The following is a 57,064-nucleotide window of genomic DNA, read 5'->3' as shown; positions in this document are numbered from 1 at the left end:
GCTGCTTCATTGGTAATCGGCACACCATTCTTCGTGATCTTCGGTGCATGGTCTGACAAGATCGGCCGTAAAGTAATCATCATGGGCGGCTTATTGCTTGCGATCATTACTTACATTCCAAATACACCAGTTTCAGTATTCAATGGTTTGACACACTTTGCTAACCCAGCGTTAGAAAAAGCGATGGCAACTTCACCAGCTACGATTACTGCTGATATCAATGAATGTACATTCCAGTTCAACCCAACAGGTACAGCGAAGTTCACAAGTTCTTGCGATATTGCAAAACAAGTGATGGCGTCTAACTCTGCAAGCTATACAACTATCCCTGGCCCAGCCGGTGGTACAGCTGTTGTGAAGATTGGTGATACAGAAATCACTGGTTACTCAGCAAAAGGCATGGCTCCAGCAGATTTGAAAGCTAAAGATGCTGAGTTCAAGAAGCAAATCCGTGATGCGTTGAATGCTGCAGGCTACCCAGCTAAAGCTGATCCAGCGCAGATCAACTACGCAGCTGTGTTAGCGATATTGGTGTTCTTGGTGATCTTGGTAACCATGGTTTATGGCCCAATCGCTGCAATGTTGGTTGAGATGTTCCCAACTCGCATTCGTTACACCTCTATGTCATTGCCATACCACATTGGTAACGGTTGGTTCGGCGGCTTATTGCCAACGATCTCCTTCGCCTTGGTTGCGCAAAACGGTAACATTTACTACGGTCTCTGGTACCCAATCATCATCGCTGCGATGACATTGGTAATCGGTACACTGTTTGTTAAAGAAACCAAAGACGTAGATATCTACGCACGTGACTAAGCTTCTTTAGTCTGTAACAAATAAGAAACCCGATCAGAAATGGTCGGGTTTTTTTATTCCCACAAATCTTTTTGATTCCGATTGTTTAAGAGCTTGTAATTTTGCTGGGCGATAGAGGTTTCTCTTGATCCTGGGATGAGTTCAATTTGAGCACCAGCAGCAAGCGCTCCGGTTTTGATCACCCGCAAATACCAGCCACTAAAGCCTGATTGCAGCATTGCCTTTGTGGCGCCTTTGTAGCGCATGGCAGCATTAAATTTAAAGCAGGGTTCACGTAGTTTGACAACTGCAAATTCCAATTCCCCAATCCGCAGTCGATCACCAACAAACACCTCTGTTTCTAGTAGGCCCTCTATTGTGAAATTTTCGCCAATAGCCCCATGCTCTAAATGAACAGACTGTTTGGTTTCACGAGTCAGTAGTTCGTTCCAAAACGCATAGTGTTCTGCTGGATAAACATAGATGGCCTTTTCAATACCACCGTGTACGGATAAGTCTGCCTGCTCATCACCTTCTATACCAAGAGTAGCAATCTTGACGGTAACAGGATTGTCTAAAGTGCTCACCGCTTTCTTACGAATTGCAGAAGCAACGGATTTGTAGTCGGGGTGATGGTTACCGAACAGGGGCATGACTTTGCCTGTGGAGATGGTGAGAAGGCGCATAAGTAAGAATGACTGATAAGATCAAGCTATCTATTGAAGAAGGTAAATGATGCACTTTTATAAGCTTGTTGTCACTCTATTTCTGGGTCTATGTATCAGTCAAGCAGCAAATGCCAAATGGGATGAAGAGCGCGACATGACTACCAATGGCAAGGAAGAGCTGATCTATTACTACAAGACTAATCAGCAGGGTCAAAAGCTTGTGTTGGATAAGTATGTAAAGCGCCTCATTTTTATACGCCCAGATCGACTTTATAAACGCTCCATTAAGCAAATTAAAGTTGACGATCAGTTGATTGATGTAACAAGCGATCCTTTTTCGCGCTTCCCAGAACAAACGGCCATTATTTTTGACAACAAGGACGAGGTACTAAAAAAACTCTTTTTGGCCCAAAAGATTGAATTTAATGTCCGTTATGGGCGGGATGAGGCTTTAAGTACATTTCAGATTAAATAATGACCTAATTGGGTTTTGAGGCTGGCACCCCTGATTCCTTTAGACAGATCAACTCCGATCATTTACAATAACAAGTTCGGCGAATTAGCTCAGCTGGTTAGAGCGACGGAATCATAATCCGCAGGTCCGGGGTTCAAATCCCTGATTCGCCACCAATTTAAGTTTTAAGAAGTTATAACGTTGTTTAAAAAACCCTGACAGGATAAGCCTCTCAGGGTTTTTTGTTGCTTGTTGAATAACCTTGGATAATGTGAGTAACATTGCAAATGTGTGAGTAACTTTGTGAGTAACTTTCCCAAGGTGTGAGTAACTTACTCCAGTTGATGTGAGTAACTTGGTGAGTAACCCTGGAGAAATTGGCTGGAGACCCCCGTAAATGAAGCTAACCGATGCATATTTAAAGACTTTGAATCCAGGTGAGAGGACGACTAGTCACCCCGATGGCGAAGGTCTGGTGTTGTTATGCCACCCAAAAAAGGCAATGGCATGGCGCTACCGTTACAGATTTGCAGGTAAGCCCAAAATGCTGTCACTTGGAACGTATCCGGATGTAAGTCTCAAAGCGGCTAGAGAGAGGCGTTCGGAGTTTAAAAAGCTGCTGGCTTCAGGGGTTGATCCCTCTTTGGATCGTAAAGAAAAGAAGATCAGGCAAGGGGAGACGTCGGAAAACACCTTTAAGGCGGTGGCAATCCGTTGGCATGAGAACTGGAAGGCCAACAAAAGCCCGGACCATGTAAAGCGGGTTTATCAGCGCATGGAGAAGGACTTATTTCCTCATATTGGTTCAAGGCCTATCAATCAAATTAGTATTCAGCTACTGCTAATGGTGGTGAAGAAGATAGATGCCAGGGGTGCACATGATATTGCCAAAAGGGCCTATGAGACCGCAGGACAGGTTTTTAGGTTTGCGGTAGCCTACGGCTTGTGCGAGACGAATCCGGTAGCCCAGGTGAAGCCTGCCGACTTCTTAAAGCCTGTTACTCAAGAAAACTACAAACGGGTGGATGCTAAAGAGCTTCCCCAGTTGCTTAGGGATATAGATCAGTACGGCATTACTCAAAAAGGGGACGAGATTACCCGTCTTGGTTTGCAGCTGATGGCCTATATTTTTGTTAGAACAAGGGAGTTAATCGGCGCTAGGTGGTCAGAGATTGACCTCAAGACCAAAGAATGGCGTATTCCGCCCGAGCGAATGAAGATGAAAGATCCTCATATCGTCTTAATGCCTGATCAAGTGGTAGCGATTTTCACAAGGCTAAAAGAGATTACGGGCGGCAGGGAGTTTGTTTTTCCATCGGTCCGAGATCCAAAAAAGACGATGAGCAATAACACCTTGTTAAGTGCTTTAAAGCGATTGGGGTACGCCGGCAAGATGACGGGGCATGGTTTTAGGGGAATAGCCTCAACCATTTTGCATGAGCAAGGCTATCCGCATGAGCATATAGAGATTCAATTGGCACATTCAGAACGTAACAAGGTATCTGCAAGTTATAACCACGCTAAGTACTTGCCCCAGCGTAAGGCAATGCTTCAAGATTGGGCTAACTACTTAGATGCCATTAAAACTGGGGCAGATGTGATTCCGTTTAAATCTAAAGCAGGGTAATTAAAGTGGAACAGAAAACCTTAAAAAAACCTCAAATTCCTGGGTTGCTACCTGTTAGTTTTTGTTAAGGTTTGAGGCATGGGAAACCTTACAAAACCTGTCATTGGAATGATTGGTTTGTTATCAAAAGTTATGTTTTACTGGGTGCCTGACGGAAAACAATCAAAATTAATCAAAACTAAAATTAAAGCACTCAGATTAAGACGCTCAGGCATGCTCGACGGAGTAAAAGCACTTTCGCAGCGCTATGTCTAAGACTAACGGTGCGGGTGAAGGAATAATCATGGCCTTAGGCACTAAGCTATTTCAATTAAAAGAATGGCTCACCATTAGGGATACAGCAAGGCAGCTCACCTCGATGCTAAATGAGGATGTGAGCGAGGCGGATATATATCAACTTGCGCTTGATGGAAATCTAATAATTTCAGCTTATTTACCTAACGGTGTGGATGCCAAAAAAGGGAGGCTCGTTCAATATGAGGAGGTCAAGTGGAGGGAGCTTCCAGAGCTTGATGATTCTGAATTTATTAAACGGCCTGATGGAAAGATAGATGTAATCCATAAAAAGACTAAGCCCTTAATCCATATGCCAGACGCATTACTCATTGATGATGATGTGCCTGCTCGGGAGGCTCGCTGGTTGAGGTTGGAAGAGCAAGTCTCCAGAATTGATGGACTATGGGATTTGGTGATGATGGGGGCAGAACGTCTAGACATTCAGCACTTACTATTGCAAGAAATCAGTGAATTAAGTTATGACTACATTAACTTGGAAGGAGTATTTCTGATTAATGGGGATATATGGGCTAATCCCCAGGCAAGGTTTAAGGATGATAAGCCGAATAAAGATGAAAAAAATTCCTTCTATCCTGCTGGAAGTCTCGATCGGTTTGATCATGTCTTAGTGGTTAAGCAAAGTTCAATACTCGATTTTTTGGCTTTCTTAAATAACCGTGATAAAAAACCTAAGGGTAGGCCATCAAAACTATCGGGCAAAGAAATTGCTGAAATTAAGAAACTTCATAAAGAACAGCCAAAATTGACGGCTGAAATGATTGCAAATCAATATAGCGTTAGCGCTAGCTTAATAAGACAGGAGTGGAATTAGGCGTTATTTATTGTTTTGTTTTTAATAACCAACACCTGCCAAGGTATATCCGATATTAAATCAAGCGTTATTAATTAGAGGTTAATTTATAACGTTTATAACGCTTAGAAAAAGATATTTATAGACTCAGAATTGCCTTCATGGTTTGCCAATAACGGCAGACGTAACATAAGGAATTCTAAGATGTCTCAAAAATCAAAAGCAGTAGAAACACCTCAGCCGCCAACACTTCCCCATGTTGGCAAATCCCGCTGGAGTGGGTTTAAGATATTTTCGCCGGTCTCTTTGGGAACATTTCTTATGCTCAGCAAACAAGGTAGGGCACCTAAGGCAGAGCGCTTAGGGGTTCGCTGTACCTTTTACGATAATGCCGAACTGCACAAGTGGTTATCTGATCCTGCTGGCTATATTGCAGGCGATCAATAAGATGACCCATCAAACAAAAAAGCCCAGCAGCAAACTGGGCTTAATGCGAAACCAAATACAGACGGATGTGCGCTGTTCCTTTTACTCAAATCACAAACTTCACAAATTTTTAGCTGATCCCATGAATTACAGGGTGGAGCATCATGTCTAAAAAATCATATTCTCCAGACCCCAATGGGGCGCATAGGCGACTCTATGACATTGTCTTAAATAGCGTAGCCTGGAGATGTTTATCTCCGGCGGCAAAAGGTTTATGGTGTGACTTAAGGGCGCAGGTGGGAAGTACCAATAATGGGGCTGCTACCACCGCCCTTGCTGTTTTATCTCACCGGGGGTGGAGTTCGCGACACACCATTATGAGAGCAAGGCAACAGCTAGAAGCCCTTGGGTTTATTAGGCTCACCCTGCAAGGGGGCATTGCTAGTGGAGGCAAAAAGCCTAACCTTTATCGTTTTACTGATTTAGACATGTATGAGTTGCCCAAGTACAAGCTTTCAGCAATAAAAGCAGATCATCTTTATAAATCTTTTCGGGAGGTGAGGGAGGCTAAGGCTACCTTAAGGTTGATTAAGAATCAGCCTAATAAAAAAGAGGAAGTGTAAATATGGCGCCTACTACGTGCTAAAACGGCACCCTTAGAGAAAAAACTAAGTGCTCAATCTGCTCTTGTGAAAATCATTAAGTGTGAAAACGGCACCTACCAAAACACAGGAAAATGATGAAATTTCTAATGAATATAAGGGTTGCATGTCACTTTTAGAATTCATATTCATTTCTTGCTTCAGGTAGCAAATATGCACACCTTTATACAAATACCATACCTATATGAATAAAAAAGTAGATGATATTTATTTAAATATTGCGGTTTAGGAGTGGTCAAAATTTGTCGACCCCCTAAACATTGACGGAAATTAATCAAATTTAATCCGTCATGAACATCAAGGTTGTGCTGAATAGATTCTCTTGCTTCTAGAGTTGTGTGTCTGCTAGTGGAATTGATGCTTTCGTTATTACGCCAAGGGATCCAGCCTTGGTACTCTCCAGTGTTTTCCATTGAGGGTTTGATTGCTCATATCGGCTGACATGATATGGGTGTTATGGTTTGTTATTGTTCTAAATTGAGAAAGGCAATCTTTTCAAGCGCTTTGGAGATTATCAAAATACATCCGAAGACGATGGCCCAAATTACCATCCAAATAAAGTCATCGTAATACCAGGATCCCATTTGATCTTTTGCCCAGGCCGTCAATGATAGATTTGGAGCAACGAATAAGTAAAAGGCATACATTTGCCCAATGACCAGTATCCAAAAGACCCTCCCTCGGTAGTTGGCAGCAACGGTTTGCCAGTTTTGTTCTTGCATGTTATTTCCCTGTCGCTCTCAGTAGCAGTACCGAGTGCCGCCGTAGTAATTGCAGATCTGAGGTGGCGGGGTGATCGATTGACCGAATGAGTTATTAAATGCTCTGCCGACGCCTTGCAATGCTGCAGCTCCAGCCATGGCGTTTCTTTGCTGCCTTATGGCTTCGTCATATGCGGCTGCTTGAGCTTGTCTAATACGATCATTTTCTAGATCCGCTTGACGCTGCGCTCTCTCGTTGGCTTCTTTTAATTCTGCGGTGGCAGCTATATAGCGCTCCCATCTAGCGGCGTTGAGATTATCGTACTCTTGTTTGGAGATTTTTTTCTTATCCAATAACTCCGAGTACTCAATAGTAGAGGTCAAAAGATCCAGAGATAATTTGTCGTTTGGTACATAAGTTTTAACAGCGGAGAGCATTTCCTTAAACCCCATTGTTCTGCTGATTTTCTTATCCCTCATTTGCTCTTTAATGCGATTTACTTCCTTATCCAGTAATTCAGTATTGCTTTGGGCAAGCGCAGGTACGCATAGTAGCGCAGCAAATGCTAAAACAATAGCTCTGATGGTTTGCATGGAAACCCCCACTAGTTCTAAAAATTAATATTTAAATTGTAGCTTTAAAGCCGTGGCTCACAAACCGTGGATTTATAGCCAAGGATCGGTGATAACCCTTGTAATTAAGGGAGAGCCACTATGTGGGAGCGAGAATTAGCTAAAAAAAAGAATCTACTGGCGCTAAATATCAAGAGAATTCGTTTGGAGCATGGGTTGGCTCAAGAGCGTCTTGCGCTAGAGGCGGGGGTTGATAGAACGCTAGTGAGCAAAATTGAGCGTGTAGTTGCCAACCCTTCTTTGGAGGTGCTTGTGAAACTTGCAACTGCATTACAAGTTTCAACTCAAGCATTATTGAGCGAAGAGTCTTAAATTGGGCATATTCATTTGGACCTCAATCAACTTGAAAACAATCAAGATTAATCAAGTTTAGAAAAGGCGTAGGCATTTCCTGCATTTATCCATCAAAGTAGAAATCCAGGATTTGGGAATTTTCCTGCCAAATTGGCAAAAGCTCTCATCACCAATTCTGCTCAGGATTTCCATTGGATCACGAAGGGAGGTGCTGTGAGGTTGGTCAGAAAAGTATGGAAATAGACTTCTTGGATCCATCCATTTTTCTTTGAATTCTCGGGGCTCCATTTGGCCCACAGGGATGTATTCAGAAAAAGGACTTTTTTCTCCGCATTTCTGACAAATCATTAAATCTGTAGGGGCGTAGTAGGCGTCCGGTGGCATGCCCATATAAAGGCTAATAGAGGAGTATTCGGATTTAATGTGAATTTGCCCGCACTTAGGACATTCATAGAGATTAAAGTGGCCAATGCGAGTCATGATTGCCCTTTAGGCTCCCGAGTCCCAAGATTTAAGCAGTGGTTTTGAGTTTGATTGCAAAATCGGCAATACCGAGTTTGAATAACAGCTTGGCAGCAGCATCTAAAGTTTTAAATTCTCTTGTCTCGCCCTTGCCGGTTTCTAGTGGCTTGCCATCAGCCACAATCATGTAGCCTTGGGACATGACTCCATAGTGCACCTGAACTTTTTTCAAGGCTTGGTTATCCAGGAGCAGTTTCATCTCTCGCTCGTTCATGAAGACTCCTTATTGCTAGCAGTGAGCGGCGCAAATAAATCTCCTTGTTCAACCTTGGCAATCAACTCCCCGGGTTCAACCTGCAGGTAATCACAGAGCTTGGTCAGTACCTCCCGATCAAAGCTATTAACCCGATCGTTGTAATAGCGATCTAAGGTAGCCCTGGCAATACCTGTAGCCCGGCAAACATCAGAAACCTTGATGCGGCGAGCGCCTAAAATGGTCGAAAGACGGCAAGTAATCATTATTTAAGAGTATTTATTAATCGATATAGATCATTTTATACTATAAAATAGTAAATTTATGGGCCTTTTATTAAGGCTATCCTGACTCACTGGTCGATTGATGAGTGCTCGTAAGTTTAGGTAGTCGGTCAAGTCATCCTGGGGTTTGCCGGCTAATTCAGTGGGGTAGTATTGATTGAGGCTTTCAGAGGTGTGCAGGATATATTGCCGTTAGCCGAGCTTTGCATCATTTAAGCCATTTGCCCATTATGGTGCGGCAATTAAAACGTATCAAAATAGGAAAGACAGCATGACTAGTGCCCAACAACGCGCCGAACTGCAACGCCGTATATGGCAAATTGCCAATGATGTGCGAGGCGCAGTAGATGGCTGGGATTTCAAGCAGTATGTGCTTGGTGCTTTGTTCTATCGTTTTATCAGTGAAAACTTTGCCAACTATATTGAAGGTGGCGATGAAAGTGTTAACTATGCCGCACTTTCCGATAAGGATATTGTTCCGGAGGTTAAGGACGATGCCATTAAAACCAAGGGTTATTTCATTTATCCTAGTCAGCTATTTGTGAATGTGGCCGCTAACGCTAATATCAATGAAAGCCTCAATACCGATCTGGCCACTATCTTTGCAGCGATTGAATCGTCCGCTAATGGTTATCCTTCTGAGCAAGATATTAAAGGCCTTTTTGCTGATTTTGATACCACGAGTAACCGCCTTGGCAATACTGTAAAGGATAAAAATACACGTCTAGCCGCTGTACTCAAAGGTGTGGCTGAGCTGGACTTCGGTGGTTTTGATGCTAGTCATATCGACTTGTTTGGCGATGCTTATGAATTTCTGATTTCGAACTATGCTGCCAATGCTGGTAAATCCGGTGGTGAATTTTTTACGCCACAACATGTATCTAAGTTAATTGCTCGGCTGGTCATGCATAAGCAAACTAGTGTCAACAAGATTTATGATCCGGCCTGTGGCTCTGGCTCGTTGCTATTGCAAGCCAAAAAACAATTCGACACCCACGTGATTGAAGATGGCTTTTTTGGGCAAGAGATCAACCACACCACATACAACTTGGCGCGGATGAATATGTTCTTGCACAACATCAACTATGACAAGTTCAATGTTCAGTTGGGCAATACTTTAATTGACCCCCATTTTGGTGATGACAAGCCCTTCGATGCCATTGTCTCTAATCCACCATATTCGGTGAAATGGATAGGTTCAGATGACCCTACGCTAATTAATGATGACCGCTTTGCCCCAGCTGGCGTGTTGGCTCCCAAATCCAAAGCTGATTTTGCTTTTGTACTGCACGCGCTTAGCTATCTGTCCAGTAAAGGCCGCGCTGCGATCGTTTGCTTCCCCGGTATTTTTTACCGTGGTGGGGCAGAGCAAAAAATTCGAAAATACCTGGTAGATAACAACTATGTGGAAACGGTGATTTCGCTTGCGCCCAATTTGTTTTATGGCACCACCATCGCTGTAAATATTTTGGTGTTATCCAAACACAAATTAGATACCACTACCCAGTTCATCGATGCTAGCGGCTTATTTAAGAAAGAAACCAACAACAACGTGCTGCTGGACGAGCACATCAACCAAATCATCCGGGTGTTTGACAGCAAAGCGAACGTAGAGCACTTCGCGCAGTCCGCATCGCTTGAGAAGGTTGCTGCCAATGACTACAACCTGTCGGTCAGTGGCTATGTCGAGGCCAGGGATGGTCGCGAAGTGGTGGATATTGCGCTGCTTAATGCTGAGCTAAAAATCACTGTGGCCAAGATTGATCAACTTCGTAAGGATATTGATGTCATCGTTAAGGAGATTGAAGGTGAGGGGTTTGGAGTATGAGCGACCTGAGCTTTATGGAAAAGCTCTTGGATGGCGTTACTGTAGAGTTGCTATCCCTAGGGGATGTAACTCAATATGAGCAGCCCACTAAATACTTAGTAGCGGCAAAGAACTACAGCGATGAATTTAATATACCAGTTCTGACTGCAGGTAAAACTTTTATTCTTGGCTACACTAACGAAGCGAGTGGAATTTATAAGGCTTCTGAACATCCTGTAATTATTTTTGATGATTTCACTACTGCAAACAAATGGGTTGACTTTGATTTCAAGGTTAAATCTTCAGCAATGAAGATGATCACATCAAGCGATCAGAATAGGGTATTGCTTAAATACATTTACTACTGGCTAAATACTCTGCCAAGTGAGTTAGTCGATGGAGATCATAAGCGTCAATGGATTGGCACATTTACTAGTAAGAAAATCCCCATCCCTTGCCCACAAGACCCAAAAAAATCTCTTGAAATTCAAGCTGAAATTGTCCGTATTTTGGACAATTTCACAGAGCTTACAGCGGAGCTTACAGCGGAGCTTACAGCTCGTAAAAAACAATATAACTACTATCGAGATAAGTTGTTGAGTTTTGAGAAGGGGGCTGAATGGAGGGTGCTTGGGGAAGTGGCGGAATACTCAAAAGTGCGTATTTGCTCTGAGCAAGTAGATTCAACGAATTATGTGGGTGTTGATAATCTTTTGCAGAATCGAGCGGGAAAGACCGAGTCCAATTATGTGCCAACGGAAGGTAATTTAACAGGGTATCAAAATGGCGATGTTTTAATTGGCAATATCCGCCCTTACCTAAAGAAGATATGGCATGCTGATCGTGCCGGAGGGGTAAATGGTGATGTTTTGGTGATTCATCCAACTGATGAGACGTTGAGTACTCGATATTTATTTCACGTTTTAGCGGATGAGGGATTTTTTGAATACAACATGAAGCATGCCAAAGGGGCAAAAATGCCCCGCGGAAACAAAGAAAAAATAATGGAATATCGTTTTCTGGTTCCCAACGCAAAATCTGAACAAGAGCGCGTGGCGTCTATCCTCGATAAGTTCGATGCCCTTACCAACTCCATCAGTGAAGGCTTACCACGTGAAATCGAATTGCGTCAGAAGCAATTCGAGTATTACCGTGATTTGTTATTGAACTTTCCCCGGTCAGAAGATGTAGTGAGCTAATATGGGCGACTATAAAACTATTGTTGAATCAAATAACTTTATCGTTTTAGATAAATATATCGGAGAGTGGCAGGTTTCCGAAAGTTACCAAAGCGAAAGCGATCTAGAGCGTGAGTTGATTCAGGATTTAGTTAACCAGGGTTACGAATATCTGCCCAGCCTGAATACGCCTGAAGCCTTGCTTGCTAATGTACGCGTGCAATTGCAGGCGCTCAATAACGTGCAGTTTTCTGATGGCGAGTGGTTGCGTTTTGTTGAAACCTGGTTGGATAGGCCTAGCGATGGCATTGTTGATAAGACTCGCAAGATTCATGATGACTATATTCACGACTTTGTCTTTGACGATGGGCGCATCCAAAATATCTATTTGCTTGACAAGAAAAATGTTGCCCGCAACAGATGTCAGGTAATCAAACAGTTTGAACAAACAGGTACGCATGCCAATCGTTATGACGTGACAATTCTGGTCAACGGCCTACCGCTAGTACAGGTAGAGTTAAAAAAGCGTGGCGTGGCTATTCGTGAAGCGTTTAATCAAGTGCATCGCTATAGCAAGGAAAGCTTTAATAGTGAGCATTCCTTATTCAAGTATTTGCAGTTATTTGTGATTTCCAATGGTACGGATAGCCGTTATTTTGCAAATACCACCGCTCGCAATAAAAATAGCTTTGACTTCACCATGAATTGGGCAAAGGCAGACAACAGCCTCATTAAAGATCTAAAAGACTTTACTGCCACTTTTTTCCAAAAAAACACTTTACTCAATGTATTGCTACATTATTCGGTGTTTGATGCTAGCGATACCCTGTTGGTAATGCGCCCCTATCAGATTGCTGCTACTGAGAGAATTCTATGGAAGATTAAGAGCGCGTATCAAGCAAAGAGCTGGAGCAGTCTTGAAGGCGGTGGTTTTGTTTGGCATACCACTGGATCGGGCAAGACCTTAACGAGTTTTAAGGCTGCGCGTTTAGCTACGGAGTTGGATTTCATTGATAAGGTTTTCTTTGTAGTAGATCGCAAGGATCTGGATTATCAGACCATGAAGGAATATCAGCGATTTTCGCCCGATAGCGTCAATGGCTCGGATAATACTGCTGGGCTTAAGCGCAACCTGGAGAAGGATGACAACAAGATCATTGTCACCACTATTCAAAAACTCAATAATCTAATGAAAAGCGAAGGCGATCTGCCGATTTATAACAAGCAGGTTGTTTTTATTTTTGATGAGTGTCACCGCAGCCAGTTTGGTGAAGCGCAGAAAAATTTGAATAAGAAGTTTAAGAAGTTCTATCAGTTCGGATTTACCGGAACTCCAATATTTCCGCAGAATGCGCTTGGCGCAGAAACTACTGCTAGCGTGTTTGGTCGCGAATTGCATTCGTATGTCATCACTGATGCAATCCGCGATGAAAAGGTCCTTAAGTTTAAGGTGGACTACAACAATGTGCGTCCGCGCTTTAAGGCTATTGAATCTGAGCGGGATGAGAAAAAACTCAGCGCGGCAGAAAACAAGGAGGCGTTGTTACACCCTGAACGTATTCGTGAGATTACCCAGTACATTTTAAGTAACTTCAGGCAAAAGACTCACCGCCTCCAAGCGGGCAATAAAGGTTTTAACGCGATGTTCGCTGTGAGCGGCGTGGATGCTGCTAAGCTGTATTACGAGTCATTTAAAGAGCTTCAGAAAAATAGTGATAAGCCGCTGAAAGTGGCTACCATCTTCTCATTTGCGGCTAATGAAGAACAAGATGCAGTCGGCGATATTCAGGATGAGGGTTTTGATGTCTCCGCCATGAATAGCAGTGCGAAGGAGTTTTTGAGTACGGCTATTGCGGATTACAACGCGCTGTTTAAGGCCAGTTTTAGTGTAGATAGCAAGGGTTTTCAGGATTATTACCGTGACTTGGCCAAGCGAGTGAAGTCCAAGGAAATTGACTTGTTGATTGTGGTGGGTATGTTCCTGACCGGGTTTGATGCGCCCACTCTAAATACTTTATTTGTAGATAAAAACTTGCGCTATCACGGCTTGATACAGGCCTATTCACGCACTAATCGTATTCTTGATGCCACTAAGACTTTTGGGAATATCGTTACATTCCGTGATTTGGAACAAGCCACGATTGATGCGATTACGCTGTTTGGCGATAAAAACACTAAAAATGTGGTGCTGGAGAAGAGTTACAAAGAGTATATGGAGGGTTTTACCGACGCGCTCACTGGTCAGGTACGACGCGGCTATGTGGAGATTGTAAAAGAGCTTGAGCAGCGTTTTCCTAACCCTGCGGAGATTGTTAAGGAGTCAGACAAGAAGGCCTTCGCAAAACTCTTTGGAGAGTATTTGCGTGTTGAGAATGTGCTGCAAAACTATGATGAGTTTGCTAGTTTAAGGGCATTACAAGGGGTTGATCAAAATGATGCAGCAGCAGTTGCAGATTTCAAGGCAAAGCATTATTTGAGTGATCAGGATTTTGCATCGCTTCAATTAATCAAGGTGCTTGCTGAGCGAAAAATTCAAGATTATCGATCAACTTACAACGATATTCGCGATTGGTTACGTCGTGAAAAAGTTTCTTCAGAGAAGGAAGAATCTACCGTCGATTGGGATGATGTGGTTTTTGAGGTGGACTTGCTGAAATCACAGGAGATCAATCTAGACTACATCCTAGAACTGATCTTTGAAAATAATAAAAAGGTTAAAGACAAGGCTTCGCTTGTTGAGGATGTGCGCCGAGTCATTCGCGCTAGCCTTGGAAACCGTGCTAAAGAGGGTTTATTGATTGACTTTATTAATCAAGCTGATTTGGATCAAATGAGCGATAAGGCTAGTGTGATTGATGCCTTTTTTGCTTTTGCCCAAGGGGAGCAGCAGCGTGAAGCGCAAGAGCTAATAGGTGCTGAGAACTTAAATGCAGAAGCAGCTAGACGCTATATCGCTGCTTCATTAAAGCGAGAGTTTGCTAGTGATAACGGCACCGAGCTTAATGCCATCCTGCCTAAGATGAGTCCGCTTAATCCGCAATATCTGGTAAAGAAGCAAAGCGTGTTTCAAAAGATTGCCGCTTTTGTTGAGAAGTTTAAAGGTGTGGGTGGGCAGATTTAATAGGGTTTAGTAAGTATTGCAAGTTACTAATAGGTAATTGTGCTCATGGCACTGGCAATATGCAGCTATCTTGGAAATTTTAAAAAAATGAATGAGTATGATAAAACGGGTATTAAGGTTTGGCAGGCTCTAATTTCGATGAGACATGGCCAAGTAGCATTTATGATGTATGTTCATTGGCTAGCTTAATTTTTCAGATCCCCATTTGTAAAAATTACTAAGAGGATGTGCCTTGGAACCAAAAGTATTTATCTCCTACAGTTGGTCTTCTCCTGGCCATCAAGAATCAATTCGTAAATATGCAGAACGTCTGAGAGGTGACGGGATAGACGCAGTTCTCGATGTTTGGAGCCTAAAAGAAGGCCATGATAAATATGCCTTTATGGAATCAATGGTTACTGATCCAGGCGTAAGTCATGTGCTTATTTTTTGTGATGCTGAGTATGCTGCTAAAGCAGATGCACGAAAAGCCGGCGTTGGAACTGAGTCACAAATTATTTCTGGAGAAATTTATTCAAAAGTAGCGCAATCTAAGTTCATTCCAATAGTATGTGAATTTGATGGGTCAGGTGAGCCACTTTTACCTGTATTTCTTCGTAATCGTATTTGGATCGATTTCTCAAGCTCTCAAGCAGTAAATGAGAATTGGGAAAAATTAATTCGTGCAATTTATGGAAAACCAGTTCATGAAAAACCTGAACTGGGAAAAGTACCTTTATATATAACCACTGACTCAAGCTCACCAGTAAATAAAGCAGAGCTTAAGTTCTATGAATTAAAGCAGGCAATCGTTAACGGTAAGCCGAGACTAGACTTATATCGCAAAGATTTTTTTGATGCGTGCTATGAATATGCAGATGCCTTGAGAACAAGGCAGCAAGCTGAAAAAGATATTAAGGGTGAGCAGGTTCTGGAGGATTGCGGCAAGCTAAAGCAGATTCGAGACCAAATCGTTAATTGGATATTGCTTGAGGCCGAAGGGGCAGATCGCGAAAAGTTTGAAGAGACGCTAATCATGGTGCTCGAGCGACTTTTGGAGCTTAAGTCTAGACCAGAAGAGGTGTCTGTCTGGTACCAGTCTTGGTTTGAGGCGCACAGTGTTTTTGTTTATGAAACTTTTTTGTATATAGTCGCGGCCTTAATCAAGGTTCAATCGTTTTCAACTCTAAATCTAATTCTCACCACCAATTATTTGCTGCCAGAAACAATGCGAACATCAAATGGTTTTGGGCCGTTCACAGCTTTTCATGGCGGTTCGGATGCCCTGCAAATATTAGCGCCTCCGGGAAAGAAACTTCTTTCTCCGGCTGCAGAATTAATTAAACGTCAAGCCAGCAGAGAAGAGCTCATATTTCCCACTCTTATGGAGGCTGAGTTGCTGATTTTGATGATGGCGGCCGTCTCAAAAGACAACTGGTGGTTCCCGCAGACTTTATATTATTGGTCTGGATCCAGGCCTGCCCCATTATTTATGCGAGCAACGCAGCACCGCCACTTCCAAAAACTGGCCATGATTACAGGCATTAAAAGCGCTGAGGAGTTGCGTATCGCTGTAAAAGATGGATTTAAGAGATTGGATATTAATCGTTGGCCGAATTTTTTCTTGGCAGGAATCAATTTTTGGGAAAGTATGAATATGGATGCTCTCGATAGCATTGCATAGGAAATCGCTGAGTCGTTATAAAGATGTTCCCCTTTTTCTGGCCAGAATTGGCGTTTAGAAGTTTGTTACAGAGTTAACTAATTTTTAGGCTACTTTCTTTGAAATATTCATTTATTAATATTTCGAGCTGATTGCTTTGTAATGGTTGTTTGATGCCTATAAATCTATCTTTTGATGATATTCAAATGTACTATCAACATAAAGCAATTTACTTGCTTGGGCTGGATATTGAAAGAATTTATGAGTCAGGAAAAATCCCCGCTAGAAAATCTATATCGAGAAGCGAAAGCGGTTGGCTTACAACATCTCGACCCCAAAATATTGCTTAAGGAATTTGGGCCTTGGATCTATGCAATTGCCGTTGGAATCCTATATGCATCTGGCTTTCTCGTACTAAATTCAAATCTGGCGAGGTCTGGAATTCTTGATGTTGAATTTGTTAATGCCCGTTATCTACTTGCAGGTTTAAGTTTTCTATTCTTCATCGTTTGCTTTTATCTTTTCGCTGGGCGTGCCGTGCTATTTACGCCAACGTGGCTTAAGGAAGATCTTGCGTGGGTTAATAGAAGTGGGCGGAAGCCATTTTGGTCTATTGTTGCTTTGATTCATTCCTTGATCACAGCATTATTCTTTTGCTGCCTATCTACCGTATTCTTTACTTCTATAGCCATTAATAATGCCGAATTTAAATCTTTTTATGCTGTTTTGATAGGCTCGTTTTTCATCACATACACACTTGATGTGACAAATTTTGACGTTAAGTTCCCCAGATTTACTACGATAGTAAAAATTATTATTGAGCTTATTGCCCTGTATGTGTTTTTTTCGCTGGATTGGTCGGACGTAACAAATACTGTATTTATTATTTACGCTAGCATTTTTATGTTTCTCAATTTTGCAATTGATGGAGTTGCGCGTTACAAAAAAACTGCTGATAGGCTGATATATAACGGCATGTATGTAGTTATTTGCGTATTTATTGCGGCGATAGGATATGGCACCACTTTATATGGGCAAGTGAGCTCCAAAATTGGCGGAGCTCGCCCAGAATTTGTATTGCTTGGCATATCTGCGGAGGCGCAACAATCTATTCCTGGTCAGCTTGAGAGGGCTTCCAGGCAATTTTTTGAGGGCTATCTAGTGCACCAAACATCTTCTTACGTTTATATTGAATCGCTAGGGCAAACCATCCGCTTTCGAGCTGATGATGTAATTACTTTGGTATCAAAATCAATGACTAAGTAAAATTTGAAAAAGGGTATTATTTGGCAGAGTTTTTTTGGGGGGCAATTTATTGGCTCAGCTATATTTAAATGTGGTGTTAGCACTTTCGTGCTCTGCTGTTTTTAAATGCTGCGCTGTAGGGTGGTGGCCATAGCGCTTATTTTTGGTTTTTGGGAGTGCTTTTACAAAGTGTGAGTAACTTTGTGAGTATTTTTTTAAATTAAATAAATATAGTCTTTGTAAATCAAATACTTATATAAATAATTTGATTCCCTGATTCCCACCAAATCTAAAAGCCATTGCCCCTCGGCAGTGGCTTTTTTCTTAGGGTGCTGGGTATGGCTAAATTTTGGAACTTTGTTATTTTCCAGCTTGGTTGGTTTGCCTGTGTACTAGGTGCGGCCAATAAACAAGTGTTTTGGGCGGTAGCTGCCACTCTCGCATATATCGTCTTCCATGCTTGGCGCTCACCTTCGCCAAAGACAGAGGTGCGCCTTCTAGTTAAGGCTTTTATCTTTGGTTTGGTGGCTGATACCCTCATCATGCATTTGGGCTATCTGGATTTTCAGGATGATTGGCCATCGCCGTATTTGTCACCTCTGTGGATGTGGGTCTTGTGGGTTTTGGTGGCCACTACTGTCAATGGATCCTTGACCTGGTTGCGAGGCAGACCTGTTTTAGGAGCTGTTTTAGGCGGTATTGCCGGCCCAATGTCTTATGAGGCTGGTATCCGGATGGGTGCTGGAGGTTGGGGCCCAGGTGGTCAAATCACTGGATTTATCCTTGTTGGGGTGGTCTGGGCTATAGCTATTCCCCTCTTTTTCTATTGGGATCGAGCCAATCAAGCCCAGCTTAGTAAAAAATCCGTAAATTCGCTTTAAAAGTCGCTTGCAAAGACTACTGTTTTTATATACAGTAACTCCTAAGTTGTTACACAGTAGATAAAACTTCGGGAAAAAGCCCAGTACATAGTGAAAAGGGAATAAAAATGGCCTTGGATAACAAAAAGCAATCAGCCTCTTCAGAATTTGAAGGAATGAGCGGGGACAAACAAAAAGCATTAACTGCAGCACTGGCACAAATTGAGAAACAGTTTGGCAAAGGTTCAATCATGAGATTGGGCGATGCCGAAATTAGTCAAGATATTCAGGTAGTTTCTAGCGGTTCACTCGGATTAGATATCGCTCTTGGAGTTGGTGGTCTTGCGCGTGGGCGCGTAATTGAAATTTACGGTCCAGAATCTTCAGGTAAAACAACACTTACATTGCATGCAATTGCAGAAATGCAAAAGCTTGGTGGCACTTGCGCATTTATTGATGCGGAACATGCTCTTGATGTGCAGTACGCATCACGCCTCGGTGTTGATGTAAATAATTTGTTGATTTCTCAACCAGACACTGGTGAGCAAGCTTTAGAAATCGCAGACGCTTTGGTGCGTTCAGGTTCGATTGATCTAATCGTGATCGACTCGGTTGCAGCCTTAGTTCCAAGGGCTGAGATCGAAGGCGACATGGGCGATTCCTTGCCAGGTTTGCAAGCACGCTTGATGAGCCAAGCTTTACGTAAATTGACTGGTGCCATCAAGCGTACCAATACCACTGTGATCTTTATTAACCAGATTCGTATGAAGATTGGCGTGATGTTTGGTTCACCAGAAACAACTACTGGCGGTAACGCTTTGAAGTTCTATGCCTCTATGCGTTTAGATATTCGCCGTATCGGTAGCATCAAAAAAGGCGATGAGGTTGTTGGTAACGAAACTCGCGTTAAGGTTGTGAAGAACAAGGTTTCTCCTCCATTCCGTGAAGCCATTTTTGACATCATGTACGGCGCTGGTATTTCTAGAGAAGGCGAAATCATTGATATGGGTGTTGAGGCTGATCTCGTAGAAAAGTCAGGCTCTTGGTATAGCTACAACGGTGATCGCATTGGTCAAGGCAAAGACAATGTGCGCGAGTTCTTAAAAGAGAATCCAGCCATCGCCCAAGATATCGAGAAAAAGATTCGTGAGAAGCTTGGTGTGAAAGTCGGCTCAGCTGTAGTGACTGATGTATTGGCCGAGGAAGAAGAAGTCGAATAATCCCGTTGAATAATTCAATGTCAGAATCAAGTAGTAATAAAAAGCCCAAACAAAGCCCGAGTCTCAAAGCTCGGGCTTTGCGTCTTTTGTCGCAGCGAGAATACAGCCGCAAGGGTTTAGCCACCAAATTGGCTGAATCAGAGGCTAGGTGGGGTAAGTTAGGTGGAGATCAGGTGGAACAAACCCCAGAATCTGGAAATACCCAGATTGAAGCGGTTTTGGATGATTTTGAGGCTCGTGGTTGGTTGTCCGACGAGCGTTTTGCTGAGGCCTTGGTTCGCCGCCGCAGCGAGCGATACGGCATGAGAAAGATCGCCGACGAGCTCGAAAGGGCAGGGGTAGATTCTAAGCAGTCAGCCAAATTACTGGGAGTCTTAAAAGAGACCGAATTCCAGCGCGCTTATGACCTTTGGATGCGTAAATATGGCCAGCGCGCCACTGAACAAAAGGAACGCGCCAGACAATACCGATTCCTAGCTTCCAAGGGGTTTGGGTCCGATATTGTGGCCAAGGTCATAGGCGGTCAAACCCCTGATTAGGGCAATTACGGATCGAAAAACGCTATTTGCGGCGTTGCAGCATGATAGACTTATGGAGTCGGTCAAGCCGTTCGCATTTATTCAAATTTGGCAAATATAGCCAGCTTCAAGAGTAAGTATGAGATTGTGGCGACATCGGTTTTACTAATCCTCATCGCTTGCTAAAAAAGATACCGTTTCGGAGTAAATATGAAAATTCACGAGTACCAAGGCAAAGAACTTCTTCGCCAATTTAATGTGCCTGTTCCTAATGGCATTCCTGCATTTAGTGTTGATGAGGCAGTGAAAGCTGCTGAAAAATTAGGTGGCCCAGTATGGGTTGTAAAAGCACAGATTCATGCTGGTGGTCGCGGTAAAGGTGGCGGCGTGAAATTGGCTAAAAGCATGGACGAAGTGAAGAAATATGCTTCTGAAATTTTGGGCATGCAGCTCAAGACGCATCAAACTGGACCAGAGGGTCAAAAAGTAAATCGTCTCTTAATCGAAGATGGCGCTGATATTAAAAAAGAGTACTACTTCAGTATCGTTACAGACCGTGGCACACAAAAGAATGTGATCATGGCTTCTAGCGAAGGTGGTATGGATATTGAGGAAGTTGCTGAATCTCACCCAGAAAAAATTATTAAAGTATTTGTTGATCCGATGGTTGGTTTGACAGATGCTGATTGCGATATTGTTGCTAAAGGTATTGGCGTTCCTGAAGCGTCTATCCCAATGGCACGCGACGTATTCAAAAACCTTTACAAGACTTACTGGGATACCGATGCATCATTGGTTGAAATCAACCCATTAATCCTTGAAGGCAACGGCAAAATCAAGGCTTTGGATGCCAAGTTCAACTTTGATCCAAACGCATTGTTCCGTCATCCAGAAATCGTAGCTTATCGCGATATCGATGAAGAAGATGCTGCTGAAATTGAAGCTTCTAAATTTGACCTTGCTTACATTTCTTTAGATGGCAATATCGGCTGTTTAGTGAATGGTGCAGGTTTGGCAATGGCCACCATGGACACCATTAAGTTGTTCGGTGGCGAGCCAGCAAACTTCTTGGACGTTGGCGGCGGTGCTACAGCAGAAAAAGTAACTGAAGCATTCAAGATCATGTTGAAGAACAAGAGTGTTGAAGCTATTTTGGTAAATATTTTCGGCGGCATTATGCGTTGTGACGTGATCGCTGACGGTGTTGTTACTGCATGTAAAGCAGTAAACCTCACAGTACCTTTGGTTGTGCGCATGAAGGGCACTAACGAAGAGTTGGGCAAGAAGATTCTTGCAGACTCTGGTTTGCCAATTATTAGCGCCGATTCAATGGCTGAAGCTGCTACTAAGGTAGTTGCTGCTGTTGCCAAAAACAAATAATCCAGGAATTTCAATATGTCTATTTTGATCAATAAAAACACCAAAGTCATTACACAAGGTATTACTGGTAAGACAGGTCAGTTCCATACTGAAAAATGTCAGGAATACGCAAACGGCAAAAACTGTTTTGTTGCCGGTGTAAATCCTAAAAAAGCTGGCGAGTCCATTTTTAACATTCCTATCTATGGAACGGTTAAAGAGGCTGCACAGCAAACTGGTGCAACTACTTCTGTTATCTATGTTCCGCCTCCTGGCGCGGCTGCAGCAATTTGGGAAGCGGTTGAAGCTGACCTCGACTTTGTGATCTGTATTACCGAAGGTATTCCTGTGCGCGACATGCTTGAAGTGCGCAACAAGATGCATGCAAAAGAAGCTGCTGGCGGCAAGAAGACTTTATTGCTTGGCCCTAACTGCCCAGGCATCATCACGCCAGACGAAATTAAGATTGGCATCATGCCTGGACATATTCATAAGAAAGGCCGCATTGGTGTTGTTAGCCGTTCCGGTACATTGACTTATGAAGCGGTTGGTCAGTTGACAGCAATTGGTTTAGGTCAGTCCACAGCAGTAGGTATTGGTGGCGACCCAATCAATGGCCTAAAGCACATCGACATTATGAGAATGTTCAATGAAGATCCAGAAACTGATGCTGTGATCATGATTGGCGAAATTGGCGGTCCAGACGAAGCTGAAGCTGCTCGTTGGTGCAAAGACAATATGAAAAAGCCTGTAGTTGGCTTTATTGCCGGCGTAACAGCGCCTCCAGGCAAGCGAATGGGTCATGCAGGCGCATTGATTTCTGGTGGTGCTGATACTGCTGATGCCAAACTTGCCGTTATGGAAGAGTGTGGCTTCAAAGTAACAAAGAACCCATCAGAAATGGCTGCTTTATTGAAGGCCATGTTGTAATTAGCGTTTGGAAAAAGGGTGCTGCTAAAACAGCATCCTTTTCTGTAGTACCCAGTAGTTAAAAATAAAATAAAACATAAGAGAAACGTAGGAGACACCATGGATTTTTCAGCATTTTCTGACGCTACCTTTTGGGCGGCGCTTTTATCAATCATCGTTGCAAATATTTTGTTATCTGGCGATAACGCAGTTGTGATCGCTTTAGCATCGCGCAATTTGCCACCAGCACAACAAAAGAAAGCAATTTTCTGGGGTAGTGCTGCCGCAATTATTTTGCGTGTCGTGCTCACCATTACAGCAGTAGCATTGCTTACTTTGCCGTACTTAAAAATTGTTGGTGGCTTGTTATTGCTTTACATCGGTATCCAGCTTTTATCTGATAGCGGTGGTGAAGAGCATATGGAAGCCAAGACCAGCATCTGGGCTGCTATTCGTACGATTTTGATCGCCGATTTAGTAATGAGTTTGGATAACGTATTGGCAGTTGCAGCTGCAGCACAAAAAGGTCCAGAAGAGACTCGCCTCCTTTTGTTGATCATTGGTTTGGGAATGTCTATTCCATTGATCATTTTTGGTAGCGCTATGTTGCTGAAGGTGATGGAGCGTTTCCCAATCATCATCACTTTGGGCGCCGGACTTTTGGGTCTGTTGGCTGGTGGAATGTTGGTCGATGATCCTGCTATCAAAGACAGCATTCAGGCTGCTTTAGGTGACGCCAAGCTTGCTTTTGAGGTAATTGGTGTTGCTATCGTGATTTTGGTGGGAACTTATCTGAAGAAAAAGAACGCTGCTAAAGCGCATTGATTTTCTTACAGTTGAATCAGAAAAGCCGGCCTTCAAAGCCGGCTTTTTTATTGGTAACTTCCTTGTGAGCATGAGGCGTAGACTGGATCATGAGGCATTTCACCTCGGAGCTAGAAAATATGCAGAGTCAAAATAAAGGCATTCAAGAAAAGCAAACTTCAGATATTCATGAAGATGCTGGATTTACCTTGATTGAGGTGATGGTGGTCGTGGCCATTATTGGCATCTTGGTTGCCGTAGCAGTACCGCAATATCAAGACTACATTGCTCGAAGCCGTGTTGTAGAAGGCATGAATTTATCCTCAAGTGCCAAGCTGGCAGTTACGGAAGCCTTTGCAAGTCGCGGCACTGTACCAATGGATGAAGCAACCCATGGATCCTTCACATTTACACCAACTCGCAGTGTTAAGCTGATTGAAATTACTCCGTCAGGAGCAATCGCAATCGACTACCAAGCGAGTGTTGCGCCAGAGGGTAAAAACACCCTGCATTTAGTCCCTACAAATGAGCCTGATGCTAATTCTCCTAAGCCATTGGATCTCTCAAAGCCAGAAGGCTCAACTTGGGCTGGTGGATGGTCCTGTAGGTCAACGGAAACTAACTTGATTTCTCAGTTGTTGCCCTCTGAATGCAGAATTACAAATAAATAAGTTAAATAGCCGCCTTAGGGCGGCTTATTTGTATAGTAGAGATATGAATCGCATATTTCTGAAATTTTTCTACTTATTTGTCGCCATATTTTTATTCATCGGCAGCGTCGGCGCTCAGACTGTGTCTGGCACATGCAATATCGAAGTGAAAACTATTCCCATCGGCGGTGGCGCTGTTGAATACCTTAAAGTAGGTAAGGGTGCCCCCATTCTTTTATTGCATGGGCTTTTTGCACAAAAGGAGCAATGGTCAGAGCTTGCCTGCTATTTATCTGCTGCAGGTTATTTAGTGGTTGCGCCTGACTTGCCTGGATATGGAAAAAGCGCTCCCTTTCCTATCGTTGATTACAAATTAGAAAATCAAGTTAGGCTGCTTCATGAATTTACAAATGCATTAAATATTCAGAAATTAGATCTTGCCGGAAGTTCTATGGGTGGCGCAATCGCAAGTATGTATGCGCGAGCCTATCCGATGCAGGTAAGGTCGCTTGCCTTCATTGGTTCGCCATTAGGCATTAGCGGCTGGAGTACACAGGTAAAGAGCGCCCTTTATCAGGGTATTAATCCCTTCATCCCTATTTCTGTGGATCAACTCAATCTAGAGAATCAACTTTTATTTTATAAGCCGCCTGTAGTGCCAGAATCTCTTCAACAGAGTCTAATCGCTGATTATCAAAAGTCTAACCGCCACTATCAGCAGGTATGGGATATCGTTAATCTGTATTTATACGAGATTGAAAAAAATCCACCATCGCCTATCCCTACTCTTATTCTGTGGGGCAAACAAGATAGGATTTTTGATGTTGTCGACATTCAGAGGTTGCGACAAAAGTATCCGAAAAATCGATACTTAGTTATTAATGAAGCCGGCCACCTATTGATGCTTGAGACCCCTAAAGAGGTTGCTACCAATTACATTGAATTTTTAAAATCAAAGTAATTATTAGGCGGGGTTGTTAGATTTCCACTCCCCACTCTTGCCGCCACTCTTCTCAAGTAGTTTCACATCACCCATCACCATGCCTCGGTCTACTGCTTTGCACATATCGTAGATTGTGAGTAAGGCGACTTGGACTGCGGTGAGGGCTTCCATCTCTACGCCAGTTGGCCCGGTAGTTTCGGCTCTTACTTGGCAGGCAATGCTGCTGTCTTGGGGATTGGTTCGAAACTCTAGGCTAACGTGGGTTAGGGCTAATGGGTGGCAAAGAGGAATCAGGTCTGACGTTCTCTTGGATGCCTGAATACCTGCAATTCTGGCGATACCTAGAACATCGCCCTTTTTATGGTTGCCAGCTTCGACCATTTTGAAGGTTTCGGGAAGCATAGTGATCTTGCCGGTAGCGATGGCGATACGATGGGTGTTAGGCTTATCGCCAACGTTTACCATGTGGGCTTGCCCGCTGGCATCAAAATGAGTTAGTTTGTTCATGGGATAAGTTTTACCATATAGGGATGCAAGACATAAAGTCAGATCCAAAAACCATATTTTTGCGCCGTACTTTGGCCATTTGGCTCATGTTGGGGCTGACTTTCTCCGGCTTTCCTGCTTATTCTGCAACTCCTACAGGGGACGTCTCCGTAGAAGGTAATTCTGCTGCTATTCAGAATATTGGCAGGGCCATGCAGTCACCCGATGCGCGTCCGGCTAATGCTCCAACACGAAGCGCTTTGCGCAGTCAACCAACCATTGTTTTGCCGGACATGGGTGATCCAGGAGGCGACGCATTAAGTCGAGTGGATGAGCGTAAATATGGCGAAATGATTATGCGCCAGATTCGTCCTGACCCTGATTACTCAAATGACTTGCCTCTTTATGATTTTCTGAATCAGATGGAACGCCGCTTGCTACAGGCTGCAAAAAAATTGCAGCTTGGTGGCGCAAACGAGCAGGGTAGCGGAGCGTATAACTTCGAAGTGTTTGCTGTAAAAGACAGCAGTATTAATGCGTTTGCATTGCCCGGAGGATTTATTGGTTTTCATACGGGATTGATTGTGAGCGCAGAATCCGATTCTGAGGTAGCTTCAGTTATGGGGCACGAAACGGGCCACGTATTGCAGCGGCACCTAGCTCGTCAACTGGATAAGCAAACCACTAATACGATGATTGCGATTGCCGGCATGGTCCTTGGCGCCTTAGCAATGTCTCGTAATCCGCAAGCTGCAGCGGGCCTTATGCAGGGCGGTCAAGCGGCTGCTATTAACAATCAACTCTCTTATTCGAGAGATGCAGAGCGTGAGGCTGATCGTATTGGCTTTCAGATTTTGGAGGCCAGTGGTTACGATGTAAATGGTGCACCAGGCTTTTTCCAGCGCTTACAAAAGGCCACCGGTATTATGGATAAAGGTGTGCCTGCCTACGTACGCACCCACCCCTTAACAACAGATCGTATTGCCGATATGCAAGATCGGGCGCGGACTGTGGCAACGCGCAACGTGCCTAGTTCCGTTGAGTTTTATTTCATCAAGGCGCGAGCACGTATGGAACAAGCTGGTAGTTCGAGTGGGCTATACGACTTAAAAAATACTTTTGATAGCTTGAGTAAGCAACCTCAAATTGGAAAACAGTTAGAAGGTTTCTATGGCTTAGCTCTCATTGCTCAGCGTCAAGGAAAAATTGATCAAGCCGAAACCAATTTGCAGCAAGCGCGCAATTTAGCCCAGAAGGCCAGTGCGCCAGGCTCGCCGATCCAAAGGCAGAGCCTGTCTTTGGATATCACCGCTTCTGAATTAGCTTTGGCCAAAGGCAAGAGTGAAGAGGCCCTGCAAATTGCTCAAGCTACTTTGCGTGCATATCCACAATCTTATGCAGCCGGTGCGGCAATGATTAATGCTGAACTAAAACTCGGCCGTACCAATGATGCGATCACTTGGCTAAAGGCGCGAACAAGATCTCAGCCCAATGAAATTGTGTGGTGGAATTTATTGTCCAAGTCTTATGATCAGGCTGGTAATGTCCCCATGCGTCATTACGCGCTTGGTGAAAAATATGCCCTTGAGGGGGCTTGGCCTTCAGCAATTGAACAACTTCGCATTGCTCGCTCAGCTGGTGGGGCCGATTTTTACCAGGGCTCCAGTATTGATGCTCGTTTGCGTGAAATGCAGAGGCAATATCAAGATGAGCTCAAAGAGCAGGGTAAGCAAGCTCCCGGTTAAGGTTGCGGCGTAGCTTGGTAACGAAAGCGCGTAGCTAACTCTTGGGAATGTATGGGGTCTAGTGGAAGCTGCTTTCCTTGCCAAGACCAGGATCCCCCAAAGCTACAGGCTTCTTCGCGGAGTTTGGCTAGCTCAGAAAAACGATCTAGATCGTGATCATGCAAAAGGGCAATTGTTTGAGTTTCTCTTTTAAGAAATTGCCGGCTTTCATTACTAATCTTGCTGCTGTCGCAGATTGTTTGATCTACTTTTCCAACAATATAAATATTACCGTTTTCATCGCTTAGGGCTGAATCTGGATCAATGACGTTATGACATTGAGTAAGAAATTGTTCGCCTTGATCGTTGGGGATGATGCGTGCAATCCAGGGGGTGGCATCTAGCGAAATAAAGACACGCTGTGGACCGTTTTGAAAAAAATACCTTCCGAGTTCATCACATGCGTAGTTGCGAGCAATAAAGTCATTGAGAGCAACGTGTTGAATAACTTGCCCTGGAAGACGATTTTGTTGCGAAAATTCATCGCGCATCCGCCATAGGCCACGACGATCTAGTGCAAGCCAGCCATAGCAATCAGGCACATTTGGCCACTTCATCAGTGACCGAAGTACTTGATCATCCATAGTGTCTAGTGCAAGCCGTGTGGTGTAGAGGGTGCGTCGAAGGTGTCTTCAGTGGAGTGACTTGCGTGTAAGTGCGCAATACGCCATCCCTGACTATCTTGTAGAAGCACCAGTGTGATGTTGAGGAAAAATTCTGCTTCAACTTGATCTGCTCGTAAATGAACAGCTTCAGTCGTGTCATATACAGCGGCGCCAAGTACTGAGTGACTAATGCATGCGATAGGTTCTAGAAATAGTGGTTGCTTTGCAAGTAGTCGTTCCAAGCCCTCGCGAATTTCTGCATGTCCAGTTAGGCGATGTCCTTCAGGGAGAACGCAGGTAATGGAATCATCATCCAGCCAAATATCTAAAGCACTTTGTACGTCACGATGGCTCAGTGCATCACGCCATGCCTCGACAACATCATCTGCATTTTGAAAGAGTCTGGCAAGTTTAGGCATAGCTTACTTTTCCTGAGTTAAGACGGCAAGGTATTTAGTGTAGCCAATACCTGTGCTGGCAATATGTCATTTAAGCACTTGAGGTGTCCTAGGGGACACTCTCTCTTATGGCATGGGCTGCAAGGAAGGTTTAGCCAAATGACTTTGGCTTTATCGGACAGTGGTGGCGTATGAGCGGGATCGCTTGACCCAAAAATGGCAACTTGTGGTGTTTTGAGGGCTGCCGCAATATGCATTAAGCCGGAATCATTGCTGATGACTGCTTTACTCATGCTAATTAGGGCAATGGCTTCATCAAGAGAGGTATCGCCACACCAGTTATGAATATGACCATCCCCTTTGGTTTTGGATTGGATTTCTAGGGCGAGAGAGTGATCGCCTTTGCTGCCCAAAAGGATGATTTGATTATTTGGGTTATTGGTAGCAATGCTTTGCGCCAACTCCGCAAAATGACCAGTTGGCCAACGTTTAGTTGGGCCGTACTCAGCGCCAGGGCACATCACGTAAATATGTGACCCATCAATGTGGGCAGTTTTTAATTTAGCCTGTACCGAGTGATGAGCTGGATTAGATACATTTAACTTTGGCGTGATATTTACGTTGGTTGGTGAAGCATGCTCACCATTTAAAAGCTGACCCAATGCAAGATAGTGCTCAACCATCGGCGGCCGATTTACTTTACTTGGATTATCTAGTGCTACGTTAATTAAGCCAAAACGCAACTCACCGCGATAGCCAATTCGAAAAGGAATGCTAGCAAGCCATGGAATCAGCGCTGACTTCAGGCTATTAGGCAATACAAAACACGCCTGATATTTTTTTAGTGCGAGCTTACCGGCTAATTCTTTACGCAAGCCCCATTGCAATTGTTTGTGCTCAAACTTTGCTTCGATGACTTCATGTACTTCTGAGCAGGCGCGATAGATTGGAGCAACCCAAGTGCTGGCAAGTACATCAATTTTTGATTCTGGATATTGTGCTTTGAGAGACGCCAGCAAGGGCTGTGTCATTACTGCATCCCCAATCCAATTTGGGGCGATGATCAGAATACTGTGCATGAATGTATCCCGACTCAGCGCCTCAATGAGAGGCGCTGATAAGGCTTAGTGACCGTGTGGCTCAGTGCCGGGAATGAGCTTGTACTCTGCGCCGCAATAAGGACACTTCGCTTCACCGGTTTTAGTAATGTCTAAGAAAACGCGTGGATGTGAGTTCCATGCAGGTGTTTTATTGGTAGGGCAATGTAACGGCAAGTCTTTGCCATTCACCATCACAACTTGAGCTTGAGTCATATGCTGTTCCTAATTACTGAAGTTACTTTACGTAGGTGAGCCAAGATTTGTATTTATCGTCTCTGCCGTAAACCGCATCGAAATACGTCTTCTGAATTTTTTCAGTGATCGGACCACGTTTGCCATCACCAATAGTGCGATCGTCTAGTTCACGAATTGGAGTTACTTCAGCAGCAGTGCCGGTGAAGAATGCTTCGTCAGCAGAATAAACTTCGTCGCGAGTGATGCGTTTTTCACGAACTTCGTAGCCGAGGTCTTTAGCGATCTGAATAATGGAATCACGTGTGATGCCATCCAAACAAGAGGCTAAGTCTGGTGTGTATACGATGCCATTGCGAACCATAAAGAGGTTTTCGCCAGAGCCTTCAGAAACATAACCTTCGGTATCGAGCAATAAAGCTTCGTCATATCCATTGGCAGTCACTTCTTGGTTAGCTAAAATGGAGTTGATGTAGTAGCCAGAGGCCTTGGCGCGCACTAGGGAGGAATTAACAAAGTGGCGGGTAAAAGAGGAAGTTTTGACGCGAATACCCTTGTTTAGGCCATCTTCACCCAAATAGGCGCCCCATTCCCAGGCGGCGATTGAGGTATGAATGCTGTTCCCTTTTGGGGAGATTCCCAGCTTTTGGGAGCCAATAAAGATGATCGGGCGGATATAGCAGGCTTCTAGCTTGTTGCTATTTACCGTATCGATAATGCCCTTGGTGACCTCTTCGGGGCTATAAGGCATGTTCATTTGGAAGATCTTAGTTCCGTTAAACAGGCGTTTTACGTGCTCTGGAAGGCGGAAAATGGCTGTTCCCTGGGGGGTTTTGTAGGCTCTAATGCCCTCAAATACGCCCATTCCGTAGTGTAGGCTGTGTGTTAACACGTGAACATTGGCCTCGCGCCAAGGAATTAGCTTCCCATCAGTCCAAATAAAGCCATCGCGGTCGGACATCGACATTTTCTTTACCTTTTGTGTCTATTAAGTATCTATAAAAGCGGTTTTAGTAAGGCATCAGGCCGGTAGATATTGGTCTTTCAGCCCAGAATGCATTTAAGTCCTTATTGTAGAGCAGGCAGGGCAGTCTGTCGGCTTGGATCCTTAGGGTAAATGGGTCGGAGCCTTTAGAATGGAGCATTCCCCATAAACCACAAATTTACCCAAACTCATGCCGGAATCCTTATTTAAAGTTAAGCGTTTAAGCGAATTAGCCCAATCAGGTCAATTAAAGGGTAAGCGGGTTCTTATCCGTGCCGATCTGAATGTCCCCCAGGATGAGGCTGGAAATATTACTGAAGACACTCGAATTCGGGCATCAATGCCTGCTGTACAGATGTGTTTGGATGCTGGGGCAGCAGTCATGGTGACTTCTCATTTAGGTCGCCCAACCGAAGGTGAATTTAAACCGGAAGATAGTTTGGCTCCTGTTGCTGACCGAATTGCGAGTCTGCTGAATCGCAAAGTTCCTTTGATCAGCGATTGGGTGAATGGCGGCTTTGAGGTAAATCCAGGTGAGCTGGTATTACTAGAGAACTGTCGTCTGAATGTTGGTGAAAAAAAGAACAACGACGAATTGGCAAAAAAGATTGCGGCATTGTGTGATGTTTACGTAAATGATGCATTTGGAACTGCTCATCGCGCTGAAGCAACTACTCATGGTGTGGCGAAGTTTGCTCCTATAGCTTGCGCTGGCCCTTTGATGGCTGCTGAGTTAGATGCCTTAAGTCGTGCATTAGCAAGTCCGAAACGTCCTTTAGTGGCAATCGTAGCGGGCTCCAAGGTTTCTTCTAAGCTCACTATCCTTAAGGCTTTATCAGAAAAAGTTGATGAGTTAATTGTTGGTGGTGGTATCGCTAATACCTTCATGTTGGCCAAAGGCTTACCTATTGGTAAATCTCTTGCTGAACCTGATTTGGTTGATGAGGCCAGAGAAATCATGGAGATCATGGAAAAGCGTGGCGCTCACGTTCCCATTCCGGAAGACGTTGTTGTCGCAAATGAACTTTCTCCATTGGCCCGTGCAAACCGCGTGCCTGCAGATCAAGTTGCAGAAGATGACATGATTTTGGACATTGGCCCAAAGACTGCAGCGCGTTTATCAATCATGCTTGCTCATGCTGGCACGATTGTTTGGAATGGCCCATTAGGCGTTTTTGAAATTGATCAGTTTGGTGGTGGCACCAAAATGTTGGCAGCAGCTATCGCACATTCACCAGCTTTCTCTATTGCTGGCGGTGGCGATACTTTGGCAGCTATCGCGAAGTACGGTATTGAGAATCAAGTGGATTACATCTCTACTGGCGGTGGTGCCTTCTTGGAGTTCCTTGAAGGCAAAACCTTGCCAGCCTTTGCAGTACTTGCTGAAAGAGCGAAAGACTAAATATGTTGAGAGCAACAAAGATCATTGCAACCCTAGGGCCTGCCTCAGAAAAGCCTGAAGTGTTGCGTGACATGATTCGTGCCGGAGTCGATGTGGTGCGGATGAATTTCTCTCATGGTACTGTTGCAGACCATAAAGCGCGCCATGATTTAGTGCGAACCATCTCTGCAGAAGCTGGCAAAGAAGTTGGCATCATGGCTGACTTACAAGGCCCAAAAATCCGTGTTGGAAAGTTTGTAGAAAATAAAATTTTGCTCAAAGAGGGTGACAAATTTACTCTCGATGTAGCTTGTGAGCTTGGTGATCAAACCAAAGTTGGTCTTGACTACAAAGAATTACCGGGTGATGTAAAGCCAGGTGATCGCCTTTTATTGAACGACGGCTTAGTTGTTCTTACCGTTGAGAGTGTTCAAGGCGGAGAGATTTTTACCGTTGTTGAACAAGGTGGACCGCTCTCAAACAATAAGGGTATCAATCGTGCTGGCGGTGGTTTAACCGCTCCTGCTCTGACTGAAAAAGATATCGCTGACTTAGACGCAGCTATCGCAATGGGCGTAGATTTCTTGGCAATTAGTTTTCCAAAAGATGGTGCTGATATGGCCTATGCCCGTGAGCTGGCAGATGCTGCTAGCGCCAAGTATGGTGTTGGTAAGGTCAGAACGATTGCAAAGGTGGAGCGTGCAGAAGCCATTGAGCCAGAAGCACTCAAAAGCATTATTGCTGAGAGCGACGGAATTATGGTTGCGCGCGGTGACTTGGCTATTGAAGTCGGTAATGCTGCTGTGCCTGCCCTGCAAAAACGCATGATTGCTTGGGCGCGTGAGGCGGATAAATTTACGATTACAGCTACGCAGATGATGGAGTCCATGATTAATGCTCCAGTTCCAACGCGCGCAGAGGTAAGCGACGTTGCGAATGCAGTGTTGGATGGTACTGATGCGGTAATGTTATCTGCTGAATCAGCTGCAGGCATGTATCCAGTGCAGACCATTAAAGCAATGGCTGAAATTTGTGTAGAAGCAGAGAAGTCAGATCGTGTGAAACTCGATACCGACTTTTTGGATCAAACCTTCACCCGCATTGATCAAACAATTGCTCTTGGAGCCCTTTTCACAGCCCATCATTTAAATGCGAACGCCATTGCAGCTTTGACTGATTCAGGATCAACAGCGATCTGGATGAGTCGTCACAATATTCATGTGCCTATTTTTGCGTTGACCTCCAAGATTGCTACACAGCGTGCATTAAGTACATATCGCAATGTCACCCCAATTGGTTTGGACTACACCAAGGATCGTGACACTGCATTGCAAGAAGTAGAGGCATGTCTGAAAAAGGTGGGCGCGGTCAAAAAGGGCGATACCGTTGTGCTGACCTCTGGTGAGCCAATGGGCGAGCCTGGTGGAACCAATACCCTCAAAATTATTCATGTGAAGTAATTCGCATCTTTAACTAAACGATTTATTTTTAAACCTAATTACTATTTATTAAGAGAACATCATGGCTTTAGTATCTTTAAGACAACTCTTGGATCACGCTGCTGAAAATGGTTATGGCCTACCAGCATTTAACGTCAACAACTTAGAGCAAGTGACAGCGATTATGGAAGCGGCACATGAGGCTGATTCTCCAGTCATCATGCAAGCATCTGCAGGCGCACGTAAATACGCAGGTGAAGCGTTCTTGCGCCACTTGATTTCTGCCGCAGTTGAGGCCTATCCACATATTCCTGTAGTAATGCACCAAGACCACGGCCAAAGCCCGGCAGTTTGTATGGCAGCCATTAAGAGTGGCTTTACGAGCGTGATGATGGATGGCTCATTAGAGGCTGATGGCAAAACAGTTGCTAGCTATGAATACAACGTAGACGTCTCCAAAGAGGTGGTGAAGTTCTCACACTCCATTGGAGTTACTGTCGAGGCAGAGTTGGGTGTATTGGGCTCACTCGAGACAATGCAGGGCGACAAAGAAGATGGCCATGGCGCTGACGGCAAAATGACTCGTGAACAGTTGTTGACTGACGTTGAACAAGCAGCAGATTTTGTGAAGGCAACTCAGTGCGATGCTTTGGCAATTGCGATTGGCACCAGCCATGGCGCATACAAGTTCAGCAAAAAGCCTACAGGCGATATTTTGGCAATCGATCGTATTAAAGAAATTCATGCGCGTATTCCGAATACTCATTTGGTGATGCACGGCTCCTCTAGTGTTCCGCAAGAGTTGCTTGCTGAGATTCGTGAGTTTGGTGGTGACATGAAAGAAACCTACGGTGTTCCTGTTGAAGAGATTCAAGAGGGCATTAAGAATGGTGTTCGTAAGATCAACATTGATACGGATATTCGTTTGGCAATGACTGGTGCAATCCGCCGTTACTTTATTGAGAACCCATCTAAGTTTGATCCGCGTGATTATTTGAAGCCAGCCCGTGAAGCCGCTAAGAAAGTCTGTATTGCACGCTTCCAGGCCTTTGGTTCTGCTGGTCAAGCATCCAAAATTAAGCCGATCTCTTTAGAGAAGATGGCTGAGCTATATAAGAGCGGCAAATTAACTCAAATTGTGAAGTGATTTAAATATGGCCGCTTTGTACGCAACCTCTATTAAGTCATTGCCTTTGCTTTCTAAAGGCAAGGTACGCGATGTATATGCGCTAGATGATGACAAGTTATTAATGATTACGACTGATCGCCTCTCCGCTTTTGATGTGGTGATGGGCGAGCCTATACCTGAGAAGGGTGTGGTTCTGAATCAAATGGCAAATTTTTGGTTTGATAAGTTGGCCTCTGTTATTCCTAATCATTTAACTGGCATTGACCCAGCTACTGTTGTAGCTGCAGATGAAGTAAGCCAAGTTAAAGGTCGTGCTGTTGTAGCTAAACGCTTGAAACCCATTTTGGTTGAGGCAGTGGTGCGTGGCTATTTGGCTGGTAGTGGTTGGAAAGACTACAAGGAAACCGGCAAGGTGTGCGGAATTGCATTGCCAGCCGGTTTAGAAAATGCTCAAAAATTACCTGAGCCCATTTTTACTCCAGCAGCTAAAGCTGAAGTCGGTGAGCACGATGAAAATATTTCATTTGAAAAAGTAGTTGAACTCATTGGTGAAAAATTAGCCAATCAAATTCGCGAAGTAAGTGTTCGTTTGTATAAAGAAGCTTCTGAGTACGCAGCTACTCGCGGCATCATCATTGCTGATACCAAGTTTGAGTTTGGTTTAGATGCTAACAATCAATTAGTGTTAATGGATGAGATTCTGACTGCTGATTCTTCCAGATTCTGGCCGGCTGAGACCTACTATGTAGGCTCCAACCCACCTTCGTACGACAAGCAGTTTGTCCGAGATTGGCTAGAAACTGCAATGGTGGACGGCAAGTTGTGGCCTAAAACAGCCCCTGCACCGCAATTGCCGGCTGATGTCATTGAAAAGACTGCGCAAAAGTATCGCGAAGCCTTAACCAGGCTTACTGAGCAAGGTTAACTCGGGGATAATGAGATCCTTGGGAAAAATTGAAGGTATTTGGAGAGGTAAATGAGCAAGAAGCCAATTGTCGGAATAGTAATGGGGTCCAACTCAGATTGGGACACCATGCAGCACGCCGCTCAAATGCTTGAGCAATTTGGCATCCCTCATGAAGCTAAAGTGCTCTCCGCACACCGCATGCCAGACGATATGTTCCAGTATGCTGAAAAAGCACAAGCCAATGGCTTGCAAGCCATTATTGCTGGTGCCGGGGGTGCGGCGCATTTGCCAGGCATGCTCGCTTCCAAAACAATTGTTCCCGTTTATGGTGTGCCAGTAGCGAGCAAATATTTACGTGGCGAAGATTCTTTGTATTCAATCGTGCAGATGCCGAAAGGCATTCCGGTTGCCACTTTTGCAATTGGTGAAGCTGGTGCAGCCAATGCCGCCTTGCACGTTATTGCTGGTTTAGCTTTACATGATGCGGATTTAGCTAAGCGTTTAGAAGATTTCCGTGCGAAGCAGTCCGATACTGCACGTTCAATGAATTTGCCGGGATATTAATTACATGGCAGATCGTATGGAACCCATTTTGCCGGGTTCGTATTTAGGAATTTTAGGTGGCGGTCAATTGGGGCGCATGTTTACCCAGGCTGCACAAGCTATGGGCTATAAGGTTTGCGTTTTAGATCCTGGCTCTGATAGTCCCGCAGGCTCTATAGCCGAAAAGTTTATTCAAGCTGACTACACAAACTCAGCTGCCTTAAAAGAGATGGCCGCTCTCTGCCCATCAGTAAGTACTGAGTTTGAGAATGTCCCTGCGCAGGCATTGGATGAGTTGGAGGCTCTTGGCGTATTTGTTGCGCCACGTAGTAGCTGCGTCTCTTTGGCGCAGAACAGGGTGGCTGAGAAAAAATTTCTAGCTACCTGGAAATCAGAAACCAATATTGGTCCAGCACCATACGCCGTTGTTGAGCATGATGCTGATATTGCTCATATTCCAGCCGACTTGTTTCCTGGAATATTGAAGACAGCTCGTATGGGTTATGACGGTAAAGGTCAAATTACTGTTTACACGGCTGCGGATTTGCCGGCAGCCTGGGCGGAATTAAGCAAAGTTCCTTGTGTATTAGAAAAGCGCATGGATTTAGATTTTGAAGTATCTGCCTTAGTAGTGCGCGGATACGATGATGCCGTGGTTGCTTATCCAGTTTCACAAAATATTCACCGCGATGGTATTTTGCACACCTCTACTGTGCCAGCGCCATCCCTAAAGCCAGCACAAGAGAAAAAAATTGTAGAAGCGGCAAAGGCACTCATACGAAAGATTGATTACGTAGGCGTACTTTGCGTGGAGTTCTTTGTTCTTAAGAATGGCGATATCGTCGCTAATGAAATCGCTCCTCGCCCACATAACTCCGGCCACTACACCATGGATGCTTGTGTTAGCAGTCAATTTGAGCAGCAAGTAAGAGCAATGGCTCGTCTGCCTTTAGGTGATACGCGTCAGTTAGCGCCAGTATCAATGCTGAACTTATTGGGTGATCTTTGGTTTGAAGGTAGCGAAGATCAACCAAAAGAACCTGCTTGGAATCAAGTGCTAGGTCATCCTGATGCTAAATTGCATTTGTATGGAAAGTCCGAACCGCGCATGGGTAGAAAAATGGGTCACATCAATTGCCTGGGCGAAGCTCTCAATGAAGCGCGCCAAAACTGTGCAGCCGTTGCTACTGAATTAGGCATCGAGCCCTAGAAATGTCCAGCGACAGTAGCCTGCAATCTTCTGCAGTAATTAACGAAGCAGTACAAACATTGCGTGATGGTGGTTTAGTCGCCTTTCCGACCGAGACCGTTTATGGGTTGGGCGCAGATGCTAAAAATGCTGAAGCCATTAAGAAGATCTTTACTGCCAAGGGTCGTCCTTCGAACCATCCATTAATTGTTCACCTTGCCGCACCAGATAGGTTTGATCAGGCTCAAGTGGATTGGGTGCCGATACTGGCTAATTGGGCAAGAGATGTATCGGAAGAGGCCTTAAAGCTAATCAATGCATTTTGGCCAGGGCCGCTAACGCTGGTCTTCAAGAAAGATAAAAGCGTATTGACGGATTTGACTGGCGGTCAAGATACGGTAGCGATTCGTGCGCCGTCACATCCTATTGCTCAAGAGCTATTGCGTAAATTTAAAGGTGGCGTTGTAGCGCCATCAGCCAATCGTTTCGGCAAGGTTTCACCGACCAGCGCTTCAGATGTTCGTCATGAATTTGAAGGCATGCTCGATTTGATGATCTTGGATGGAGGCGATTGTGAAGTGGGAATCGAGTCAACCATTATTGATTTGTCCTCAGGTGATAAAGCGATACTTCTCAGGCCGGGTGCTATTACACCAAGCGAGATTTTTGCTAAGACAGGTGTCAAGGTGTATTTGCCCGGTGATGTAAAAGCAAATGAATTGACAGAAGATCTTCCTAAAGTATCTGGAAGTCTCAAGGCTCATTACGCCCCAACTACGCCTTTGCGTTTGTATGCTCCAGGGCGCGTCTTAGATGCCTTAAGTGAATTTCCAGATATTAAATCTCGGGTTGCAGTAGCTGTTTGGGATTCGGATTCTTGCTTGGGTGACGACGGTCACCCATCTGCTCACTTTGAGGAAGTCGAAGTACCAAGTGATAGCGCTGCATTTGCTAGTCGCCTATATCGTTCCTTGCGAGATTTGGATCAGCAAGGCTGGGATCTTATTTTGTTTCCTGAGCCACCAGCAGGTGAGGAGTGGGATGGCGTGAGAGACAGGCTTCAGCGGGCGTGCTTTGGTTCTGGACCATCCTCTAGTAGCCACGTCAGCAATTGATCGTGCGCTTCAAGACCTCTCCAGGCATTGGGGTGGTTAATGAAGGAAGTCACGGCGTACATCTTTCCTGATTTACTCAAAACGTAACCTGATATTGCGCGCACCTCTGCTAGTGAGCCAGTTTTAATTCTGGCCTCAGGCTTTTTCTTAAGATGTAAAAACTTACGAAGTTGACCTAACAAACGATTGCGCATGGTGCCATCAGTTCCCGCTATCGGAAGGCTGTTGTAGAACACTTCTGCTACGGGAAGGTTGCGAGCGGTTAAGAGAAGTTGATTCATTTGCTCTGCAGAGATGGCCTCATTGCGAGATAGCCCAGATCCATTTTCAATAACCAGGTCCGTAAAATTCAAACCGTTTTGCTTGAGCCAACTCTGAATTACTAAATCACCATTAGCAGTCGTTGCGGGTTTACCCATTTTTTCTAAAGCAAGCGTTAATAGAACTTGCCGCGCCATGACATTGTTAGAGTATTTGTTAATGTCCAAAACATCATCGGCTAGCTTGATACCCTCAAATTGCAGCAAGAGACGAGCCGCAAGCGGAACGCTGCCATCCTTGCCAATAGGCGGTTTGGCCCAAGTGCCACCAGCCAATTCCCAAGCAGCTGCAAAGCCTTGGGTTAAGAAGGTATTAGCATCCAAAGCAACGATATTGAAGTTCACCCCCTTACAAGAGCTTGGAAAAGCTCCTGAGAACTGGGCCGTTAAGGCTTGATCGGTATTGCCGATTTCTTCTGGGTCTAATTTAAATCCAATATTGCTTTTCCAGTTATCGCAAGGACGATCTACCAGCTGCATTTGATTCGATACCTTCAGTTGCGATAGTGCTGGTGTATAGCTGATGTCAATAAAGTCGGCAGTTCGTGACTTACCCAATTGAAAGGAAAGAGTACGAAAAGCATATAACAATGGATCGGGCGGTACGTTATAAGCACGTAAAGATTCGCCATCAATCGTGTTATGTTCCATTACGCTCGGAGCATAGGCACTGCGATCAAAAAATAAATTACCGTCAATTTTTTGAATACCAAGATTCTGTAGTTCTTTCATCATCTTGGCGAGCTCTTCAGGGATGAGTTTTGGATCGCCTGTGCCTTGTAAATACAAATTACCCTTCAAGACTCCCTGACGAATAATGCCGTCGGTATAAATATTGGTGCGCCAACGATATTGCGGCCCCAAAATATCCAAACCGCTCAAAGTGGTTAGCAGCTTCATTGTTGAGGCGGGGTTCATGACTACCTCAGGACGCCAACCCAATATATTTTTGGCAACATGCTTTCCCGGGCGCCCAGGCTCAATCTCTATTACCGAGATGCTGATGGCATCTTTGGGTATTTGATTGCGTTCAAGACTGCTAGTTACCGATTTAGGTATATCCAGTACAGCAGCATTATTAGCGGCGGCGCTGAGGCTGACAAGCCAAAAGAGGGCCGCTATTAAAGTCGAGTAACGAAGAAAATATGAGCGCATTCCTCATAGGATAAACCCACCTTATTGGAAGGGGGTGAACTTCAATATTTAGGGTTCTATGTATTTCGATTTGTAGCGGGCAATAACTTGATTTTCCTGTACCAATAATTGAATAAACGCGCAGATCCTGTGCCTCAAATTGCCCTTTTCCTCAAGCTCAGAACAGGCCTGAATAAATGCCTTAGCGCTGAGTAGTTGGGCGCCACCTTTTACCTTATGAATCAGGCTGCTGAAGGTGTCCTCATCACATTGATTGCTTTCTAGTATCTCAAGAGTCTCATCATGGACTTTCTTGATTTCATCTAATACCACCAAAATATGATTTGGGTTATCTCTTAGCAGGCCTGCAAATGCATCAAATGAATATTCATCGGCGCCAACTTCCGAGATGATTTTTTCAGTCACTTCCTGAGTCGAGAAATAGCGAGTCAATTCGTTTTCTAGGGTCATGAGACTGAGTGGTTTGATGAGAACGCCATTCATACCGGCAGCAAAAAACTGGTGGCGTGAATCCAGCGCATAAATATCTGCGGTGACACCAATGATGATGAGATCGCGATGTCCTAGATCTCGAATTCGCTTAGCCAGTTCTGAGCCCTGCATTCCTGGAATGGATTGATCGGTTAATAAGAGATCGAAATTGGTCTGGGTAATCAAATCTAGAGCGGTATGCGCGTTATCGCAAACTGCCACTTCAATTCCCAGTGCCTCTAGTTGCAAGGAAATAATTTGTCTGCTAGCTGGGTGGTCTTCAACTACTAGGGCTCGTAAGGTGCGATTTGATTTGTTGTGACCTTTAGACACTAGCTTTCTTGACTGTGGCGCCTTGCCATTAGTCGGCGCTTGTTCAGGCGCAGCAATGCTAGTGCGAGGAAATGCCACGCAAAAATGAATATTGCTACCAAACCCTGGGGCGCTATCAAAAATATAGTTGACTGCCCATTGAGGTAACTAGGTGATTAGTAATGGTGAGTCCAAGACCAGTTCCCTTGTGCTGCTCGCTCGTACCCGGAATTTGTTCGAATGCTTGTAGAGCTAGCTCAATATTTTCGGATTCCATGCCTACGCCAGTATCGATGACTCGAAACTCAATCAACTGTCCCGCATGGTCATCTGCCAAAACGCTAATAGAGAAATAAATCTCTCCATGCTCAGTAAATTTGATGGCATTACTAATGAGGTTTTGTAGGATTTGCCGCAGTCGGAGTGCATCAATCATCAACACTTGGGCAATCCGAGGGTCTTTAGTGGTGTGAAGTGTGAGATTTTGGATTTGAGCAACGGTTGAAAATGCGGAATCGATATCGTCGATGAGGGTAATGAGGCAGCAAGGCTCTAAATTGAGAGTGAGCTTACCCGCTTCAATTTTGGAAAGATCTAAAACTTGATTAAGGATTCCTAGTAGCGACTCTGCTGATGAGTGGGCACTTTTGAGTAATGTTTTTTCATTATTCGGGAGTGGGCTTTTTAGCAACAGCTCCTGCACTCCCAAGATAGCATTCATTGGGGTACGAATTTCATGGCTCATCGTAGCCAGAAATGAAGACTTCGCAGCATTCGCTTTTTCGGCAAGCTCTTTAGAATTCATGAGTCTCTCAGTTTGATGAGTATGTAGTTGATTTTTTCTTTTTATGTACCAAAGTAACAAGGTTCCGCCCAGCAACGCTGCCAACGCTGAAATCCAGTTAAGTTGCGGGTTATTAGACTTGCTGCTGTATCCCCATGCCTCGTTTGTATGAAGGGCAAATATATTACGTGATTCCATGGGGTCTAAGTTATCCAGAAAGCCACCAAGAACAGCATGCAAAGCCTCGCTCTGATGGGCAATTAGCCAGCGGTATTCAAATGGCTCTCTGCTATATAAGCCATTTAATTGCAATTTCTGGCCGTTCACTTTCTGAATGATTTGTTGCGCAAGGCGCACTGGTAAGACTAGTGCTTCAATATCATTTTTGAGTAGATCAAAGATTAATTTTTCGGTGTGACTAGAAAGCCTGGATTGCGGATGGGCTGGAGATGGGGGATTTTCATAACCACGATCGAAGTAGGCAATATTGATTGGTTCGATGGGCGCATTTCTTTCTGAGCGCTTTGTCAGAATTGCATCATGACCCCAAAAAATTGCTTCTGATAGGGAGCCAAACCTTAGGTATTCATCATCTAGAGTTGGTGGATCAATAATGAAGTCGACTTCCCCGCTAGCGAGTTGTTGCAATCCTTCTTGATCGCTCTTGCGCCATTTAGGCAGAAATTCCTGCTTAGTAAAATCACTAAGCTTGCTCAAGATGCTATGAAAAACGCCGGCCTCACCATTCCCATTTAATTCTAGATAAGGCGCGTACTTTTCATGAATGCTAAAACGGACTACAGGATGGGCATCGACCCATCTTTGCTCGCCTGGGCTCAGCAAAGTGGCATAAGAATTGCTTATGACCCCATTGAATAGGATAAAAGCAATGCGAGTAATGGATCGACGCATATTGCTTTAGCTTTCGATGATGTTGTTCATGCGGCAGAACAAGATCAGGTCAGCAATATTATTAATCCCGAGTTTGTCAAAGACCCTGGTCTTGTAAGTGGCAACTGTCTTATTACTGATATGTAACATGTCAGATATCTGTTGATTGGTGTTGCCTTTGCCCAGATATTTCATGACCTGTAGCTCGCGATCCGAAATCAATGCAAGCTTATCGTTATCGCTTAATGAGCTATTACCATTTTTGCCATGAGTGAAAAAGTTATATCCTTGAGATATAGCTACGCAGGCAGCCAAAATGACATCCGCCCCTGCTGTTTTATTGACAAAGCCATGGCCACCTAATGAGCGCACTCTCCCGCCATAGACAGCTTCATCCATACTTGAGAGAACCAGTATGCGCACATCGGGGTACATGAGGCCGATACGGCGGATCACATCAAACCCATCGGTCTTGGGCATATCTAAATCTAGAATGACCATATTGGGATTTACTTCTTTCATTGACCTGAGGCACTCCTCTCCATTTTGAGCTTGCCCTGCAATCTCAAATAACAACTGGTCTTGCAACATACTTTTAAGAGCCATCAGCATTGCTGGATGGTCATCTACCAACATCACGCGTTTTCTCATTACTTGTCTCCGTTTTGGTTTGGGTGTTGATGAGGGTGCAGCGAAAAAATGGCTTTAGCGATACGGCTATCGTTTATTTGAAGCATTTGATGGCGACTGACCGGCGCCATCATTAGTCCCCCATATGCATGATCTGCAATGAGAGTTGATGCATTTTTTAAATCTTGTACTAAGCCAATGTTGGCCGCATAAATTTGTGTGGGTGAATATGGTGATTGTCTTAACTGGGATAGCGCATCACTGGCTAGATTGTGCTCACGAAGTGTGCTCATATCAATGTGCACGCCTTCTAATTGCATATCAGTGATCCAATGCAACTCTTCAGCACTGCCGCAGAAATTTAAGCAATGCAGCAAGACGCCCAATCTTCGTAAACGAAGCAAGCCTTCTTTACAAGCATCAACAGTGGCAGAGTCTGGGACGGATTGAATGCCAATCGCTACTAAGCCAACTGGTAGACGTGAGTTCAAAATCAATTCACTCATTGCATCTACATAGCTACTTGAGGCTAGGGCATGGGTTGGCATTGGCAAGATTCCAGGAATAAAGCGACCGCTGCGATACCAGTACGAAACGGTATCTAGACCCTCCATAAAGAGGCGCAGTAGTTGCATATCTGATGCGACGAGCAATGGTCTAAATAAGGATCCTGTCAGTTTTGTTCCCTTGCGGTTAAAAATGGGTTCATGGCTAATCGCTTGTCGCTTAGACCAGGATTGGTGTTCTTCGAGAGCTTGGCTACTAAGGCCAAGCCAGGGGTCGCCACAGGCGTCTCGTACTTCGTGGAAGGGTTTGTTCTTCCATGCCTTTACAAGCGTGTACAGCCGGGATTTCGGGCTCATCAGCATTCTCCAATCGGTGACTGTTCAGTCTAGGCAGGACGGATTGGAGCGGTAAGGGCTTTAGGCTGATTTATCTGTAGGAATCGCCCTACCAGCCTGTCCCCATTATAAAAAGAGGTCAAATGTAGGGGATAAGTGATTGTTGAAAATAAAACGTTTATTTATCAATGACTTATAAAAATATATACCACTATTTTTAAATAAATATGGTCGTTCAATATAAAAAAATAACTTAAAAGCTCATTTAATTTAAAAAATAAATTGGATATGCGGTGGTTCTTGAGTTGTGGCGGCCAAATAATTAGGTCTAAGAATCTGAATCACACGAAACCATTGGCTACTCTTTTTGTTGTATGTGCAACAGTTATAGATTGCAATAAAAGCGCAGGACTAATTTAAGAGTAATCGTTTGGGCTGGATATCGTTTGAGCGGCAAGATTATTTAGTGAAAACCTCAGTAGTCTATATTCGGCAATATGAGTATCCCCGTTGTCTTCAAGGAATATGTCTAGAAGATGAGGGATTGAAGAGTGAATATTTTTGCGGGTAAAGTAGTCTGAGAGGCTTGATCGAGTAAGTATCACCCAGAGAAAGTTCCAGATAAGAAGGTGCCTTTCAATTACTTCTGGTTTATGTGCCCTAATTGGCTTTTCATCTGATAGTGATTCTGAGCAATGACAGCAGAACCTCAAAGCAACTTTTCGTAACGTTGCAGGTATCTTTAAATTGGTTGAGTTACAGGTTTGCCTTCCATTGCAATGTTGACAACGAAATCTCATTGGTCGACCATGAACATGGCAGACCCTATAAAACTTTAGGCGCCATGAATATCTCCAATATGGCACTGACTCAGCCAAGCAGTCAGGGCAGAACGAGATAAACGGTTGAAACTTATTGTCTCGATTAAAAATAAAATTTAATTTCCTATTATTTCTATTGGAGATAAATTGAGTTGCCATTTTTGAGAGGCTATTCTTATCCACATCTATTCCATGAGTTATCTTTTTAAAAAATAGAGGGAGGTTAGATACATCAAGATCAACAGGCTTTAAGATTGCGAAAGCCTCGAACAATGCATGTTGTGGTAAGCGGTGTTCATGCCGTATCCTTGCAAACCAGGAGCTAGCCACTTCTTCCTCAAGAGGGGATGGAAGCCAAAGTAAAGTGGGTGAATCAGATGATATTTTTGCCATTAAATTTACTCAAATAATGAGAGTTGTTTAGATGAGTTTGAGTCTAATATTCTTGGAAGCTTGTCTAACTCAGAGACCTTGTCTAGCAGATGGTGGATTTTCTTAAATTCCACGTAATTTGCATCGTTTAAAACATCATTGAGTGATGTTTGATTAATATCAATCTCAAGTGGGCTGGAGAAATTATGATTAAGCGCGTAATTTATCCTGCTTATGGAGTGATTAATTAATTCTATTGTTGAATTAGTGCATGGAATTTGCTTTCCTTGGGTGCGTCTTGAAAATTTACTTTGATCATGTAGCCCAAAACTCCAAACTAGTCTCATAAAGATGTCTAAAGATAGGCTATCGAATAATTGAAATAAAAAAGTATTTGAAATTGAGCAAGGGATATCTCCTGCAAACTTGTGGCTGATAACTTTAGATACTAGAAGTTGAGATTCACTGGCGGGGATACTTTTAACACTGTCGCTAAAGAGTGGTTTCCCGCATTTGCAGAGAGATAAATCATTTCTAGCCCAGCTTAGCGGTTTATTGCAGGAGGGGCAGTGATCTATGAGGCTGATTTTATGTGCTATGCAGGCTGTATAGAGTGTTAAATCCCATGCTAGTTGTGCATAGCTGTTTTCTTTAAGGCATAAGTGACAGACTTGAGGAGATCTTTGTCTTATTAGATAAGGTTTTTTAAAGATTAGGCCGTTTAGCTTTGTGTGACATTGCCCATATATTTTGTAATTTTCTGCGGTCACCCGCATTATGTTTTTCGACATTACCCCAAAAAGAGGGGCAATCTTGGTGGTGGCATCTATGGTGAGATAAGGATATGGGTATAGATCAATGTGGCGTAGTAACTCATAGTAGCCAACATGATTTTTACTGGCCATCCGCAGAACATAACCGGGACCAGATTCTCCCGGTAGCAGTCCATCTTGAATTGGAAAGGTTGCAAACGGGAACAACTCTGTCCGCAATGGAAACCTAGAATGGGTTAACGCGCGCATGAGCATTTCCGTAGTATTTCTTAAATGCTAATTTCAGGTGCTCAACTGTGAGAACGCTTACATTTTCAATTTCAGCCATTTCAACGGACATGATGATGAAATCCGTTAGACGCCGTAAGTTTCCTCCAATGCCTTCAAATATTTCTTTATGTTTGTGTCGAATAATATTTATGTCCATGGCGCTGCATTGTTGGGTATAGCCGTTTAAAAATCCCATTAGGGACGATTCTGTTTGAAATTCAGCAAGATAAAACCGAGTGGCAAACCGAGTGCTTAGTTGCCCATCTCCCAAAGCGCCATCAAACAATAGCGAAATATCTTTCGTCCCCGATAACACGGTCGTAATTCCCGTCCTAGTCGAAATATTTTTAACAGCGTCAAGCACTCGTATCCTAAGCTCATCTTTGGACTGTTTGACTACTTGCTGGGATTCATCTATGAACATTGCTATGTATTTTTCACGTTCAATTTGATCTACAACCCGATCTTCCAAAATTCCATCACGAGTTGAGCGTGAGGTAATCTTCAAAACATAATTGCTTTGTCTTAGAATTGATGAATAAAGACTTTTGGGGGTTGGTATAGAGTCGGCAAATGTGATGTTAAGCACCCTTCCAAGGGGCGCACCATTTGTACCTGTTTCAATAGCATTTTTAAGTGAGTCTAAAAGGGTAGATTTACCCGTTCCCCCATGCCCATGAATTAAGACACCGCTGTTAGGCCGCGCAGTTGCAAGAGCATTTTTTAAGATATCTAAAGTGCCATGGAAGGCCTCTTCAAACAGGGGGTGTCTTAATCGTATGCTACGTAATTGAAGTGAGGCTAAATTATTGTTAGGGTTCATAGGGAATTTACATACCGGCAATAAATTTAGAGTGGTGCATACACAACCGCGTCAATAAGGGGGTCAATAGTTTCTGTAGCAGTATTAACGACTGCATAATTGGCGGTAAGGGCTTCAATCTCCGTAATGGGATTCATTTTTTGAGTAGGCGGTGGCAACATGGGAGGGGTGTCTGGCTTGCCGTGCGGATTATCTTGATCGACCTGTCTGCGCCTAGCGTCCTTTTTCGCTTCATTTAATTTTCTTTTGCTAGAAGATAGAAATTGGTCTTGCCATGCGCCAAAGCCATATATCGCCTCAAGATGCCTCTGAAGTGCACCACTTTCAATGTTCGTTTGGCGACGAGCTTTACGTTCTGATTTCACCCAGAAAAGACTTTTTCCTGCCAGGTCTTCCCGCACTGCCGGAACGGTAATCCAATTTTGAGTTTTTTTATTCAAGACAAAAATACTGCCCATGTCATTAGGGTCAAATCTAACCTCAGTTTTGAATTTCGGACTAATTTGATAGGTGAGGTCGCGCAACTCAGGGCTGCGATAGTTAATTGTAAGAAGGGTGATGCCGTTGTTATCTACCTGGCATTGCTTGGGAACGGATAGGTCTCTCCTAAACTCTTCAGTCATCATTGGGTAGACAGGAACTGTGCCTTTAAGCTTTTCCATTTCCTCTATCAGAATATCTCTTGGAGACATTAAACTGCGCTCAGGAATTGAAACGTTGTGCACGTCAACTACCCATTTGAAGACCCAGGCAATAAAATCGTCAAATGCAATGGTTGCATCCTTCAGGGGGTTATAGCCTGGAATGGAAACCTCACCTGGTTTAAGTGGTCTTCCTCGCTGAGGCAGTGCGTCCGAGTAACGTTTCATCAAATTCTCAACACCACCCTTCATTACTGGTGTTCGAACTGCGCCACGTTCTGGATTGATGCCTAAGTTTTTAGATATCGCATAAAAGATTGCGGAGCGTTGTGACGGCGCGTTGTCGATACGCATATAGAGGGGTTTAACTGGTAAAGAAAACCAGTCATTTTGAAGATTAAATTCTTTTAATAAGCTTGTTTTATCTCGGTAAGCAAATTCGATGACTTTACTGAATCGCCCAATGTTTTCGCCATCAAAACTTACCCATGTAGACAAGATGTAGCCAGAGAATGAGTCAATTAAGAATGTTATGACGGGCCTGCCGATAATATTTCCATGTTTCGAGTCGTAGACATATACATCCGATACCGTATGGTCTAGTTCAACATATTGGAATGCATGTTCTGGGTAACCGCCCCCAATTGAGTGCTGCCATTTTTTCTTAACCAATTCCTTTGGCAGGCGCAAACGATCGCGTTCATAAGGTGTAAAACTTAGAATTAATCTTTTAATGGTGGCGATACTGATATAGGGGCACCTCAAGAGCGCGAGCGGGGGATTTCCGGTATAGGTAAACGGATCTTTTTCAGGAAATATTTCTTTAAATTCTGATAGCGGTAAGTTATTCACGCGCACATTTACTTCTATGGCACAAGCCTGCGTTGTTTTTCTCGTTATATTTTTTTTATTATTTTTTTGAATGAAGTAATGATGTTTTAAGACCTCAAATGCCATTTTTATTAACGAAGGATGTGATCGATATCGCCCTTTCGGACGTAATGCATGACCAGAAATTAAATCAGCAGCATCTTCCCGCGGTTGATATTGAAGCATCCAAAGTCTGACGCTTGATGGACTTGGTTTTTTTGGCTCACATAGAAAGGGTTTCATTCTATGGAGTTCATCTCGCAATTCAGAAAAATTATTTCCGCTAATATTTTTTGCAATTAAATGACCACAATAAAATAACCGCCTCTCATGAGCAAACTTTTGCTTTGGATTTAGTTCGATAGTTGAGTAATTATTGTGAAGTGGTATGTCTGAAGTGAAGTCATCGATTAGCCCTGTCTGTATCACCGCGTAAGACTTATTGGTCACATTGAGATAGACATCTTCTCGGGTGCTGTCCCAGATTTCTCCGGTTGTCATGTTTGTAAAATAAACACGAGTCTCTAAGCTCGAATTAACAAATTCTTTATTAAATTCATGGACGGCATTTTCAAATAAAAATGAAAATCCCTTTTGAACTGAAAAATAATTTCTCATATCAGTAAGCTGCTGACGAATAAATCATTGAGCCATCTTCATACTCAAGCGCATCATTAAGGCGCAAGTGACGGCTTGCTACGAGCTTTAAAACCAATATCTTTGGAAGGCCTGTAATTCTCATGAAAAAATCAAAGGTAATTCCATCTGTGTATTTGGATACCTCTTCTATAGTCAATAAAATATCTTCTGAATTGAATTCAAGACGAGCACAAAATGCAATGTATTCGGCCCTTTTATGCATATTTCCTGCGCGAAATTGCAGTTCTGTTTGAACTTCAAAGGTAACGTTTAGGGCTTCACAAATAGATTGGGCTTGCTCAAATAATTGTGGCCAAGGTGCTTTAAGGGTAAATTTATGGGGTTTTACCTCTACTATTGTTAGTCGCCCATTCTTGATTACTAAAAAATCAGGGGTGTATGTTGATCCATTAGAAAGCGTTAGGGTCGCTCTCTGGTGATATATGGCAGATACACTAGGATCAAGGGCGGTTACTAAAACAAAGTCAGCCTCGAAACTTGACTCTGTATTGATCCAATCAACATCAAGAGCATCAAAATGGTATGCAGTGGTTTTTAAGTGCGGGGCATTCTTCTTGCCGCCTACTTGTCGAATAGGGTTTTCATGAATAATTAATGCCCCATTATTAAATTTTTTACATAGTGTTTTTAGTGCCAAATTTTCTTCGGTTAATCTAGGTAAGTGTTGCTGCATTGCATCTCCAGTGATTGATCTGAACCGTCAAAAGGCATCAATTGAATGCATTTCTCCCGCGTCGGCTCAAATAAGCTTCAAATAAATTGACTTTGTTTTGGGGTTTGGAGATACTGTGAGTTCGAACAGCAGCAGATCCAAGCATCAAAAAAGTCAGATAGACCTTCAGGTTGATTCTGGCTTTTTTACATTTTTAGCTCCCTATCTCTTCTATGTTGTCTGAGGGCTTTTGTGTGAGGCTTATCTGCCACTGAACTAAATCGCTAGTGAGCCCATACCAATCCCTCCTTTTGGGGATCTTAAAGATTTTGATTGGAATTTCATTCCTTTCATTGGCTAAGCGAAAGGCGCCATAGGATTTAAACCCCAGCGCTAGGTAGAGGTCTTTGCCGCCCACCATGGAGCCGTATCGATCCATTAAATCATTAAATAAATTGCGCTCAGTTGTCGCCATTTCAATCCCTTTTAGGTTGGGGCTAGTGTGCCCTTGATCTAAAATGAAATAAAGGTTCATTAAATAAATATTCAAGTCACCCCATTTCTAATGCCAAAAAAAGCAGGTGGACAACCTAAAACCTCTTATGAAAAGGCCCGCATCCAGATTTGGTATGAAGAAATTAAAAGTAGGGGCAATCCAAAAGATGGTCGATTAGACAAGCTCTTTGTTTGGCGTTCCCCTCCTTTAAAGGGAGATCTACAGCCTAAAATCTTTGCCAATATTAGGAAGTACCACAGATACCCTAAGGGTCTAGATCCCCGCTGGAAAGATATTAATGAAATAGTTTTAGCTGTTGAAAGTGATTCGCAATTTCAAGGTACTGAAGATCTCTTTAATGCAGATCTCTGGGATTTGTTAGAAATCAAGTCCATTACGGAAGCGCAAATTTATGAGCGCATCGATCGAGTGCTTATTCAAAATGATCTAGAGCGTAGGCCCGGAAAAGATATTCCTGGATATAAGCAAGCGATAATGATTACTAGATTTTCATCGAGCTTTCATGAAACATTTCAATGGTCGATGGAAGGAATTTCTCCGCTAACAAGGGGATATTTAGAGCTTCTTCACGGTATGCATATGAAAACTATGAAATACACACTACCCATGGATGCTTTTCCAGTTAACAGCCAATTTCTAGAAAAATATTTAATTCTTAAGCTAGGTGATTTTGGGAGGGAGTGTTATGTGGATTTAATAAAAAAAGTCGACGATATTGAGATACTCAAAAATCAGAAAGAGGGGGATAGCTCCTTCAAACGTAGGTGGGCAATTACATGGCCAATTTGCAAAGCCGGGCAGATACCGGTTTTAGGTTCGTACTAGGGTGGAAAGAGCCACCCATTGAAATCCAGTAGGGTGTCATAACCCATATTCGTCTTCTTCTTAACCTATTGCGGACATTCAAAAGAGACTATTTTTAGGGGTTTGACCGACAGAGATCGGCCTTGATTTCAACCCGTCGATGCAACACACTACAAACTGCGTAAGCGCAAGGAGTGTTGCTCATGAAACAACGACCTCGAATCTATTACACAGCCACCCAGAAGGATTTAATGTGGGAGCGCTGGAAAAAGGGAGATTCTCTCCAGCAGATTGCCCAGTTATTTGATCGCAATCATTCGTCCATACAAGGCATCTTTGTGCAAACTGGCGGCATTAGACCGCCACCCCGAACTCGATCCAAACTAGCGCTGACCTTAGATGAACGGGAAGCCATCTCACGCGGCCTAGCAAGCGGACAATCCATGAGATCAATTGCTACTGAGTTAGGTAGATCACCTTCCACGATTAGTCGTGAGATTAGCCGCAATGGCGGTCCAAAGAGCTATCGAGCCAATCAATCAGACCAGTCTGCTTGGGATCGGGCACATCGCCCTCAGACTTGTAAACTAGTCTTGAATAAAACCTTAGCGCATCTGGTGGCAGATAAACTGCAGCACCACTGGTCACCACAACAGATTGCCGGATGGCTAAAAGAGACTTATCCAGATCAGGAGGACCATCAGGTGTCACACGAAACGATCTACCTTAGCCTCTTCATCCAAGCCCGCGGAGCCTTAAAGAAAGAGCTCACACAGCATTTACGACGCACCCGCATCATGCGCCGCTCACGGCATCACACGCTGAAGGATGCAGGGCTTGGAAAAATTAAGGATGCAGTCTCGATCAGAGAGCGGCCAGCCGAAGCAGAAGATAGAGCTGTTCCCGGCCATTGGGAGGGTGATCTTTTATATGGGGATGCCAATAGTCAGATCGCAACTCTCGTAGAGCGCCAGACTCGCTATGTGATGCTAGTCAAGGTGGCTCGTAAAGACAGTGAGACGGTGGTCAATGCACTCATCAAGCATGCCCGCAAGTTACCGCAAGAGCTCTACAAATCCTTAACTTGGGATCGGGGTAAAGAAATGTCTGAACACAAACGCTTTACTCTAGCTACCGATGTGCAAGTGTATTTTTGTGATCCTCAGCATCCTTGGCAACGAGGCTCCAATGAAAATACCAATGGGCTATTAAGACTGTACTTCCCAAAAGGAATGAGCTTAGCCAATTACTCCCAAGCCAAACTCAATGCCGTAGCAAGGCAATTAAATGAACGCCCTAGAAAAACACTAAACTATCAAACACCGGCAGAACGTTTTGCCCTAACCGTTGCATCGACGGGTTGAAATCAAGGCCAATAGAAGTCGGTAGAGCAGAGGATTGAAAATCCTTGTGTCGGTGGTTCGATTCCGCCCCGGGCCACCAAGAAACACCAAAACCACCTTCGGGTGGTTTTTTCATTTGGGGTGACAGTGTTCGCCGCTTTAGAACTTTGTCTGTCGCTGTCGTTTTAAACGACAAAACTACAACAATTTAATACCAAAGTTTTTCATTAAAAACGCAAATAATCCAAAACAAATTACTGTTGCCAGTACACAGGTTCCCAAGGTTAACCAAAAGCCTAACTTAGGCAGCAAGTATGGAAATAGTAAAAACATTGGTAGCGTAGGAATTACATACCAAAAAGTGTAATAGGCGTGGTTCGCTATTTTCTCTTCGGGTTGATTCTCAATGTAGAGCCAAGTCAAAGTAAGCAATGTCATTAAAGGGAGTGCGGCAATAAACCCACCCAACTTATCGCTTCGTTTTGCCACTTCAGAAATGAATACAACCATTCCGGCTGTCAGTAAGTATTTGGTGATTAACCAAGACATCAAGGCCTCCTAATGGTTTAGGGTAAATAATGGCGAAAAATTTATCATCTTCTAAGCAACGCATTGCCTAAACATTAAGTTTAAAATGGTGCTACATTAATCATTATGTTGAGAAAGATATTTTTAATTTCGCTGGTATCGCTTTTGCCAGTCCAGGCATGGGCGCGATCCTGTCAACGAATCAACCGCTCACCCCTTTCACCCCAACCGGCGCACGACGCCCAACCACCGGAGACCCCAGAAATGAACCAACAACCCACCTCGCTCCCCCGGCGCCACCTGCTGGCCGGCAGCGGCGCTGCTTTGGCTGCCGTTGGTCTGGCCAGCTTTGGCCGCACCGCAGCCGCTGCTGGTGAGACCGCGCCCGTCGCCTTGGCCGGTGCTGCCAAGCCTCTGCCAGCGTACGTGGGCTGGAAGGACCCGGCCAGCCTGATCGTGCACAGCAGCACCACCATTGAGACCAAGCGCAGTGTGTTCGGCACCAGCGTAATCACGCCGTCCGAGCAGCTCTACATCCGCAACAACCTGCCCGCGCCCGACGCCTCGATCCTGGGCAACCGCGATGCCTGGGAGATCAACATCGAGGGGGTGAAGAACCCGCGCAAACTCACGCTGGGCGACCTCAAGCGCATAGGCATCGAGACCACGGCGATGGTGTTGCAATGCTCTGGCAACGGACGCGGCTACTTCCCCAACAAGCCCAGTGGAACGCCTTGGCAAGTGGGCGCAGCAGGCTGTGTGGTGTGGAGCGGTGTGCCGGTGCGCTGGGTGGTGGATGCCCTGGGCGGCGTGGAGGCCGGCATGGCCTACCTCACCGGCACAGGCGGCGAAAAACTCCCCGATGGACTGGACCCCAAGAGCGTGATCGTGGAACGCTCGGTGCCTGCTGCCGCACTCGCCGATGCCCTGCTGGCCTGGGAAATGAACGGTGTGCCGATTTCGCTGGCCCACGGCGGCCCACTGCGCTTGATCGTGCCGGGTTACACGGGCGTGAACAACATCAAGTACGTCAAACGCCTGGCCTTCACCGCTCAGGAGACCGACGCACGCATCATGTCGCACGGCTACCGCATTTCACCGCCCGGCGCGAAGGGCGACCCGTCGCAGCCATCGGTGCAGGAAATGACGGTGAAGTCGTGGATCAACGGTCCCGGCACGGACGGCGCCCCGCTTAAAGCGGGTGACACACAGATCCATGGCGTGGCGTTTGGCGGCATGAACGCGGTGGCCAAGGTCGAGGTTTCTCTGGACGGCGGAAAAACCTGGCAGCTCGCGCGCATGGTGGGGCCCGACCTCGGCCGCTTTGCGTGGCGGCAGTTTGTTTTTGCGGCGCGCCTGCCGGCGGGCCAGTTCACCCTGGCGAGCCGAGCCACCGACACCGCAGGCAACGTGCAGCCCGAACAACGCATGGAAAACGCGGGCGGCTACAACAACACCAGCTGGGCCGACCACGCCGTGAAAGTGAGCGTGGCATGAAGCGCACAATCCAAAAACACGCGTTGGTCGCTGCCCTGTGGTCGTTGGCATTCACAGTGCTGCCCGTGCACGCCGCCGACGATGCCGCGCAACTTCAACAAGGCAAGGTGTTGTTCGGCCAAGGCGCGGTGCCTGCCTGCGCCCTGTGCCATGCGCTCAAGGACGCGGGAGCCGAAGGCGCCGTGGGCCCCAGCCTGGACGAGCTCAAGCCCGATGCCAAGCGCGTGGCCACCGCGCTGCGCAACGGCATTGGGCAGATGCCGTCCTACAACGGCAAACTCAGTGATGCGCAAATTGCCGCCCTGGCGGCCTACGTGGCCAAGGCTTCGGGTGGATCAAAGTGATGGCTGGTTGGCCACAGCGCTGTTGCGCCAACTGACAAAAAGGACGGGATCACCTGCAAACAGCGATCCCGACTGAGTGGCTGACCCAGGGCGGGTCAGCCACTCACCATCACTTGCCTGGTTTGATGTCGGGGACCACCATCCAGCCAGCCCCCATCATCACAACCGCCGGGAACTTCTCGCCGGCCTAAGTCTTGCCCAGCATGGCCTTGTGCTCGCGGTAAGCCATCAACGCTGGCGACACGCCCAGGTGATTGATCGCACCATGCTTGATGCTGCTGCAGTCTTGCTCGTCGAGCTTGCAGATCTCTGCACGCTGTTGTCAACTCTCTAGCAATGTCAACTGCGCGCCTGAAACCTGTCTCTGCGCATTACCACGATGCATGAATAGGAGTGATCGCAATCCGGCACGCCAAGGGCATTCACGTTGAAAACTCGAACGGCAGCAACCGCTGCGGAGCAGACCTTAAAAGTTAGAGTGGACTTGGGTTCAAATCCAGAAATAGTAAATGCATCATATTGGTGCAATTAAGCTGTTAAGTTCTTACCGCGCATTCCCTCTCATTTACTTTTAATTACTAAGTAGTCGAAATAGCAAGTTCGCAAGTAGTCAACTATCCACCACCAAGAACTTCAAAATGACTGCTTAGGTAGCCATTTTTCTTTTCTAGTCTTAGTGTTTACTGTTGCCTACAGTAATTGACGCTTTCGGACTTTGCTTACCGCTGTCTATTTGCTCTAACTCTGCCTAACCGTGCCAACCATCTAGGGTAGATACTTGCAATGTCGTTTAAAACGACATTTCTGTTGATGCTCAAGGGTTAGTCCTGAGTATTTTCCATCCTAGTTTGAGCTAAATTGAATTGTCACAGCAAAAGTCCATTCAAGATTGCTATCGGCTGGAAGAGACACTAACCACCTTCGGGTGTTTTTTTAATGCGTAGCCCCTTAGTTTTACTCGCGCCATACGCCAAACATCAATTGCCAGTAGAGTACTAGGGTAACTTTAAAAGGAGATCTAAATGAATCGTATTAAGAGCGTATTAATTGGTTTGATTGCTGCTGCTACATTGGCCGCATGTGCGTCGATGACGGGCGGAGCCATGGCGCCATATACCAAAGTAAATGATGGCATGTTAGTAGGCAGTAATAATATGACCCTGTATACCTTTGCCAAAGATGCGGCTGGTTCAGGAAAGTCGATGTGTAATGGCCCATGTGCCACCAACTGGCCCCCACTCTTGGTTGATGGTGGTCCAGCAGTGTCCGGCGATTATTCTGTAATTACTCGTGATGATGGCAAGAAGCAATTAGCATACAAAGGAATGCCTCTGTATTTCTGGGCTAAAGATACCAAACCAGGAGATAAAACTGGTGATGGCTTCTTAAATGGCGCTTGGAAAATTGTGAAGATGTAATAGTAGCAAGCAGGATTAGGCATCATGGGCCTTGGTCGATTCCGCCCCGGGCCTCCAAGAAACACCTAAACCACCTTCGGGTGGTTTTTGTTTGGAGAATTGCGTATGGGGCGCCTGATTAAGAAGTGTCCTTTAAAAGGACATGTCAATTACGCATCCCTGCGTCAGTCGATGTCGTTTTAAACGACATTACACATATATACGCATATGCGTATATATAGAAATCTTACTTTCTTTGATTAAGTTTTCCCGAGCTCCATATGTCAAATTGCCGTTGAGCTTCAGCAGTGATGCCATCAATAGAGTCTTGGGGTAATTGCTTAAGGCATTCAGCTAACGCTTCGGGGCTGGGTTTTTCAGCAGGCTTGGTCTTCTTAATTTCTTGCGGCGATTTGCCATCCCAAGCAAATGGATTGCCAAACGCTGGTGTATCGGGCAGGCAATCATCTCTATAGACTGGCGCATCATTTGTAGCAAATGGCGTAAATGAAATCGTTCTTTCAAAGATGAGTGATTTGCCTGTTGGTGTAGGTGGCAGAGCTGGCATAGACTTCATTGCCTTTCTAGCTAATTGCTCCGCTTTATCGGAAGTTTTCCAAAGCGTTTCTACTTTAGTAACAGTTCCATTTGGAGCAATTTCAATGCTGAATCTCACATGTCCTTGGTCTGGAGACCCTGCTCCAAAAATCAAGAAAATTAATGACTATGGGCAAACATTAGTTGTGGATGATGAAAAAAACATTCATGCCAAATATTTCTTTAGTGCTGATAAAAGACAAAATAAAGGCTTATTAATTCCTGTTGCCGCGCAAGTGGAGAACTTAACAATAGCTAAGTGGGAAAGAATTTCTATTCAGGGCAAGCTTGAGAGAAAGTTTAATCAAAAGGGATGGTTCAAGTGTCTTCAGGACTCACAAGGTTTTTATACGGAAATTGTTTTTGGTGAGCCGATAAAATACGAAATATGGATTAAATTAGTTGAAGATGGAGATGTATTTTTCGATAGCGGGATGTACGAGGGAAATGCTAGACCATATTCTCAGTGGCGAGCTTCAAACACGTTTTGGAATAAATTAATTACTAGCCGATACTAGGTTGCCCATACATTTTATTGAAAATAAACTTGCTGTATGAGCTCAAAACTTTTACAGCAAGTCGATGTCTAAAGACGTAGTCACTAAACTTACAAATCTAGAAGTTCTCCCCTCACCTCAGCATAAATCTCAATCCACAGTCTTAGGCCAACTTAAATACGCAGAGCCTACAGAGCTTTATTTACGTGACGGTGACGTAGTACTCTTTCGCAGACCAAATAGCCCTCTCTGGCAATGTCGTTTTAAACGACATGACAACACATGGGACAGAGTCTCAACTGAACTGCTGTCAATTTAGGTCCACTACTTGAGAGAGTTTTTCTATAGTAAATCATTGCAGCAAAATTGGTTGATTCTGGATGATTTTGGGTATTTGT

At 44.5% G+C, this 57,064-nt stretch carries 59 protein-coding genes and 1 tRNA gene (1 of these 60 cut by a window edge); 36 read left to right on the top strand and 24 right to left on the bottom strand.

Annotated elements, in window-relative coordinates:
* A protein-coding gene (locus JaK3_RS00290) for an MFS transporter (RefSeq protein ID WP_068319503.1) crosses the window boundary here: on the top strand, positions 1–816 show its final stretch. It extends 855 nt beyond the left edge of the window; 816 of the gene's 1,671 nt are visible here — the last part of the coding sequence; the start codon falls outside the window, past its left edge; the stop codon is at positions 814–816.
* 53 nt (positions 817–869) lie between these two features.
* On the opposite strand, the gene JaK3_RS00285 is transcribed toward JaK3_RS00290, so the two are convergent.
* A complete protein-coding gene (locus JaK3_RS00285; protein WP_240480842.1) occupies positions 870–1,448 on the bottom strand; it encodes an MOSC domain-containing protein in 579 nt (192 codons plus the stop codon).
* A gap of 79 nt (positions 1,449–1,527) precedes the next feature.
* Here JaK3_RS00285 and JaK3_RS00280 point away from each other — a divergent pair, with 79 nt between their 5' ends.
* The 6 genes from JaK3_RS00280 (at position 1,528) to JaK3_RS00255 (ending at position 5,680) form a co-directional block, all read left to right on the top strand.
* Positions 1,528–1,938, top strand: a complete 411-nt coding sequence (locus JaK3_RS00280; protein WP_068319497.1) for a hypothetical protein — start codon at positions 1,528–1,530, stop codon at positions 1,936–1,938.
* 78 nt (positions 1,939–2,016) lie between these two features.
* A tRNA-Met gene (locus JaK3_RS00275) sits at positions 2,017–2,093 on the top strand.
* Between the two features lie 221 nt (positions 2,094–2,314).
* Entirely contained in the window at positions 2,315–3,544 is a 1,230-nt protein-coding gene (locus tag JaK3_RS00270) for a tyrosine-type recombinase/integrase (protein WP_068319495.1), read from the top strand.
* Positions 3,545–3,791: 247 nt separating this feature from the next.
* A complete protein-coding gene (locus JaK3_RS00265; protein WP_068319493.1) occupies positions 3,792–4,652 on the top strand; it encodes a helix-turn-helix domain-containing protein in 861 nt (286 codons plus the stop codon).
* A 183-nt stretch (positions 4,653–4,835) separates the two neighbouring features.
* Positions 4,836–5,078 carry a helix-turn-helix transcriptional regulator gene (locus tag JaK3_RS00260; protein ID WP_068319491.1) on the top strand — a complete coding sequence of 81 codons (243 nt, stop codon included), beginning with the start codon at positions 4,836–4,838 and terminating at the stop codon, positions 5,076–5,078.
* A 143-nt stretch (positions 5,079–5,221) separates the two neighbouring features.
* Positions 5,222–5,680, top strand: coding sequence for a hypothetical protein (locus JaK3_RS00255; protein WP_068319489.1), 459 nt, complete (start codon positions 5,222–5,224; stop codon positions 5,678–5,680).
* A 503-nt stretch (positions 5,681–6,183) separates the two neighbouring features.
* Here JaK3_RS00255 and JaK3_RS00250 read toward each other — a convergent pair.
* Positions 6,184–6,441, bottom strand: coding sequence for a hypothetical protein (locus tag JaK3_RS00250; RefSeq protein ID WP_068319487.1), 258 nt, complete (start codon positions 6,439–6,441; stop codon positions 6,184–6,186).
* Positions 6,442–6,459: 18 nt separating this feature from the next.
* On the bottom strand, positions 6,460–7,014 hold the full coding sequence (locus JaK3_RS00245; RefSeq protein ID WP_068319485.1) for a hypothetical protein: 555 nt from the start codon (positions 7,012–7,014) through the stop codon (positions 6,460–6,462).
* 120 nt (positions 7,015–7,134) lie between these two features.
* Here JaK3_RS00245 and JaK3_RS00240 point away from each other — a divergent pair, with 120 nt between their 5' ends.
* Positions 7,135–7,365: a helix-turn-helix domain-containing protein gene (locus JaK3_RS00240; RefSeq protein ID WP_068319482.1), complete on the top strand. Its 231-nt coding sequence runs from the start codon at positions 7,135–7,137 to the stop codon at positions 7,363–7,365.
* 493 nt (positions 7,366–7,858) lie between these two features.
* Here the strand turns inward: JaK3_RS00240 and JaK3_RS00230 are convergent, their stop codons facing one another.
* Positions 7,859–8,083: a hypothetical protein gene (locus tag JaK3_RS00230; RefSeq protein WP_068319478.1), complete on the bottom strand. Its 225-nt coding sequence runs from the start codon at positions 8,081–8,083 to the stop codon at positions 7,859–7,861.
* Positions 8,080–8,328, bottom strand: a complete 249-nt coding sequence (locus JaK3_RS00225) for a helix-turn-helix domain-containing protein (RefSeq protein ID WP_082786330.1) — start codon at positions 8,326–8,328, stop codon at positions 8,080–8,082. The genes JaK3_RS00230 and JaK3_RS00225 overlap by 4 nt, the downstream gene beginning before the upstream one ends.
* 289 nt (positions 8,329–8,617) lie before the next feature.
* Here JaK3_RS00225 and JaK3_RS00220 point away from each other — a divergent pair, with 289 nt between their 5' ends.
* From JaK3_RS00220 to JaK3_RS00160, 13 genes are all read left to right on the top strand, one after another.
* A complete protein-coding gene (locus tag JaK3_RS00220) occupies positions 8,618–10,174 on the top strand; it encodes a type I restriction-modification system subunit M (protein WP_068319476.1) in 1,557 nt (518 codons plus the stop codon).
* Positions 10,171–11,352: a restriction endonuclease subunit S gene (locus JaK3_RS00215; RefSeq protein WP_068319474.1), complete on the top strand. Its 1,182-nt coding sequence runs from the start codon at positions 10,171–10,173 to the stop codon at positions 11,350–11,352. The genes JaK3_RS00220 and JaK3_RS00215 overlap by 4 nt, the downstream gene beginning before the upstream one ends.
* 1 nt (position 11,353) lies before the next feature.
* Positions 11,354–14,452 (top strand): type I restriction endonuclease subunit R, encoded by a 3,099-nt coding sequence (locus JaK3_RS00210; RefSeq protein ID WP_068319473.1) that lies wholly within the window; start codon positions 11,354–11,356, stop codon positions 14,450–14,452.
* A gap of 232 nt (positions 14,453–14,684) precedes the next feature.
* On the top strand, positions 14,685–16,115 hold the full coding sequence (locus tag JaK3_RS00205; protein ID WP_068319472.1) for an SEFIR domain-containing protein: 1,431 nt from the start codon (positions 14,685–14,687) through the stop codon (positions 16,113–16,115).
* 240 nt (positions 16,116–16,355) lie between these two features.
* Complete coding sequence (locus JaK3_RS00200) at positions 16,356–17,360, top strand: hypothetical protein (protein WP_068319471.1); 1,005 nt, start codon at positions 16,356–16,358, stop codon at positions 17,358–17,360.
* A gap of 317 nt (positions 17,361–17,677) precedes the next feature.
* Positions 17,678–18,220, top strand: coding sequence for a DUF2878 domain-containing protein (locus tag JaK3_RS00195; protein ID WP_068319469.1), 543 nt, complete (start codon positions 17,678–17,680; stop codon positions 18,218–18,220).
* Between the two features lie 113 nt (positions 18,221–18,333).
* On the top strand, positions 18,334–19,419 hold the full coding sequence (gene recA / locus JaK3_RS00190) for a recombinase RecA (RefSeq protein WP_082786353.1): 1,086 nt from the start codon (positions 18,334–18,336) through the stop codon (positions 19,417–19,419).
* A gap of 17 nt (positions 19,420–19,436) precedes the next feature.
* Positions 19,437–19,958, top strand: a complete 522-nt coding sequence (recX, locus tag JaK3_RS00185) for a recombination regulator RecX (protein WP_068319465.1) — start codon at positions 19,437–19,439, stop codon at positions 19,956–19,958.
* A 189-nt stretch (positions 19,959–20,147) separates the two neighbouring features.
* A complete protein-coding gene (gene sucC / locus JaK3_RS00180) occupies positions 20,148–21,317 on the top strand; it encodes an ADP-forming succinate--CoA ligase subunit beta (protein WP_068319461.1) in 1,170 nt (389 codons plus the stop codon).
* Positions 21,318–21,332: 15 nt separating this feature from the next.
* Entirely contained in the window at positions 21,333–22,226 is an 894-nt protein-coding gene (gene sucD, locus JaK3_RS00175) for a succinate--CoA ligase subunit alpha (protein WP_068319459.1), read from the top strand.
* A 99-nt stretch (positions 22,227–22,325) separates the two neighbouring features.
* Complete coding sequence (locus JaK3_RS00170) at positions 22,326–23,030, top strand: TerC family protein (RefSeq protein WP_068319457.1); 705 nt, start codon at positions 22,326–22,328, stop codon at positions 23,028–23,030.
* Positions 23,031–23,119: 89 nt separating this feature from the next.
* Entirely contained in the window at positions 23,120–23,680 is a 561-nt protein-coding gene (locus JaK3_RS10900; RefSeq protein WP_276203323.1) for a pilin, read from the top strand.
* 43 nt (positions 23,681–23,723) lie between these two features.
* Entirely contained in the window at positions 23,724–24,620 is an 897-nt protein-coding gene (locus JaK3_RS00160; RefSeq protein ID WP_068319453.1) for an alpha/beta fold hydrolase, read from the top strand.
* Positions 24,621–24,623: 3 nt separating this feature from the next.
* On the opposite strand, the gene moaC is transcribed toward JaK3_RS00160, so the two are convergent.
* Positions 24,624–25,109 (bottom strand): cyclic pyranopterin monophosphate synthase MoaC, encoded by a 486-nt coding sequence (moaC, locus tag JaK3_RS00155; protein ID WP_068319451.1) that lies wholly within the window; start codon positions 25,107–25,109, stop codon positions 24,624–24,626.
* Positions 25,110–25,132: 23 nt separating this feature from the next.
* On the opposite strand from moaC, the gene JaK3_RS00150 reads away from it, so the two are divergent.
* The gene (locus JaK3_RS00150; protein WP_068319449.1) at positions 25,133–26,833 is read left to right on the top strand and encodes a M48 family metalloprotease; all 1,701 of its coding nucleotides are present in this window, start codon (positions 25,133–25,135) and stop codon (positions 26,831–26,833) included.
* Here the strand turns inward: JaK3_RS00150 and JaK3_RS00145 are convergent.
* From JaK3_RS00145 to JaK3_RS00125, 5 genes are read right to left on the bottom strand one after another with little or no spacing between them, the layout of a single operon-like run.
* Positions 26,830–27,456, bottom strand: a complete 627-nt coding sequence (locus JaK3_RS00145; protein WP_068319447.1) for a DUF2946 family protein — start codon at positions 27,454–27,456, stop codon at positions 26,830–26,832. The genes JaK3_RS00150 and JaK3_RS00145 overlap by 4 nt on opposite strands.
* A 5-nt stretch (positions 27,457–27,461) precedes the next feature.
* Positions 27,462–27,896 (bottom strand): nuclear transport factor 2 family protein, encoded by a 435-nt coding sequence (locus tag JaK3_RS00140; RefSeq protein WP_068319445.1) that lies wholly within the window; start codon positions 27,894–27,896, stop codon positions 27,462–27,464.
* A gap of 17 nt (positions 27,897–27,913) precedes the next feature.
* Positions 27,914–28,954 carry a lipopolysaccharide heptosyltransferase II gene (waaF, locus tag JaK3_RS00135; RefSeq protein ID WP_068319443.1) on the bottom strand — a complete coding sequence of 347 codons (1,041 nt, stop codon included), beginning with the start codon at positions 28,952–28,954 and terminating at the stop codon, positions 27,914–27,916.
* A gap of 45 nt (positions 28,955–28,999) precedes the next feature.
* Positions 29,000–29,188, bottom strand: a complete 189-nt coding sequence (locus JaK3_RS00130) for a zinc-finger domain-containing protein (protein WP_068319441.1) — start codon at positions 29,186–29,188, stop codon at positions 29,000–29,002.
* 22 nt (positions 29,189–29,210) lie between these two features.
* Positions 29,211–30,134 carry a branched-chain amino acid transaminase gene (locus tag JaK3_RS00125; protein ID WP_068319439.1) on the bottom strand — a complete coding sequence of 308 codons (924 nt, stop codon included), beginning with the start codon at positions 30,132–30,134 and terminating at the stop codon, positions 29,211–29,213.
* A 208-nt stretch (positions 30,135–30,342) separates the two neighbouring features.
* Here JaK3_RS00125 and JaK3_RS00120 point away from each other — a divergent pair, with 208 nt between their 5' ends.
* The 7 genes from JaK3_RS00120 to JaK3_RS00090 all read left to right on the top strand — a co-directional run bounded on the left by JaK3_RS00120 (position 30,343) and on the right by JaK3_RS00090 (position 37,855).
* Entirely contained in the window at positions 30,343–31,554 is a 1,212-nt protein-coding gene (locus JaK3_RS00120) for a phosphoglycerate kinase (protein ID WP_068319438.1), read from the top strand.
* 2 nt (positions 31,555–31,556) lie between these two features.
* A complete protein-coding gene (pyk, locus tag JaK3_RS00115) occupies positions 31,557–32,993 on the top strand; it encodes a pyruvate kinase (RefSeq protein WP_068319436.1) in 1,437 nt (478 codons plus the stop codon).
* A 61-nt stretch (positions 32,994–33,054) separates the two neighbouring features.
* Positions 33,055–34,119 carry a class II fructose-bisphosphate aldolase gene (gene fba / locus JaK3_RS00110; RefSeq protein ID WP_068319434.1) on the top strand — a complete coding sequence of 355 codons (1,065 nt, stop codon included), beginning with the start codon at positions 33,055–33,057 and terminating at the stop codon, positions 34,117–34,119.
* A gap of 7 nt (positions 34,120–34,126) precedes the next feature.
* Positions 34,127–35,026: a phosphoribosylaminoimidazolesuccinocarboxamide synthase gene (locus JaK3_RS00105; protein WP_068319433.1), complete on the top strand. Its 900-nt coding sequence runs from the start codon at positions 34,127–34,129 to the stop codon at positions 35,024–35,026.
* Positions 35,027–35,077: 51 nt separating this feature from the next.
* Positions 35,078–35,572, top strand: a complete 495-nt coding sequence (gene purE, locus JaK3_RS00100) for a 5-(carboxyamino)imidazole ribonucleotide mutase (protein ID WP_068319431.1) — start codon at positions 35,078–35,080, stop codon at positions 35,570–35,572.
* Positions 35,573–35,576: 4 nt separating this feature from the next.
* Entirely contained in the window at positions 35,577–36,761 is a 1,185-nt protein-coding gene (locus JaK3_RS00095; RefSeq protein WP_068319429.1) for a 5-(carboxyamino)imidazole ribonucleotide synthase, read from the top strand.
* A gap of 2 nt (positions 36,762–36,763) precedes the next feature.
* Positions 36,764–37,855 carry an L-threonylcarbamoyladenylate synthase gene (locus tag JaK3_RS00090; RefSeq protein WP_068319423.1) on the top strand — a complete coding sequence of 364 codons (1,092 nt, stop codon included), beginning with the start codon at positions 36,764–36,766 and terminating at the stop codon, positions 37,853–37,855.
* Here JaK3_RS00090 and dacB read toward each other — a convergent pair.
* The 11 genes from dacB to JaK3_RS10780 all read right to left on the bottom strand — a co-directional run bounded on the left by dacB (position 37,801) and on the right by JaK3_RS10780 (position 49,692).
* A complete protein-coding gene (gene dacB / locus JaK3_RS00085; RefSeq protein ID WP_068319421.1) occupies positions 37,801–39,330 on the bottom strand; it encodes a D-alanyl-D-alanine carboxypeptidase/D-alanyl-D-alanine endopeptidase in 1,530 nt (509 codons plus the stop codon). The genes JaK3_RS00090 and dacB overlap by 55 nt on opposite strands.
* Before the next feature lie 48 nt (positions 39,331–39,378).
* On the bottom strand, positions 39,379–40,212 hold the full coding sequence (locus JaK3_RS10790) for a response regulator (RefSeq protein ID WP_205627470.1): 834 nt from the start codon (positions 40,210–40,212) through the stop codon (positions 39,379–39,381).
* Between the two features lie 37 nt (positions 40,213–40,249).
* Positions 40,250–41,809, bottom strand: a complete 1,560-nt coding sequence (locus JaK3_RS10785) for an ATP-binding protein (RefSeq protein ID WP_205627469.1) — start codon at positions 41,807–41,809, stop codon at positions 40,250–40,252.
* Between the two features lie 6 nt (positions 41,810–41,815).
* Positions 41,816–42,439 carry a response regulator transcription factor gene (locus JaK3_RS00075; RefSeq protein ID WP_068319419.1) on the bottom strand — a complete coding sequence of 208 codons (624 nt, stop codon included), beginning with the start codon at positions 42,437–42,439 and terminating at the stop codon, positions 41,816–41,818.
* A complete protein-coding gene (locus tag JaK3_RS00070; protein ID WP_068319417.1) occupies positions 42,439–43,281 on the bottom strand; it encodes a diguanylate phosphodiesterase in 843 nt (280 codons plus the stop codon). Before JaK3_RS00070 ends, JaK3_RS00075 begins: the two co-directional genes overlap by 1 nt.
* Before the next feature lie 395 nt (positions 43,282–43,676).
* On the bottom strand, positions 43,677–44,474 hold the full coding sequence (locus JaK3_RS10940; RefSeq protein ID WP_082786329.1) for a TniQ family protein: 798 nt from the start codon (positions 44,472–44,474) through the stop codon (positions 43,677–43,679).
* 5 nt (positions 44,475–44,479) lie between these two features.
* Positions 44,480–45,475 carry a TniQ family protein gene (locus JaK3_RS00065; RefSeq protein ID WP_161484691.1) on the bottom strand — a complete coding sequence of 332 codons (996 nt, stop codon included), beginning with the start codon at positions 45,473–45,475 and terminating at the stop codon, positions 44,480–44,482.
* On the bottom strand, positions 45,453–46,319 hold the full coding sequence (locus JaK3_RS00060) for a TniB family NTP-binding protein (protein WP_068319414.1): 867 nt from the start codon (positions 46,317–46,319) through the stop codon (positions 45,453–45,455). Before JaK3_RS00060 ends, JaK3_RS00065 begins: the two co-directional genes overlap by 23 nt.
* A gap of 26 nt (positions 46,320–46,345) precedes the next feature.
* Entirely contained in the window at positions 46,346–48,448 is a 2,103-nt protein-coding gene (locus JaK3_RS00055; protein ID WP_068319412.1) for a Mu transposase C-terminal domain-containing protein, read from the bottom strand.
* 1 nt (position 48,449) lies between these two features.
* Positions 48,450–49,163 carry a TnsA endonuclease N-terminal domain-containing protein gene (locus JaK3_RS00050; RefSeq protein ID WP_068319410.1) on the bottom strand — a complete coding sequence of 238 codons (714 nt, stop codon included), beginning with the start codon at positions 49,161–49,163 and terminating at the stop codon, positions 48,450–48,452.
* 193 nt (positions 49,164–49,356) lie between these two features.
* The gene (locus tag JaK3_RS10780; protein ID WP_205627468.1) at positions 49,357–49,692 is read right to left on the bottom strand and encodes a hypothetical protein; all 336 of its coding nucleotides are present in this window, start codon (positions 49,690–49,692) and stop codon (positions 49,357–49,359) included.
* Between the two features lie 15 nt (positions 49,693–49,707).
* On the opposite strand from JaK3_RS10780, the gene JaK3_RS00040 reads away from it, so the two are divergent.
* Together JaK3_RS00040 and JaK3_RS00035 are read left to right on the top strand one after the other, a co-directional pair.
* A complete protein-coding gene (locus tag JaK3_RS00040) occupies positions 49,708–50,484 on the top strand; it encodes a hypothetical protein (protein WP_068319407.1) in 777 nt (258 codons plus the stop codon).
* A 182-nt stretch (positions 50,485–50,666) separates the two neighbouring features.
* Positions 50,667–51,827, top strand: coding sequence for an IS30 family transposase (locus JaK3_RS00035; RefSeq protein ID WP_068319405.1), 1,161 nt, complete (start codon positions 50,667–50,669; stop codon positions 51,825–51,827).
* Between the two features lie 177 nt (positions 51,828–52,004).
* On the opposite strand, the gene JaK3_RS00030 is transcribed toward JaK3_RS00035, so the two are convergent.
* Complete coding sequence (locus JaK3_RS00030; RefSeq protein ID WP_068319403.1) at positions 52,005–52,355, bottom strand: DUF3147 family protein; 351 nt, start codon at positions 52,353–52,355, stop codon at positions 52,005–52,007.
* A gap of 243 nt (positions 52,356–52,598) precedes the next feature.
* Between JaK3_RS00030 and sorT the strand changes: the two genes are divergently transcribed.
* From sorT to JaK3_RS00015, 4 genes are all read left to right on the top strand, one after another.
* Positions 52,599–53,831: a SorT family sulfite dehydrogenase catalytic subunit gene (sorT, locus tag JaK3_RS00025; RefSeq protein WP_041484972.1), complete on the top strand. Its 1,233-nt coding sequence runs from the start codon at positions 52,599–52,601 to the stop codon at positions 53,829–53,831.
* Entirely contained in the window at positions 53,828–54,175 is a 348-nt protein-coding gene (gene sorU, locus JaK3_RS00020; protein ID WP_008904214.1) for a SorU family sulfite dehydrogenase c-type cytochrome subunit, read from the top strand. Before sorT ends, sorU begins: the two co-directional genes overlap by 4 nt.
* A 211-nt stretch (positions 54,176–54,386) precedes the next feature.
* Positions 54,387–54,509: a hypothetical protein gene (locus tag JaK3_RS10895; protein ID WP_015422217.1), complete on the top strand. Its 123-nt coding sequence runs from the start codon at positions 54,387–54,389 to the stop codon at positions 54,507–54,509.
* A 688-nt stretch (positions 54,510–55,197) separates the two neighbouring features.
* Entirely contained in the window at positions 55,198–55,593 is a 396-nt protein-coding gene (locus tag JaK3_RS00015; RefSeq protein WP_068319401.1) for a COG4315 family predicted lipoprotein, read from the top strand.
* A 226-nt stretch (positions 55,594–55,819) separates the two neighbouring features.
* On the opposite strand, the gene JaK3_RS00010 is transcribed toward JaK3_RS00015, so the two are convergent.
* Positions 55,820–56,248: an energy transducer TonB gene (locus tag JaK3_RS00010; RefSeq protein ID WP_240480841.1), complete on the bottom strand. Its 429-nt coding sequence runs from the start codon at positions 56,246–56,248 to the stop codon at positions 55,820–55,822.
* On the opposite strand from JaK3_RS00010, the gene JaK3_RS10455 reads away from it, so the two are divergent.
* On the top strand, positions 56,235–56,687 hold the full coding sequence (locus tag JaK3_RS10455) for an LlaMI family restriction endonuclease (RefSeq protein WP_150114174.1): 453 nt from the start codon (positions 56,235–56,237) through the stop codon (positions 56,685–56,687). The genes JaK3_RS00010 and JaK3_RS10455 overlap by 14 nt on opposite strands.
* Positions 56,688–57,064: the final 377 nt, after the last annotated feature.

Source organism: Polynucleobacter yangtzensis (genome assembly GCF_001595965.1).
Taxonomy (GTDB): domain Bacteria; phylum Pseudomonadota; class Gammaproteobacteria; order Burkholderiales; family Burkholderiaceae; genus Polynucleobacter; species Polynucleobacter yangtzensis.
Note: the sequence above shows the minus strand (reverse complement) of the source record. Positions and strands in the feature narration are given on the sequence as shown.

Bases quoted from the DNA above. Each gene is read 5' to 3' on its own strand.
- JaK3_RS00285 (WP_240480842.1), bottom strand. From the start codon at position 1,448: ATGCCCCTGTTCGGTAACCATCACCCCGACTACAAATCCGTTGCTTCT.
- JaK3_RS00280 (WP_068319497.1), top strand. From the start codon at position 1,528: ATGATGCACTTTTATAAGCTTGTTGTCACTCTATTTCTGGGTCTATGT.
- JaK3_RS00270 (WP_068319495.1), top strand. From the start codon at position 2,315: ATGAAGCTAACCGATGCATATTTAAAGACTTTGAATCCAGGTGAGAGG.
- JaK3_RS00265 (WP_068319493.1), top strand. From the start codon at position 3,792: ATGTCTAAGACTAACGGTGCGGGTGAAGGAATAATCATGGCCTTAGGC.
- JaK3_RS00260 (WP_068319491.1), top strand. From the start codon at position 4,836: ATGTCTCAAAAATCAAAAGCAGTAGAAACACCTCAGCCGCCAACACTT.
- JaK3_RS00255 (WP_068319489.1), top strand. From the start codon at position 5,222: ATGTCTAAAAAATCATATTCTCCAGACCCCAATGGGGCGCATAGGCGA.
- JaK3_RS00250 (WP_068319487.1), bottom strand. From the start codon at position 6,441: ATGCAAGAACAAAACTGGCAAACCGTTGCTGCCAACTACCGAGGGAGG.
- JaK3_RS00245 (WP_068319485.1), bottom strand. From the start codon at position 7,014: ATGCAAACCATCAGAGCTATTGTTTTAGCATTTGCTGCGCTACTATGC.
- JaK3_RS00240 (WP_068319482.1), top strand. From the start codon at position 7,135: ATGTGGGAGCGAGAATTAGCTAAAAAAAAGAATCTACTGGCGCTAAAT.
- JaK3_RS00230 (WP_068319478.1), bottom strand. From the start codon at position 8,083: ATGAACGAGCGAGAGATGAAACTGCTCCTGGATAACCAAGCCTTGAAA.
- JaK3_RS00225 (WP_082786330.1), bottom strand. From the start codon at position 8,328: ATGATTACTTGCCGTCTTTCGACCATTTTAGGCGCTCGCCGCATCAAG.
- JaK3_RS00220 (WP_068319476.1), top strand. From the start codon at position 8,618: ATGACTAGTGCCCAACAACGCGCCGAACTGCAACGCCGTATATGGCAA.
- JaK3_RS00215 (WP_068319474.1), top strand. From the start codon at position 10,171: ATGAGCGACCTGAGCTTTATGGAAAAGCTCTTGGATGGCGTTACTGTA.
- JaK3_RS00210 (WP_068319473.1), top strand. From the start codon at position 11,354: ATGGGCGACTATAAAACTATTGTTGAATCAAATAACTTTATCGTTTTA.
- JaK3_RS00200 (WP_068319471.1), top strand. From the start codon at position 16,356: ATGAGTCAGGAAAAATCCCCGCTAGAAAATCTATATCGAGAAGCGAAA.
- JaK3_RS00195 (WP_068319469.1), top strand. From the start codon at position 17,678: ATGGCTAAATTTTGGAACTTTGTTATTTTCCAGCTTGGTTGGTTTGCC.
- recX (WP_068319465.1), top strand. From the start codon at position 19,437: ATGTCAGAATCAAGTAGTAATAAAAAGCCCAAACAAAGCCCGAGTCTC.
- sucC (WP_068319461.1), top strand. From the start codon at position 20,148: ATGAAAATTCACGAGTACCAAGGCAAAGAACTTCTTCGCCAATTTAAT.
- sucD (WP_068319459.1), top strand. From the start codon at position 21,333: ATGTCTATTTTGATCAATAAAAACACCAAAGTCATTACACAAGGTATT.
- JaK3_RS00170 (WP_068319457.1), top strand. From the start codon at position 22,326: ATGGATTTTTCAGCATTTTCTGACGCTACCTTTTGGGCGGCGCTTTTA.
- JaK3_RS10900 (WP_276203323.1), top strand. From the start codon at position 23,120: ATGAGGCATTTCACCTCGGAGCTAGAAAATATGCAGAGTCAAAATAAA.
- JaK3_RS00160 (WP_068319453.1), top strand. From the start codon at position 23,724: ATGAATCGCATATTTCTGAAATTTTTCTACTTATTTGTCGCCATATTT.
- moaC (WP_068319451.1), bottom strand. From the start codon at position 25,109: ATGAACAAACTAACTCATTTTGATGCCAGCGGGCAAGCCCACATGGTA.
- JaK3_RS00150 (WP_068319449.1), top strand. From the start codon at position 25,133: ATGCAAGACATAAAGTCAGATCCAAAAACCATATTTTTGCGCCGTACT.
- JaK3_RS00145 (WP_068319447.1), bottom strand. From the start codon at position 27,456: ATGGATGATCAAGTACTTCGGTCACTGATGAAGTGGCCAAATGTGCCT.
- JaK3_RS00140 (WP_068319445.1), bottom strand. From the start codon at position 27,896: ATGCCTAAACTTGCCAGACTCTTTCAAAATGCAGATGATGTTGTCGAG.
- waaF (WP_068319443.1), bottom strand. From the start codon at position 28,954: ATGCACAGTATTCTGATCATCGCCCCAAATTGGATTGGGGATGCAGTA.
- JaK3_RS00130 (WP_068319441.1), bottom strand. From the start codon at position 29,188: ATGACTCAAGCTCAAGTTGTGATGGTGAATGGCAAAGACTTGCCGTTA.
- JaK3_RS00125 (WP_068319439.1), bottom strand. From the start codon at position 30,134: ATGTCGATGTCCGACCGCGATGGCTTTATTTGGACTGATGGGAAGCTA.
- JaK3_RS00120 (WP_068319438.1), top strand. From the start codon at position 30,343: ATGCCGGAATCCTTATTTAAAGTTAAGCGTTTAAGCGAATTAGCCCAA.
- pyk (WP_068319436.1), top strand. From the start codon at position 31,557: ATGTTGAGAGCAACAAAGATCATTGCAACCCTAGGGCCTGCCTCAGAA.
- fba (WP_068319434.1), top strand. From the start codon at position 33,055: ATGGCTTTAGTATCTTTAAGACAACTCTTGGATCACGCTGCTGAAAAT.
- JaK3_RS00105 (WP_068319433.1), top strand. From the start codon at position 34,127: ATGGCCGCTTTGTACGCAACCTCTATTAAGTCATTGCCTTTGCTTTCT.
- purE (WP_068319431.1), top strand. From the start codon at position 35,078: ATGAGCAAGAAGCCAATTGTCGGAATAGTAATGGGGTCCAACTCAGAT.
- JaK3_RS00095 (WP_068319429.1), top strand. From the start codon at position 35,577: ATGGCAGATCGTATGGAACCCATTTTGCCGGGTTCGTATTTAGGAATT.
- JaK3_RS00090 (WP_068319423.1), top strand. From the start codon at position 36,764: ATGTCCAGCGACAGTAGCCTGCAATCTTCTGCAGTAATTAACGAAGCA.
- dacB (WP_068319421.1), bottom strand. From the start codon at position 39,330: ATGCGCTCATATTTTCTTCGTTACTCGACTTTAATAGCGGCCCTCTTT.
- JaK3_RS10785 (WP_205627469.1), bottom strand. From the start codon at position 41,809: ATGCGTCGATCCATTACTCGCATTGCTTTTATCCTATTCAATGGGGTC.
- JaK3_RS00075 (WP_068319419.1), bottom strand. From the start codon at position 42,439: ATGAGAAAACGCGTGATGTTGGTAGATGACCATCCAGCAATGCTGATG.
- JaK3_RS00070 (WP_068319417.1), bottom strand. From the start codon at position 43,281: ATGAGCCCGAAATCCCGGCTGTACACGCTTGTAAAGGCATGGAAGAAC.
- JaK3_RS10940 (WP_082786329.1), bottom strand. From the start codon at position 44,474: ATGGCAAAAATATCATCTGATTCACCCACTTTACTTTGGCTTCCATCC.
- JaK3_RS00065 (WP_161484691.1), bottom strand. From the start codon at position 45,475: ATGCGCGCGTTAACCCATTCTAGGTTTCCATTGCGGACAGAGTTGTTC.
- JaK3_RS00060 (WP_068319414.1), bottom strand. From the start codon at position 46,319: ATGAACCCTAACAATAATTTAGCCTCACTTCAATTACGTAGCATACGA.
- JaK3_RS00055 (WP_068319412.1), bottom strand. From the start codon at position 48,448: ATGAGAAATTATTTTTCAGTTCAAAAGGGATTTTCATTTTTATTTGAA.
- JaK3_RS00050 (WP_068319410.1), bottom strand. From the start codon at position 49,163: ATGCAGCAACACTTACCTAGATTAACCGAAGAAAATTTGGCACTAAAA.
- JaK3_RS00040 (WP_068319407.1), top strand. From the start codon at position 49,708: ATGCCAAAAAAAGCAGGTGGACAACCTAAAACCTCTTATGAAAAGGCC.
- JaK3_RS00035 (WP_068319405.1), top strand. From the start codon at position 50,667: ATGAAACAACGACCTCGAATCTATTACACAGCCACCCAGAAGGATTTA.
- JaK3_RS00030 (WP_068319403.1), bottom strand. From the start codon at position 52,355: ATGTCTTGGTTAATCACCAAATACTTACTGACAGCCGGAATGGTTGTA.
- sorT (WP_041484972.1), top strand. From the start codon at position 52,599: ATGAACCAACAACCCACCTCGCTCCCCCGGCGCCACCTGCTGGCCGGC.
- sorU (WP_008904214.1), top strand. From the start codon at position 53,828: ATGAAGCGCACAATCCAAAAACACGCGTTGGTCGCTGCCCTGTGGTCG.
- JaK3_RS00015 (WP_068319401.1), top strand. From the start codon at position 55,198: ATGAATCGTATTAAGAGCGTATTAATTGGTTTGATTGCTGCTGCTACA.
- JaK3_RS10455 (WP_150114174.1), top strand. From the start codon at position 56,235: ATGCTGAATCTCACATGTCCTTGGTCTGGAGACCCTGCTCCAAAAATC.